The organism is Enterobacter sp. Taxon_8 (assembly GCF_058354585.1).
The window spans coordinates 2,462,407-2,519,080 of sequence record NZ_CM177989.1; the positions used below are offsets into that span (position 1 = coordinate 2,462,407).

General features: G+C 55.3%; 56 protein-coding genes (1 of these 56 cut by a window edge). 33 read left to right on the forward strand and 23 right to left on the reverse strand.

The genetic code is table 11. From position 1 onward, the window contains the following. The first annotated feature begins 159 nt into the window (after positions 1-159). Complete coding sequence (gene ydfZ / locus AC4IBF_RS11585; protein WP_014883679.1) at positions 160-363, forward strand: putative selenium delivery protein YdfZ; 204 nt, start codon at positions 160-162, stop codon at positions 361-363. Between the two features lie 43 nt (positions 364-406). Here ydfZ and AC4IBF_RS11590 read toward each other — a convergent pair whose 3' ends face one another. From AC4IBF_RS11590 to AC4IBF_RS11610, 5 genes are all read right to left on the reverse strand, one after another. After that, entirely contained in the window at positions 407-1,870 is a 1,464-nt protein-coding gene (locus AC4IBF_RS11590) for a mannitol dehydrogenase family protein (RefSeq protein WP_133294314.1), read from the reverse strand. Positions 1,871-2,090: 220 nt separating this feature from the next. After that, positions 2,091-3,458: an MFS transporter gene (locus tag AC4IBF_RS11595; protein WP_133294313.1), complete on the reverse strand. Its 1,368-nt coding sequence runs from the start codon at positions 3,456-3,458 to the stop codon at positions 2,091-2,093. 72 nt (positions 3,459-3,530) lie between these two features. After that, positions 3,531-4,550: a Zn-dependent oxidoreductase gene (locus tag AC4IBF_RS11600; RefSeq protein WP_133294312.1), complete on the reverse strand. Its 1,020-nt coding sequence runs from the start codon at positions 4,548-4,550 to the stop codon at positions 3,531-3,533. 14 nt (positions 4,551-4,564) lie between these two features. Beyond that, on the reverse strand, positions 4,565-5,779 hold the full coding sequence (manD, locus tag AC4IBF_RS11605; RefSeq protein WP_023292552.1) for a D-mannonate dehydratase ManD: 1,215 nt from the start codon (positions 5,777-5,779) through the stop codon (positions 4,565-4,567). A gap of 111 nt (positions 5,780-5,890) precedes the next feature. Further along, on the reverse strand, positions 5,891-6,217 hold the full coding sequence (locus AC4IBF_RS11610; protein WP_133294311.1) for a YnfA family protein: 327 nt from the start codon (positions 6,215-6,217) through the stop codon (positions 5,891-5,893). A gap of 152 nt (positions 6,218-6,369) precedes the next feature. Here AC4IBF_RS11610 and AC4IBF_RS11615 point away from each other — a divergent pair, with 152 nt between their 5' ends. Continuing rightward, a complete protein-coding gene (locus tag AC4IBF_RS11615; protein WP_008502414.1) occupies positions 6,370-6,708 on the forward strand; it encodes a DUF1283 family protein in 339 nt (112 codons plus the stop codon). Further along, positions 6,708-7,268 carry a spermidine N1-acetyltransferase gene (speG, locus tag AC4IBF_RS11620; RefSeq protein WP_048030664.1) on the forward strand — a complete coding sequence of 187 codons (561 nt, stop codon included), beginning with the start codon at positions 6,708-6,710 and terminating at the stop codon, positions 7,266-7,268. Before AC4IBF_RS11615 ends, speG begins: the two co-directional genes overlap by 1 nt. Before the next feature lie 17 nt (positions 7,269-7,285). Here speG and AC4IBF_RS11625 read toward each other — a convergent pair whose 3' ends face one another. Then, a complete protein-coding gene (locus tag AC4IBF_RS11625; protein ID WP_252092838.1) occupies positions 7,286-7,996 on the reverse strand; it encodes a YnfC family lipoprotein in 711 nt (236 codons plus the stop codon). A 63-nt stretch (positions 7,997-8,059) separates the two neighbouring features. Here AC4IBF_RS11625 and AC4IBF_RS11630 point away from each other — a divergent pair, with 63 nt between their 5' ends. From AC4IBF_RS11630 to dmsD, 4 genes are all read left to right on the forward strand, one after another. Next, positions 8,060-8,848 carry a hypothetical protein gene (locus AC4IBF_RS11630; RefSeq protein WP_252092837.1) on the forward strand — a complete coding sequence of 263 codons (789 nt, stop codon included), beginning with the start codon at positions 8,060-8,062 and terminating at the stop codon, positions 8,846-8,848. Between the two features lie 131 nt (positions 8,849-8,979). After that, positions 8,980-9,249 carry a DUF1161 domain-containing protein gene (locus AC4IBF_RS11635; RefSeq protein WP_021241220.1) on the forward strand — a complete coding sequence of 90 codons (270 nt, stop codon included), beginning with the start codon at positions 8,980-8,982 and terminating at the stop codon, positions 9,247-9,249. Between the two features lie 131 nt (positions 9,250-9,380). After that, the gene (ynfE, locus tag AC4IBF_RS11640) at positions 9,381-11,819 is read left to right on the forward strand and encodes a selenate/tellurate reductase subunit YnfE (protein ID WP_252092836.1); all 2,439 of its coding nucleotides are present in this window, start codon (positions 9,381-9,383) and stop codon (positions 11,817-11,819) included. Between the two features lie 93 nt (positions 11,820-11,912). After that, a complete protein-coding gene (gene dmsD, locus AC4IBF_RS11645) occupies positions 11,913-12,527 on the forward strand; it encodes a Tat proofreading chaperone DmsD (protein WP_252092835.1) in 615 nt (204 codons plus the stop codon). Between the two features lie 40 nt (positions 12,528-12,567). Here the strand turns inward: dmsD and AC4IBF_RS11650 are convergent, their stop codons facing one another. Then, positions 12,568-14,283, reverse strand: a complete 1,716-nt coding sequence (locus AC4IBF_RS11650) for a SulP family inorganic anion transporter (protein ID WP_491462831.1) — start codon at positions 14,281-14,283, stop codon at positions 12,568-12,570. Between the two features lie 581 nt (positions 14,284-14,864). Then, positions 14,865-15,290 carry a VOC family protein gene (locus AC4IBF_RS11655; RefSeq protein ID WP_133294305.1) on the reverse strand — a complete coding sequence of 142 codons (426 nt, stop codon included), beginning with the start codon at positions 15,288-15,290 and terminating at the stop codon, positions 14,865-14,867. A gap of 257 nt (positions 15,291-15,547) precedes the next feature. Between AC4IBF_RS11655 and AC4IBF_RS11660 the strand changes: the two genes are divergently transcribed. After that, positions 15,548-16,096 carry a hypothetical protein gene (locus AC4IBF_RS11660; protein ID WP_252092833.1) on the forward strand — a complete coding sequence of 183 codons (549 nt, stop codon included), beginning with the start codon at positions 15,548-15,550 and terminating at the stop codon, positions 16,094-16,096. A 107-nt stretch (positions 16,097-16,203) separates the two neighbouring features. On the opposite strand, the gene AC4IBF_RS11665 is transcribed toward AC4IBF_RS11660, so the two are convergent. Continuing rightward, entirely contained in the window at positions 16,204-17,040 is an 837-nt protein-coding gene (locus tag AC4IBF_RS11665) for a MipA/OmpV family protein (protein WP_252092832.1), read from the reverse strand. Between the two features lie 203 nt (positions 17,041-17,243). Between AC4IBF_RS11665 and AC4IBF_RS11670 the strand changes: the two genes are divergently transcribed. The 3 genes from AC4IBF_RS11670 to oqxR all read left to right on the forward strand — a co-directional run bounded on the left by AC4IBF_RS11670 (position 17,244) and on the right by oqxR (position 19,926). Beyond that, on the forward strand, positions 17,244-17,921 hold the full coding sequence (locus AC4IBF_RS11670) for a response regulator (protein WP_111965744.1): 678 nt from the start codon (positions 17,244-17,246) through the stop codon (positions 17,919-17,921). Continuing rightward, the gene (locus AC4IBF_RS11675) at positions 17,921-19,309 is read left to right on the forward strand and encodes a sensor histidine kinase (protein ID WP_136194777.1); all 1,389 of its coding nucleotides are present in this window, start codon (positions 17,921-17,923) and stop codon (positions 19,307-19,309) included. Before AC4IBF_RS11670 ends, AC4IBF_RS11675 begins: the two co-directional genes overlap by 1 nt. 137 nt (positions 19,310-19,446) lie before the next feature. Further along, positions 19,447-19,926: an efflux pump transcriptional repressor OqxR gene (oqxR, locus tag AC4IBF_RS11680; RefSeq protein ID WP_029739386.1), complete on the forward strand. Its 480-nt coding sequence runs from the start codon at positions 19,447-19,449 to the stop codon at positions 19,924-19,926. 67 nt (positions 19,927-19,993) lie between these two features. Here the strand turns inward: oqxR and oqxB are convergent, their stop codons facing one another. After that, on the reverse strand, positions 19,994-23,149 hold the full coding sequence (gene oqxB, locus AC4IBF_RS11685) for a multidrug efflux RND transporter permease subunit OqxB (RefSeq protein ID WP_325813409.1): 3,156 nt from the start codon (positions 23,147-23,149) through the stop codon (positions 19,994-19,996). A 24-nt stretch (positions 23,150-23,173) separates the two neighbouring features. Continuing rightward, positions 23,174-24,349, reverse strand: coding sequence for a multidrug efflux RND transporter periplasmic adaptor subunit OqxA (gene oqxA, locus AC4IBF_RS11690; protein ID WP_491462832.1), 1,176 nt, complete (start codon positions 24,347-24,349; stop codon positions 23,174-23,176). Positions 24,350-24,686: 337 nt separating this feature from the next. On the opposite strand from oqxA, the gene AC4IBF_RS11695 reads away from it, so the two are divergent. The 3 genes from AC4IBF_RS11695 (at position 24,687) to AC4IBF_RS11705 (ending at position 25,739) form a co-directional block, all read left to right on the forward strand. Beyond that, complete coding sequence (locus AC4IBF_RS11695; RefSeq protein WP_115874926.1) at positions 24,687-25,040, forward strand: helix-turn-helix domain-containing protein; 354 nt, start codon at positions 24,687-24,689, stop codon at positions 25,038-25,040. Between the two features lie 70 nt (positions 25,041-25,110). Beyond that, a complete protein-coding gene (locus AC4IBF_RS11700) occupies positions 25,111-25,428 on the forward strand; it encodes a YebG family protein (protein ID WP_059365166.1) in 318 nt (105 codons plus the stop codon). Between the two features lie 95 nt (positions 25,429-25,523). Then, positions 25,524-25,739, forward strand: coding sequence for a DUF6500 family protein (locus tag AC4IBF_RS11705; RefSeq protein WP_491462833.1), 216 nt, complete (start codon positions 25,524-25,526; stop codon positions 25,737-25,739). Between the two features lie 287 nt (positions 25,740-26,026). Here the strand turns inward: AC4IBF_RS11705 and AC4IBF_RS11710 are convergent, their stop codons facing one another. Further along, positions 26,027-27,703 (reverse strand): caspase family protein, encoded by a 1,677-nt coding sequence (locus AC4IBF_RS11710; protein WP_491462834.1) that lies wholly within the window; start codon positions 27,701-27,703, stop codon positions 26,027-26,029. Between the two features lie 493 nt (positions 27,704-28,196). On the opposite strand from AC4IBF_RS11710, the gene AC4IBF_RS11715 reads away from it, so the two are divergent. Then, entirely contained in the window at positions 28,197-28,607 is a 411-nt protein-coding gene (locus AC4IBF_RS11715) for a YybH family protein (protein ID WP_248173764.1), read from the forward strand. A 43-nt stretch (positions 28,608-28,650) separates the two neighbouring features. On the opposite strand, the gene AC4IBF_RS11720 is transcribed toward AC4IBF_RS11715, so the two are convergent. Next, positions 28,651-29,106: a hypothetical protein gene (locus AC4IBF_RS11720; RefSeq protein WP_491462835.1), complete on the reverse strand. Its 456-nt coding sequence runs from the start codon at positions 29,104-29,106 to the stop codon at positions 28,651-28,653. A 427-nt stretch (positions 29,107-29,533) separates the two neighbouring features. On the opposite strand from AC4IBF_RS11720, the gene AC4IBF_RS11725 reads away from it, so the two are divergent. From AC4IBF_RS11725 to clcB, 7 genes are all read left to right on the forward strand, one after another. After that, positions 29,534-30,157 (forward strand): glutathione S-transferase family protein, encoded by a 624-nt coding sequence (locus AC4IBF_RS11725; RefSeq protein ID WP_288459464.1) that lies wholly within the window; start codon positions 29,534-29,536, stop codon positions 30,155-30,157. Positions 30,158-30,316: 159 nt separating this feature from the next. Continuing rightward, positions 30,317-31,054 (forward strand): YoaK family protein, encoded by a 738-nt coding sequence (locus AC4IBF_RS11730; RefSeq protein WP_133294297.1) that lies wholly within the window; start codon positions 30,317-30,319, stop codon positions 31,052-31,054. A gap of 276 nt (positions 31,055-31,330) precedes the next feature. Then, positions 31,331-32,041, forward strand: a complete 711-nt coding sequence (gene osmY / locus AC4IBF_RS11735) for an osmoprotectant ABC transporter permease OsmY (protein WP_133294296.1) — start codon at positions 31,331-31,333, stop codon at positions 32,039-32,041. Positions 32,042-32,059: 18 nt separating this feature from the next. Continuing rightward, complete coding sequence (gene osmX, locus AC4IBF_RS11740; protein WP_048030685.1) at positions 32,060-32,959, forward strand: osmoprotectant ABC transporter substrate-binding protein OsmX; 900 nt, start codon at positions 32,060-32,062, stop codon at positions 32,957-32,959. A gap of 8 nt (positions 32,960-32,967) precedes the next feature. Then, a complete protein-coding gene (osmW, locus tag AC4IBF_RS11745; RefSeq protein WP_006808875.1) occupies positions 32,968-33,615 on the forward strand; it encodes an osmoprotectant ABC transporter permease OsmW in 648 nt (215 codons plus the stop codon). Then, the gene (gene osmV, locus AC4IBF_RS11750) at positions 33,615-34,763 is read left to right on the forward strand and encodes an osmoprotectant ABC transporter ATP-binding protein OsmV (RefSeq protein WP_491462836.1); all 1,149 of its coding nucleotides are present in this window, start codon (positions 33,615-33,617) and stop codon (positions 34,761-34,763) included. Before osmW ends, osmV begins: the two co-directional genes overlap by 1 nt. A 102-nt stretch (positions 34,764-34,865) precedes the next feature. Continuing rightward, positions 34,866-36,176 carry a voltage-gated ClC-type chloride channel ClcB gene (clcB, locus tag AC4IBF_RS11755; protein ID WP_325848118.1) on the forward strand — a complete coding sequence of 437 codons (1,311 nt, stop codon included), beginning with the start codon at positions 34,866-34,868 and terminating at the stop codon, positions 36,174-36,176. Here the strand turns inward: clcB and bioD are convergent. The 3 genes from bioD to AC4IBF_RS11770 all read right to left on the reverse strand — a co-directional run bounded on the left by bioD (position 36,111) and on the right by AC4IBF_RS11770 (position 39,184). Further along, entirely contained in the window at positions 36,111-36,806 is a 696-nt protein-coding gene (gene bioD / locus AC4IBF_RS11760) for a dethiobiotin synthase (RefSeq protein WP_111965730.1), read from the reverse strand. The genes clcB and bioD overlap by 66 nt on opposite strands. A 130-nt stretch (positions 36,807-36,936) precedes the next feature. Further along, positions 36,937-38,157 (reverse strand): sugar metabolism global transcriptional regulator Mlc, encoded by a 1,221-nt coding sequence (gene mlc / locus AC4IBF_RS11765; protein ID WP_111965729.1) that lies wholly within the window; start codon positions 38,155-38,157, stop codon positions 36,937-36,939. A 94-nt stretch (positions 38,158-38,251) separates the two neighbouring features. Next, positions 38,252-39,184 (reverse strand): LysR family transcriptional regulator, encoded by a 933-nt coding sequence (locus AC4IBF_RS11770; protein ID WP_223582034.1) that lies wholly within the window; start codon positions 39,182-39,184, stop codon positions 38,252-38,254. Between the two features lie 121 nt (positions 39,185-39,305). Between AC4IBF_RS11770 and AC4IBF_RS11775 the strand changes: the two genes are divergently transcribed. After that, complete coding sequence (locus tag AC4IBF_RS11775) at positions 39,306-40,559, forward strand: MFS transporter (protein ID WP_111965727.1); 1,254 nt, start codon at positions 39,306-39,308, stop codon at positions 40,557-40,559. Positions 40,560-40,634: 75 nt separating this feature from the next. On the opposite strand, the gene AC4IBF_RS11780 is transcribed toward AC4IBF_RS11775, so the two are convergent. From AC4IBF_RS11780 to AC4IBF_RS11790, 3 genes are all read right to left on the reverse strand, one after another. Beyond that, complete coding sequence (locus AC4IBF_RS11780; RefSeq protein ID WP_045284883.1) at positions 40,635-42,026, reverse strand: APC family permease; 1,392 nt, start codon at positions 42,024-42,026, stop codon at positions 40,635-40,637. After that, the gene (locus AC4IBF_RS11785) at positions 42,016-42,210 is read right to left on the reverse strand and encodes a YmjE family protein (RefSeq protein ID WP_023292583.1); all 195 of its coding nucleotides are present in this window, start codon (positions 42,208-42,210) and stop codon (positions 42,016-42,018) included. Before AC4IBF_RS11785 ends, AC4IBF_RS11780 begins: the two co-directional genes overlap by 11 nt. Before the next feature lie 171 nt (positions 42,211-42,381). Then, complete coding sequence (locus AC4IBF_RS11790) at positions 42,382-43,800, reverse strand: glutamine synthetase family protein (protein ID WP_139963511.1); 1,419 nt, start codon at positions 43,798-43,800, stop codon at positions 42,382-42,384. A 214-nt stretch (positions 43,801-44,014) separates the two neighbouring features. Between AC4IBF_RS11790 and puuD the strand changes: the two genes are divergently transcribed. The 9 genes from puuD to AC4IBF_RS11835 all read left to right on the forward strand — a co-directional run bounded on the left by puuD (position 44,015) and on the right by AC4IBF_RS11835 (position 52,932). Continuing rightward, on the forward strand, positions 44,015-44,779 hold the full coding sequence (puuD, locus tag AC4IBF_RS11795; RefSeq protein ID WP_325849050.1) for a gamma-glutamyl-gamma-aminobutyrate hydrolase: 765 nt from the start codon (positions 44,015-44,017) through the stop codon (positions 44,777-44,779). A gap of 25 nt (positions 44,780-44,804) precedes the next feature. Then, positions 44,805-45,362 carry an HTH-type transcriptional regulator PuuR gene (gene puuR / locus AC4IBF_RS11800; RefSeq protein ID WP_111965724.1) on the forward strand — a complete coding sequence of 186 codons (558 nt, stop codon included), beginning with the start codon at positions 44,805-44,807 and terminating at the stop codon, positions 45,360-45,362. Positions 45,363-45,519: 157 nt separating this feature from the next. Continuing rightward, complete coding sequence (gene puuC, locus AC4IBF_RS11805) at positions 45,520-47,013, forward strand: aldehyde dehydrogenase PuuC (protein ID WP_136194768.1); 1,494 nt, start codon at positions 45,520-45,522, stop codon at positions 47,011-47,013. After that, positions 47,010-48,290 carry an NAD(P)/FAD-dependent oxidoreductase gene (locus AC4IBF_RS11810; RefSeq protein WP_063621496.1) on the forward strand — a complete coding sequence of 427 codons (1,281 nt, stop codon included), beginning with the start codon at positions 47,010-47,012 and terminating at the stop codon, positions 48,288-48,290. The genes puuC and AC4IBF_RS11810 overlap by 4 nt, the downstream gene beginning before the upstream one ends. A 25-nt stretch (positions 48,291-48,315) precedes the next feature. After that, on the forward strand, positions 48,316-49,587 hold the full coding sequence (gene puuE, locus AC4IBF_RS11815; protein ID WP_136194767.1) for a 4-aminobutyrate transaminase: 1,272 nt from the start codon (positions 48,316-48,318) through the stop codon (positions 49,585-49,587). A 151-nt stretch (positions 49,588-49,738) separates the two neighbouring features. Next, positions 49,739-51,226 (forward strand): carboxypeptidase M32, encoded by a 1,488-nt coding sequence (locus AC4IBF_RS11820; protein WP_136194766.1) that lies wholly within the window; start codon positions 49,739-49,741, stop codon positions 51,224-51,226. A gap of 230 nt (positions 51,227-51,456) precedes the next feature. After that, positions 51,457-51,831 carry an acid resistance repetitive basic protein Asr gene (gene asr, locus AC4IBF_RS11825; RefSeq protein WP_032668244.1) on the forward strand — a complete coding sequence of 125 codons (375 nt, stop codon included), beginning with the start codon at positions 51,457-51,459 and terminating at the stop codon, positions 51,829-51,831. A 92-nt stretch (positions 51,832-51,923) separates the two neighbouring features. After that, complete coding sequence (ydgU, locus tag AC4IBF_RS11830) at positions 51,924-52,007, forward strand: small membrane protein YdgU (RefSeq protein WP_021241182.1); 84 nt, start codon at positions 51,924-51,926, stop codon at positions 52,005-52,007. A 103-nt stretch (positions 52,008-52,110) separates the two neighbouring features. Further along, positions 52,111-52,932 carry a trypsin-like serine peptidase gene (locus AC4IBF_RS11835; RefSeq protein ID WP_127730589.1) on the forward strand — a complete coding sequence of 274 codons (822 nt, stop codon included), beginning with the start codon at positions 52,111-52,113 and terminating at the stop codon, positions 52,930-52,932. Between the two features lies 1 nt (position 52,933). On the opposite strand, the gene AC4IBF_RS11840 is transcribed toward AC4IBF_RS11835, so the two are convergent. The 4 genes from AC4IBF_RS11840 to AC4IBF_RS11855 all read right to left on the reverse strand — a co-directional run bounded on the left by AC4IBF_RS11840 (position 52,934) and on the right by AC4IBF_RS11855 (position 56,146). Then, positions 52,934-55,096 carry a bifunctional diguanylate cyclase/phosphodiesterase gene (locus AC4IBF_RS11840; RefSeq protein ID WP_136194765.1) on the reverse strand — a complete coding sequence of 721 codons (2,163 nt, stop codon included), beginning with the start codon at positions 55,094-55,096 and terminating at the stop codon, positions 52,934-52,936. A gap of 83 nt (positions 55,097-55,179) precedes the next feature. After that, on the reverse strand, positions 55,180-55,509 hold the full coding sequence (mdtI, locus tag AC4IBF_RS11845; RefSeq protein WP_045910373.1) for a multidrug/spermidine efflux SMR transporter subunit MdtI: 330 nt from the start codon (positions 55,507-55,509) through the stop codon (positions 55,180-55,182). Further along, positions 55,496-55,858 carry a multidrug/spermidine efflux SMR transporter subunit MdtJ gene (gene mdtJ / locus AC4IBF_RS11850; protein ID WP_029739354.1) on the reverse strand — a complete coding sequence of 121 codons (363 nt, stop codon included), beginning with the start codon at positions 55,856-55,858 and terminating at the stop codon, positions 55,496-55,498. Before mdtJ ends, mdtI begins: the two co-directional genes overlap by 14 nt. A gap of 117 nt (positions 55,859-55,975) precedes the next feature. Then, complete coding sequence (locus AC4IBF_RS11855; RefSeq protein ID WP_085930315.1) at positions 55,976-56,146, reverse strand: protein YdgV; 171 nt, start codon at positions 56,144-56,146, stop codon at positions 55,976-55,978. 133 nt (positions 56,147-56,279) lie between these two features. Here AC4IBF_RS11855 and AC4IBF_RS11860 point away from each other — a divergent pair, with 133 nt between their 5' ends. Then, positions 56,280-56,674, forward strand: the 5' portion of a protein-coding gene (locus AC4IBF_RS11860) for an AI-2E family transporter (protein ID WP_111965717.1). 640 nt of this gene lie beyond the right edge of the window; 395 of the gene's 1,035 nt are visible here — the first part of the coding sequence; its start codon is at positions 56,280-56,282; the stop codon falls past the right edge of the window.

The window sequence follows — 56,674 nt, forward strand, 5'->3', positions numbered from 1 at the left end:
ATTGCTGTAGTGAACCGTCAGCGCCCGGCACAATAAAGAAAAAAGTGTGAGTTTGATCAAAAACAAAAACATGTGATGCAGACAGGCGTATTTATATGCTCCGTGAACGGCACCCCTGAAATAACGCCGTAACGAAGAGGTTAGAGAGGAGAAAATACCATGATGACATACGACCGTAACCGCAATGCAATCACCACCGGCAGCCGCGTCATGATTAGCGGCACGGGCAAAACTGGCGTGATTAAAGCGATCCACAGCGACGGGCTGGATGCCGCGCAGGTGCGCCGCAGCAAAACGGTTGAAGTGGAAGGATGCGAAGGTAAGTTCGAACCGATTGAGCTGATTCGCCTGGGTATGCACTAAACGGTGCGCGGACATGCCGCCGCGCACGGCGGCATGTGCTGAATTACCGTTGAGACACGTACTGCTCCACGGTCGCTTTCGCTCCCTTTTGCAGCAGCGTCAGGTAGGCCTTCATCACCGCGTCAACAAAGACGGCTTCACGCGGTAACTCCTTGCCAAAGATGGCTTCAAGGCCGAGCAGCGCCCTGACCCGGCTTTCCCCTTCCGCACTGCCCTTCACCGTCGCCTGAATCACAGCCAGCTGCGGGTCGCTTACGTCAATCGCGTTGCCCTGCTCGTCCACGCCGCCGACATAGCGCATCCAGCCTGCCACGCCCAGTGCAAGCAGCGGGAAAGGCTTCTGATGCACCAGGTGCCAGCGCACGGAATCCAGCATGCGCTGCGGAAGCTTCTGGCTGCCGTCCATCGCAATTTGCCAGGTCCGATGGCGCAGGGCCGGGTTGCTGTAGCGGGCAATCAGGAGATCGGCATAGCGTCCTAAATCGACGCCTTTGACCTTCAGCGTGGGCGCCTGCTCGTTGAGCATCAGCGCGTGCGCGGCGCGGCGGTAGTTCTTATCTTCCATGCAGTCGTTGATATGCTGATAGCCCGCCAGATAGCCCAGGTACGCCAGGAACGAGTGGCTGCCGTTGAGCATGCGCAGCTTCATCTCTTCAAACGGGATCACGTCCGACACCAGTTCAGCACCGGCTTTTTCCCACGCAGGCCGACCCGCCACAAAGTTATCTTCGATCACCCACTGGCGGAACGGTTCACAGGCCACCGCCGCCGGATCGCGCACGCCGGTCAGCCGTTCGATTTTATCCAGCGTATCGGGAGTGACCGCGGGCACGATGCGATCCACCATGGTTGACGGGAAGGTGACGTGGGATTCGATCCAGTCCGCCAGCTCACCGTCTACCGCACGGGCGTACGCGCCGGTGACATTGCGCATCACGTGACCGTTCTCCGGCATGTTGTCACAGGACATCACGCTAAACGCCGGCAGACCTGCCGCCTTACGTCGCGCAAGCGCTTCCACGACGACACCCGGTGCAGATGTTGGCTGGTGCGGGTTTTGCAGGTCGGCTACGATAAACGGATGATCGAGCATCAGTTGCCCGGTCGCCGGTGAGTGACAGTACCCCTTCTCAGTGATGGTCAGCGAGACAATCGCTACCTGCGGGTCACACATCGCCGCCAGCACCGTCTCCAGCCCGTCAACCTGCGCATGCAGCGCCTTTTTGACTACGCCAACTACGCGGGAAGTCCACGCATCGGCAGACATCTCCGCCACGGTATAGAGATTATCCTGGGCCTTCAGATCGGCAATCTGCTGCTCGCCGCCAATCAGGTTAACCTCACAGTAGCCCCAGTCGCTGCCGTGCTCAGCGGCGAGGATGTCGGCGTATACCGCCTGGTGCGCCCGGTGAAATGCGCCGAAGCCTAAATGTACAATGCGTGATTGAAGGCCGTCGCGATCGTACTGAGGCAGCGTCGCGTTGGCCTCTAATAATGTGTTTTCCATGATTAAGACTCGTTAATTAGAAAGCTGTGGATCGCTGCCGCTCTTTTTGAAGCGGCAGCGCCTGCTGACTATACCAACTAGAATGGCAGTTGGAGTAAAAAGAGAACTGCCATCAACCATACTGAAACTGCCGTTTGATTTTTTGATATATATTAACTTTTGCTCATCTGGTGTGACATAAAAACAAAGTTGTGTGACAGGTCGCGCAGGCTGTAAACCACTAGCGTCGCGAAGAGACAGCACCGTAACCCACACTCTCTTCTGGCGCAGACTCGGCTGCGTCATGCGCCGCGCTCAAATCACGGTCGCGCACTTCCGGCATCAGGATCGCCGAGACCAGTCCAATCGCGGAATAGGCCACCAGCATGGCAACAATGGGCCACCAGGAGCCGGTCATATTGCAGAAGATCCCTGCCAGCACCGGACCAAAGCCCACCGCCACCAGACCGCCCGCCTCTTTGGAGATGGCCATACGCGTAAAGCGATTTCCCGAGCCAAACATCTCCGCCATGGTGATATTTTCCAGCGCGAAGAGCCCCAGAACGGCGAAGTTATGGATAACGATGATAGAGAGCATGATCGTCCCCGGCGCATAGCTCTTATCGACGATGATCGACAGCATCGGGTAGGCGAGCAGAATGGCGGAGATGTTGAGGATAATATACGGCAGACGGCGCCCCACTTTATCGGAAAGCCAGCCCAGCAGCGGGATGGAGATAAACCCGAGAATGGAGCTGATCATCAGCGCATCGGTCGGGATGGCCTTATCGAACAGCAGCGTCTGGACCAGATACCCGGCAAGGAAAGTCTGGATCAGACCCGAATTACCCGCCTGACCAAACCGCAGGCCGGTCGCCAGCCAGAAGGATTTGCTTTTCACCATCGAACCCAGCGAGGTATCCGGCTGCACGCTTTGTGCATCGTTTACTTTCTCAAAGACCGGGCTCTCCTTGAGATTCATACGCAGCCAGATGGCGAAGATCATCACCACGACGCTGGCGAGGAACGGCACGCGCCAGCCCCAGGCAATCAGCTCTTCACGATCGAGGACAAAGAACATCACCGCCCAGATCGCCGTGGCGCTGAGCGTTCCGCAGTTCGTGCCCATCGCCACCAGCGAGGAGATGATGCCGCGTTTCCCTTTCGGCGCGTACTCCGCCAGCATGGTCCCCGCCCCGGAGATCTCAGCCCCGGCGCCCAGGCCCTGAATAATGCGCAGCGTCACCAGCAGCACGGGGGCAAAAATCCCGATCTGCGCGTAGGTCGGCAGGACGCCAATCAGCGTGGTGCAGATCCCCATCATGGTGATGGTGATGAACAGCACCTTCTTACGGCCAATGCTGTCGCCCATTCTGCCGAAGATAAAGGCGCCGACGATGCGCGCAATATAGCCTGCGCCGTAGGTCCCCATCGCCAGGATCAGCGCCATCGCGGCGGACTGTTCGGGGAAGAAGATCTCATGGAAGACCAGGGCGGCCCCCAGCGAGTAAAGCTGAAAGTCCATAAACTCCAGAGCGGTGCCCAGCCAGCCGGAAACGGCGGCTTTCACCAGATCGGAAGTGGTTCTTTGAGGTTGTGCTTGCGTCATAATGGCTATCTCTGAAAGGTAAGATGCGTACCACCAGAGCCTGTCTCCGCAGGCTCTTAACCGCGTATTTGATTATTGGCCGAACGTGAGTAAGACCTTGCAGCACTGCCGCTGGTCTTTTTCAAACAGTTCGATGGCGTCTGTTACATGGTGATAGTCAAAGGTATGGGTGATCAGTTTTTCCGGGTCGATCAGCCCTTTCTTCAGCCAGTCGATGACGACCGGGAATTTATTGGCATTGAGGCGGGAGGAGAATATCGCCAGCTCTTTGCCGGTGATGCCCTGCTGAACAATCTGGCTCGGCTCGCTGGAAAAGCCCATCAGCACGATGCGCGCCGCCGGAGAGGCCAGGGTTATCGCTTCCTGCAAAATAGCTGGATGGCAGGCGGCATCAATGATTAACGTCGGTTTGATGCCCTTTTCGTCCAGCGCGGCCTGCAGCGACTGCTCACCGTTATTAAAGACCCAATCCGCGCCGCTGCGCCGGGCCATCGCCAGGCGCTCGTCTATGCGGTCAACCACGATAACCTGCTTCACCTGATAGACGCCTTTCAGCGCCTGCACGGTGACCAGCCCCATCGGGCCTGCGCCGTAAATCAGCGCGACGTCCTGCCCGGTGGGACTGGCCTGCCCCGTCACGTTGGCGGCGATGGTGAAGGGCTCCACCATAACGGCGTGTTTATCAGGAATGTCATCCGGAATGGGCCAGGCATTTTGTGCAGGTACTGCCGCATATTCGCTGAAGCCGCCGTCACGGTGAACGCCCAGCACCACCAGCGAGGTGCAGACGTTCGGTTTTCCCACCGAGCACGGGTAGCAGTGCCCGCAGCTGATCACCGGGTCAACCGAGACGCGCTGGCCCAGGCGGGCAGCGTCAACGCCCTCGCCTGTGGCGTCAATCACGCCAAAGAACTCGTGGCCGATCGTGCGTGGGTATTTCGCAAAAGGATTATGGCCGCGATAGATGTGGCTGTCCGACCCGCAGATACCCGCCAGCGTGATTTTCACGCGCACTTCGCCTGCGCCTGGCTCCGGGCGTGGCCGCTCTTCAATCACCAGTTCGTTCGGCTGCTGAATCACTACGCTTTTCATCGTTCTCTCCTCGCTTACCAGTTCCACAGCGTGCCGTCTTCGAGACGGGCCACCGGCAGATAGGCCGGATCGTACGGGTATTTCGCCGCCAGCTTTTCATCAAACTCGATGCCCAGCCCCGGCTTATCCCCCGGATGCATATAGCCGTTATCAAAGCGCCAGCTGTGCGGGAAGACTTCCAGCATCTGTTCGGAGTAGCCCATGTATTCCTGCACGCCAAAGTTCGGCACCCACAGGTCGAAATGCAGCGCGGCGGCATGACAAACGGGCGACAGATCCGACGGACCGTGTGAACCGGTACGCACCTGATAGAGCGAGGCAAAATCAGCGATGCGACGCATCCCGGTAATGCCGCCCGCGTGGGTAATGGTGGTGCGGATATAGTCGATAAGCTGCTCTTCGATAAGCTGCTTGCAGTCCCAGATGCTGTTAAACACTTCGCCTACCGCAATGGGGGTGACGGTGTGCTGGCGGATCAGACGGAAGCAGGCCTGGTTTTCCGCAGGCGTTGGATCCTCCATCCAGAACATGCGGAATGCTTCGATGCTCTTGCCGAAGCGCGCCGCTTCAATGGGCGTCAGGCGGTGGTGCATGTCGTGCAGGAGATGCTCATTGAACCCGAATTTACTGCGCACCGCGTCGAACAGCTTCGGCGTGAAATCGAGGTATTTTTCGGTGGACCAGAGCTGTTCTTCCGGCCAGTCGCCTTTGGTCGCAGGCTCGTAGGCCAGCCCCTTCCCTTTGGCCATGCCGTAGGTGGTTTTCATGCCCGGCACGCCGCACTGCACGCGGATCGCCTTGAAGCCCATCTCTTTATGGCGGGCGTAATCTTCCAGCACGTCGTCAATGGTGTGGCCGGTGGTATGGCAATAGACCATCACCCCTTCCCGGGAGGCGCCGCCCAGCAGCTGGTAGAGCGGCATGTTGGCCGCTTTGGCTTTGATATCCCACAGCGCCATATCCACGGCGGAGATGGCCGACATGGTAACCGGACCGCGACGCCAGTAGGCGCCTTTATAGAAAAACTGCCATATGTCTTCGATGCGGTGCGCATCGCGGCCAATCAGCTGCGGGCAAAGGTGATCCTTCAGGTATGAGGCCACGGAGAGCTCGCGTCCGTTTAGCGTAGCGTCACCGAGACCGACAATCCCCTCATCGGTGGTGATTTTAAGGGTGACAAAGTTCCGCCCCGGGCAGGTAACAAACACGTCAGCCGCGACAATCTTCATAATTCCTTTCCTTACATCGCTCGTTGTGATGCTGGAAACTTACGCAACTACACTACTACCATACAAGTATAAAGATCATAAAATCAGCTAACGATCACAAAAACCGGGGGCTCAGGCGCGCCCCCATCCCACCACAATAATCAGCATACCGCACAGGGCAATCAGCGCCCCGGCCCAGTCGTATGCGCTGAGTTTGACGCCGTCCACGACGCGCAACCACAGCAGCGCTGTACACACATAAACACCACCGTAAGCCGCGTAAACGCGACCACTGGCCGCCGGATGCAGCGTTAACAGCCAGACAAACAGGGCAAGCGCGACGCCCGTAGGGATCAGCAGCAGTGCGCTTCCCCCCTTCTTCAGCCAGAGCCAGGGCAGGAAGCAGCCGATGATTTCGCATAGCGCGGTGGCAAAAAAAAGCAGTGTCGTTTTAAGCATATTTCACGTCAGGTGAGGATTTATTTAACCATCATACCTGATGATGCTCTTTACTTTTCCATACTTGCCCCGCGGGTATGCCGTCATTTCGCATTAGTGTAGAATCTGTACGGGGTAACCTGATTACCTGCACCCATTTAAAAGGAAACGCTATGACCACATTAAGCAAACGCCTTTGTCTGACAGCCCTGCTGGCGCTGTCATCGTTCGCCTTTGCCGCCTCTGCGACAGCGGAAACCAGCAAGCTCATTATTGAGTCTGGTGACAGCGCGCAAAGCCGCCAGAACGCCGCTATGGACAAAGAACAATGGAATGACACCCGTAGCCTTCGCCAGAAGGTCAACAAACGTGCCGAAAAAGAGTGGGACAAAGAAGATGTTGCTTTTGACGCACGCGATAAGTGTCAGCAAAGTGCAAACGTCAATGCATACTGGGAGCCAAACACCCTGCGCTGCCTGGATCGCCGCACTGGCCGCACGGTAGCCCCGTAATGTCGGTGTCCTGCGACGTCAAACTCCGTCCGCTGGAGCGTGAAGACCTGCGCTTTGTGCACCAGCTCGACAACAATGCCAGCGTAATGCGCTACTGGTTCGAAGAGCCTTACGAGGCGTTTGTCGAGCTGTCCGATCTCTACGATAAACACATTCACGATCAGAGTGAACGTCGTTTTGTGGTGGAGTGTGAAGGTGAAAAAGCCGGGCTGGTGGAGCTGGTTGAGATCAACCACGTTCACCGCCGGGCGGAGTTCCAGATAATCATCTCCCCTGAGCATCAGGGAAAAGGCCTTGCGTCACGGGCGGCTAAGCTGGCAATGGATTACGGATTCAACGTTCTGAATCTCTACAAGCTTTACCTGATTGTGGATAAAGAGAACGAGAAAGCGATCCATATCTACCGCAAGCTGGGCTTTATGGTGGAAGGCGAGCTGATTCACGAGTTCTTTATTAACGGTGAATACCGCAATACCATTCGCATGTGCATTTTCCAGCATCAGCACCTGGCCGGACATAAACCGTCTGGCGCCAGCCTGCTGAAACCGACCGCGCAGTAACCTGCGCGGTTTTATTTTCAGTAATATTCAATCGTATTTTTGATGGTGTACTTGCGCTCAACGGCGGGTTTGACGCTGTCGTCCGTGATCGTCAGATCGCAGCTCACCGGGTTATTGTGGCGGTCGTAGTCGCAGCTCTGCTTCACGTTACCCAGCGGCTTGTCGTTCAACATGCTCACGGCCGAGTAATCCATTCTTTTGCGAAGATCTTTAGACGGCGTCGACTGAACGGACAGGTGCTGATCCCCGGAAACGGTGGTTTTGCCCAGCGGGTAGCCATCCGCGTCGTAGCGATACTTCACTTCCATCTCTTTGCCGTGCGCCGTCACCACAAAACCGTTGTCGTCGGTATCCCACGTTATCCCGGCTGACGGCAGTTCGGCCAGCTGGCATTTCCCCTGCAGCTTCACTTTGCGCTGCTGGGTTTCAGCGTCAAGATAGTAATTGGCATCCAGCACCAGCGCCACGCCGGTGTTGGCCTCCAGGTCGTGCAGCTCCAGCGTATCGAAACACCCTTCCGACGAGACGGTGCCGGTGACCCGTTTGGACACTTCGCCCTTCTCGTTGAACAGCGTCTGGGTAAAGTCTTTGACCGGGCCGCGCAGCGGGTCAAAATCAAACTCGTTTGAAAAACTCGCCATCTCGGGCGTAAACGACAGCGGCGCGGAGCTGTTGTCGCACCCCACCAGTGTTGCTGCCAGTAGCGTTATCGCTGCGTATATCTTCACATTCATTTCCGTAAAGGGAGATTATTCCCAATCATATTAGCAAATACAGCGGCTTACGCGATAGTGAAAACGAATCATCTGAACGCGGAGAAAACCGGTCTCGCCCACGCAGACGGGAAACCAGGCTATATTTTATGGGGAACGGTCAACGCTAAAGGATATATTATGACGGGCATTTCAAAAGAGATTGAATATTACAAAACGAACTTCCTGAATCATCCGTTATTTAATTATCTCAATGACGATGCATTATCGCTTGATGAGCGACTGAGGTTTTTACCCTATATTTCACATTTTGTCATGAGCTTTGCCGATATTAATAAATATATTTTGCCGTTTGCGACGCCCGCCAATGCGCTGGAACGGGCAGTGAATACCCATGCCAGGGAGGATGCCGAACACTGGCCCTGGTTTCTAAACGATCTGCAGACCAGCGGGCAAAATTCCGCCGCTAGCCTCACAGAACACCTGAGCTTTCTGTGGTCTGATAACCTGATTAACAGCCGAAAGCTGACTTACCATTTAATTCAGACACTTCACAATCAAAGCGCCAAAATGCGTTTAATCGTAATTGAAGTCATGGAGGCAACCGGCAATGCGACATTTGATACGCTGGCATCCATAACAAAGGGCACGGATAAACAGCTGGAATACTGCGGTCATTTACATTTGAGTCATGAGACTGGACATTCAATGGGGAGCGAGGATGAGATTGTAGATACCCTGAATTTAACGGAAGAGGAAAGAAATAAAGCCAGCCAGATGATTGTTGAGTGCTTTAATGCGTTTCATCGTTTTTTTGATGAAATATTTGAGAATGTCTCACCAGAGCATTCCCGTTCGATTAAATGATAGCGGCTCGCCGCGCGGGGGAGCCAGCTACGCGTAACAGCATTAAGATTAATCAGAAAATTACAGATAAAAACATAGACTTAAGTCTCCCCTGCTACACTAATTCAACACACAGAGAAAAGGAGCTATAGATGAAACGGTTACCCTGGATTACCGCCCTGCTGTTAATGAGTGCCTCGACGGCCGCGCTGGCGGCACCGGATTCCTGCGAGCGCGTGAAAAGCGACATTCAGCAGAAGATCGTCAACAACGGCGTGCCTGAGTCAGGTTTTACGCTGAACATCGTGCCGAACGACCAGGCCGACCAGCCAGGCACGCAGGTGGTGGGCCACTGCGCTAACGACACGTTTAAGATTTTGTACACCCGCACTGGCAGCGGTGCGGCAGCTGAACCTCAGTAATTGAGCTTCAATCCACTTTGATTTGATAAGGATTAATATTTAGTCTCCCCAAATTAGTGACACTCACCCCATCATTAGCCCGGATATCATTTCGGGAAAAATAATACGCAATTATAATGATGGGGTGAGCCATGTCCGATGCTGAAAATCACGGCGGAATTAGCCGTCGAACTCTCGTGAAATATACGGCGATAGGTTCTCTGGCGCTTGCCGCTGGTGGGATCTCGCTTCCATTTGGTCTTAAAAGCGCTGCCGCCGCGGTGAAGGGCGCCGTCCAGCCCCCTGAAGATACCGTCGTGTGGGGCGCCTGCTCTGTCAACTGCGGCAGCCGCTGTGCGCTGCGTCTGCACGTGCGTGACAACGAAGTGTACTGGGTCGAAACGGACAACACCGGCGAGGATGTGTATGGCGATCACCAGGTGCGCGCCTGCCTGCGCGGACGTTCAATCCGCCGCCGCATCAATCACCCTGACCGTCTGAACTACCCGATGAAGCGCGTGGGCAAACGCGGCGAAGGCAGGTTTGAACGCATCACGTGGGATGAAGCGCTCGACACTATCACCGCCAGCCTGAAAGACGTGGTGGCTAAATATGGCAACGAAGCGGTGTATATCAACTACTCTTCCGGAATTGTCGGCGGCAATATCACCCGCTCTTCCCCTTACGCTTCGCTGGTGGCGCGCCTGATGAACTGCTACGGCGGTTTCCTGAGCCACTACGGCACCTACAGCACGGCGCAAATTGCCTGCGCAATGCCCTACACCTATGGCAGCAACGACGGCAACAGCACCTCGGATATCGAAAACACTAAACTGGTGGTGATGTTCGGCAATAACCCGGCGGAAACGCGCATGAGCGGCGGCGGGATTACATACTATCTTGAGCAGGCCCGCGAGCGGTCCAACGCGCGCATGATTGTTATCGACCCGCGCTACACCGACACGGCAGCCGGACGCGAAGATGAATGGATCCCGATCCGTCCTGGAACCGATGCCGCGCTGGTGGCGGGTATTGCCTGGGTATTAATCGACGAAAACCTGGTCGACCAGCCGTTCCTGGACAAATACTGCGTTGGCTACGACCAAAAAACGCTGCCGGAAGGCGCGCCCGCTAACGGTCACTACAAAGCATATATTCTCGGCCAGGACGATGACCACACGGCGAAAACGCCGGAGTGGGCCTCACGCATCACCGGCATTCCCGCAGAACGCATCGTTAAGCTTGCCCGGGAAATTGGCTCCGCGAAGCCGGCCTATATCTGTCAGGGCTGGGGACCCCAGCGTCAGGCGAACGGCGAGCTGACCTCGCGCGCCATCGCGATGCTGCCGATCCTCACCGGAAACGTGGGGATCAACGGCGGGAACAGCGGCGCGCGAGAGTCGACCTACACCATCACCATTGAGCGTATGCCGCTGCCGGATAACCCGGTCAAAACGCAAATCTCCTGCTTCAGCTGGACGGACGCCATCGCCCGCGGGCCGGAAATGACCGCCCTGCGCGACGGCGTACGCGGAAAGGATAAGCTGGACGTGCCGATTAAGTTCATCTGGAACTACGCGGGCAATACCATCATCAACCAGCACTCCGATATCAATAAAACCCACGATATCCTGCAGGATGAAAGCAAGTGCGAAATGATTGTGGTCATCGATAACTTCATGACGTCGTCAGCGAAATACGCCGATATCATCTTGCCGGACCTGATGACCGTCGAGCAGGAAGACATCATTCCTAACGATTATGCGGGCAATATGGGCTACCTGATTTTCCTCCAGCCCGTGACTGCGCCGAAGTTTGAGCGCAAGCCCATCTACTGGATCATGAGCGAAGTGGCGAAACGCCTCGGGCCGGATATCCATCAGAAATTTACCGAAGGACGCACGCAGGAGCAGTGGCTGCAGTATCTGTATGCCAAAATGCTCGAAAAAGACCCTCAGCTGCCGTCCTATGACGAGCTGAAAAAAATGGGCATTTACAAGCGTAAAGATCCGAACGGACATTTTGTGGCCTATAAAAAGTTCCGCGAAAACCCGGATGCCAATCCGCTGAAAACGCCTTCGGGCAAGATTGAGATTTACTCCAGCAAGCTGGCGGAGATTGCGGCCACCTGGGAGCTTGAAAAAGATGAGACCATCAGCCCTCTGCCCGTCTATGCCTCGACCTTTGACGGCTGGGATGCGCCCGAGCGCGCGCGGTTCCCGCTGCAGCTGTTTGGCTTCCACTTCAAAGCCCGTACCCACTCAAGCTACGGTAACGTCGACGTGCTTAAAGCGGCCTGCCGCCAGGAGGTCTGGCTTAATCCTGTTGATGCTGAAAAACGCGGTATTAAGAACGGGGATACGGTGCGCGTCTTTAACGATCGCGGTGAGGTGAGAATTGAAGCGAAAGTCACGCCGCGCATCATGCCCGGCGTGAGCGCCATGGGCCAGGGTGCCTGGCACGACGCCAACATGAACGGCGATCGTATCGACCACGGCTCATGCATCAACACGCTGACCACGCACCGCCCGTCGCCGCTGGCAAAAGGCAACCCGCAGCACACCAATCTGGTGCAGATCGAGAAGGTCTAAAAAGTGAAGCGCATGACCGTGGTTTATTCTATGGTCTATAAATTGGTTTAACACAGTCGCGCGGGCGAAATCCGCGCGAGCAAGGAAGATGTAATGAAAAACGTCTCACAGCGTGAATCGTTCGCGTTTAGCGCCCGCGTACTGGGCGCGCTGTTTTATTTTGCACCCGACAGCGAGCAGGCTGCTCCGCTGGTCCAGGCCCTAACCGCGGGCGACTGGGTTCAGGACTGGCCTCTGCCGCCGGAAACGCTGCAGCCCATTGCCGAATCCTTTGCCTCGCCTGCCGACGAGCCGCTGACGGACGCGTGGCAACGGCTGTTTATTGGCCCTTACGCCCTGCCCGCTCCGCCGTGGGGCTCCGTCTGGCTCGACCGCGAATCCGTGCTGTTCGGCGACTCGACCCTCGCCCTGCGTCAGTGGATGCGGGAGAATAATATCGCGTTTGAGATGCAGCAGAACGAACCGGAAGACCACTTTGGGACATTGCTGCTGCTGGCAGCGTGGCTTGCCGAGAATGGTCGCGATGCTGAGTGCGATCGGCTTCTGGCGTGGCACCTGCTGCCGTGGAGCACCCGCTTCCTGTCCGTGCTTGTCGACAACGCCGGGCATCCGTTTTATACCGCGCTGGGTAGGCTTGCGCAGCTGACGCTCGCGGACTGGCGATCGGGGCTGCTTATTCCGGTTGCGGAAAAGACGCTGTACCGCTAGGAGATATGACTTGCTCGCGGTTGGCGGGCAAGCCTTTATCTTATACCTCTCCACCTGATTCACTCACGCTCTCTTTACTTTGAATGAACCGAAGTGCCAGGTAGAGGTCTGGCGCCAGAATCATGTGATCATCATTCATTGTTGGCCGACTCTCTTTAAACCAGCGGGTTAACTCTGTTTTCCTGCCCGCAAGGATTAACTTAATCTGTCGACCTTTCAGATCGCGCTTTAACTCATTAATGGTTGCCAGAACGCTGATGTCTGAATAGGTGAAGCAGGCAACGGCATCAATGACCACCCATTTAGGCTGTAAGGCTGCCCCATCAACCAGGTTCAAAACCCGACGTTTAAAATAAGCCACGTTAAAATAGGTCAACGGCGAGTTAAATCGATACATCAGCACGCCCGGGACCATTTTAATATCGTTCGTATTTCCTAATGAGTGAATCATTCCATCGTCGTCAGTGCCCAGCAGGTGCTCAGAGGGACGAAACACTGTACGAAGGAACTGTAACAGGCCAAGCAACACCGCAAGGCCGATCCCCTGAATAACGCCGATAATTAAAACGCAGCCAAACGTGAAAAAGGCCAGACGAAATGCCTGTTTATTTCTGCGCCTCAGGTTCCATAATCCACGTAAATCGATTAATGACCACGAGGCATACATTAGAACTATACCTAACGCAGATACCGGAATGTATTGTAATGGCTGAGTGAAAAACACCACGACAATACCGATGATCAAAGCTGCGACCACCGAAACCAGCTGGCTTTTCCCCCCAACCGAATCATTAACCGCGGTCCGGGAATCGGCGCCACTGATAGCAAACCCCTGAGATAACCCCGACATAATGTTCGCAATACCCAGCGCGCGGAACTCTGCATCAGCATTAATTTCATAGCCATTTTTCGCGGCGAAACTTCGGGCGGTCAGCATCAGGCTCACAAAACTGACCAACGCCAGGTTCAGCGCCGGGATCACTAAATCACGCATCGGACCGGGCTGGAACGCCCCCCAGTTAACGACGGGTAAACCGGGCTGGAAGCCTTCTCCCCCAATCGTGGCAATTCCATACTGTTGCGCAGAGGTCACCCATACCAGCGCCGTTGTTATCACAATAGCAATTAAAGGTGCTGGCCACTGGCTGCGATACGTTTTAATCGCCATTAAAATAATTAACGTAAAAAGGGATATCCCTACGGTTAATAAATGGCTATCTGAAAGTCGGCCTGGCAAGGCGATTATTTTTTCAATAACCTGCGCCTCATCAAGCTTAATCGCCAACACCTTGCCTAGTTGCCCGACAATAATCGTCACCGCTACGCCGTTAAGCAGGCCGGTAAGAATGGGATGAGAAAGCAGATCGGCAAGTGCGCCCAGGCGGAATTTACTGGCAAGCAGGCACCACCCGCCCATCATCAATGTCATGATAATTGTCAGCTGCCAGTGCAGTTCGGGATTCCCCGCAGAAAGCGGAAACACGACGGCCGCAATCACCGCGCATGTCGTTGCATCTGGGCCCACAATAAGCTGGCGTGAAGAGCCAAACAGTGCGTAAGCTATCATTGGTAAAACGCAGGAATAGAGCCCTACAATTGCCCCAACACCCGCCAGCTCAGCGTAAGCAATCGCAACGGGTAGCGCTACAGCCGCAACGGATAACCCGGCTTTAACATCATGTTTTAGCCAGCTTTTATCGTAGGCTAACAAATTTTGTAAACCTGGCATGTAGTTTAACAATAGTTTTCCGAACACATTCTTCTCCGGACAGGGATATTTGCCACGTCATGCTGGCACACTTCTCAGTGAGGTTCTGGCTTTCAAATGCTCCGGACTGAGGCCGCCGCCTCTCAGTTCCTGATAAAACTACAGCCATCGTACTTTTCTGACTGGTATTAAACATAGTTCATAAACTACCCCTTAGCCGGAGTTGGCCTGGCCGGACGCTGCAGTGCTGCACGCTGGCAATCTCACCTTCTCTCATATCGTCTGGAATAGCGATGTCATAGAGTCGAGAAAACTTTCTCGGTCAGGTTAGCGCGAAATACCAGCCATCGATCGTTCTTACGCTTAACGCCATATGACGTCCAAAAAAGTTATAAATAAGCATATGCATCTCCGCGCATAGTCATGAGCCTATGAATCTATGATACATACGTCAGACAGATCGGCGAGTATAAAAGGCCAGCGTCCACTCCTCGCTCAAAACTGCTTCAGCAACTATGGAACAACAGCGTTATTTTCACAATTTGTTGTAGACACCTTTATTGATATAGCTTTATTGTACGGCTGATTTCATCACCGCTAAACATCCTAAAATTTCATCCATGGAGTAACTATCGTTCCTTTGAATTTTCATCTGCTTCCGGCGAATAGTGCTGAAAAACACATGCCAGCTTATTCCCGTCAGGATCGCGAAGATAGGCAACATAAAAATCGGGGCCGTACGCGGTTCGTGTCCCTGGCGCGCCTTCATTTTTCCCTCCCGCAAGAAGTCCTGCTGCATGGAAACGTCTGACAAGGTCCGCGTTATCTGCACGGAATGCGAACATTGTCCCGTTTCCCGCCGTTGCGGGATGCCCGTCAAAAGGAGGGCAAATACAGAAGCTGAATCCCTCATCCGGATGATTTTCATCTCCCCACATTGCCCAGTTCTCTGTCCAGGCAGGCAAACGTGAATAGCCAAGCACGTTAAAAACAGCGTCATAAAACGCCACGGAGCGCTGAAGGTCATTTGTACCTATGGTGATATATGTCAGCATCTTGTCACCTCCTCTTTGCCGTTTATCTGAGCAGACATTATACCTGGAGCTATGAATTAAGGGGCCATAAAAAAGCGGATTTTGAGCATTGTAAGCGTGTGGGCGAAATGGTTTGCTGAACATGTTCTGTAAGGCGATCTCAGCCCCCAACCCATTACGTGAGTATCTCAAGTTTCCGTATGTATGCTAAAATTTTTGTAGCTGCAGATCGAAAATTCCCCTTTAAAATTTCAGTACGTTAGCCAAAGCGAGCGAATATGGGTAATATTCCACATAAGCAGATAGTCCTGAAAAGATACCCCGCATGGCTTTGGTGCGGAAGTTTCTATCTGGCGACATTGAATTGCTCTGCAGATGAAATAAATCTGTATTCAATTAACACTGGCTCATACGTTTATCATCTGACAAATAATCACGGACAATACACGGAGAACTTTGAAAACAAGTTTATATCCGTGGAGCGGAAATTCTCGGATACGTCGAAATATAGTGTTGTGCTAGGCACAATGAAAAACAGCTTTAATGACAGATGTCTGGCCGCCGGCGTAAGAAGAGACTGGGCTGGATGGAATAACGGTTGGGTTTTTAAGGGAATCTATGGATATGTAGGCGAATTTTTCTTTGATACTTTCGATGATTGTGGCGACCATGGTTCATACCATGATTTTAAAAAAGTAACAGGGATAGGTTTTTCTCCCTACATATATCATGGATTTCAGTATAATTTTACGTCTTATTTTGGTATGGATGTGGGTATTATCATCCCCTCCGTTTTTGTCATCACGGCCCAATGGAGCTTTAGATAAATCCGTCAACCATGTGTGCAGTGCTGTAACTGCCCGTAAGGGGAACCGCCCCACCGTCTCAACCGGAGGGGCTTAAATTACCGCTGGTGCACGCTCAAAACCACAAGCTAAAAACTATACGTCACCTTCAAACTCCCCGTAGGTGACGTTTTGCGTTGCACAATCGGGCTGTCCCCTGCATCCCCCGTCAGCTGCGTCACACCCGCTGAGGCAAGTACGCTCCAGCGCGAGGTGAGCTTGTGGGTCCAGTCAAGGTTCATCGACCAGGCATAAATCCCGGCCCCGGCGTCATGTCGGGCAAAACCCGATGCGGCCGATTGGGCGGCGTTTACCCCGTAGTACGTCTGCATATACTTGTCCGATCCCCAACTGCCGGTCAGCGCCAGCGCCACCTCATTTTTTGGTGAGGTGTAGAACGGGCTGGAAATACCAAAATGTACCGCTTCACCGTTGTCTCTTTCAGAAACCGGTACCTCAGCCTGCAGCTGCAGATGAAGCCAGTCGGTCACCTTATACTCAAGCCCGGGCACTACGATAGCCGAGCCTTTAATCTTCCCCATTCCTCGCAGCTCGTCGCTGCCGGAGCCGATCGAATCGCTGCTCACGTCTTTATCTTTACGGCCCGTTCTATAGCTCAGCGCTGCGCTGTAATCCAGGTTGCCGATGTTGTTACCGTAACCGATCCCTCGCGTGGTGCCGATAAAGAAGCCATTTTCCATTGAATAATCCACTACCTGAGCCGCTGAGACGCGGGTTTTATCTGAACCCGAATAGCGTGGTCCTACGTCCACGCCGCCCCCCAGGGTTAAGACGTTACCCTGCCGCTGTTCTCCCGCCAGTACAGGCGTAGCCAGTAACGCCAGAACGACGCCCGGGACGATGGTTTTCAGGCAGCGGCCCGAAAGTAAATGAGGGAACGTATGACGCAGTTCGATGTTTCTCATTAAGGAAGTCCTTATGGATTCAAATGATGACGATGCATGCGGTTAACCGCCAGAACGCCCATTTTGAATACTCACCCTAAGGTTCTTATGAGCCGAAAATGAAGAAACGCTGAAGCGCAAGCAGGTGCTGTATACCAGGCTGATTTCCTGATACCGTTTTTTTCTTAAGATGTTCTTCATTCACGGTTGATACCGTTACCAATGTGAAAATTCTACTAATCGAAGACGACCTGGATCTCGGCAATGGCGTACGTATCGCTCTCTCAGATCAAGGGTTTGACGTCATATGGGTTCGCCGTAAAGAGGATGCGCTGCATCAGCTTGACGTCTGCGTGCCGGAACTTATTTTGCTCGACCTCGGCCTGCCCGACGGAGATGGCATGAGCCTGATGACGCGTTTGCGTCAGCAGCTCAAGGGGATCCCGGTCATCATCCTGACGGCGCGAGGAACATTGCAGGATCGCCTGCGGGGGTTGGATGCCGGCGCGGACGACTATCTCGTCAAACCTTTTATTCTCGCCGAGCTGCTGGCGCGAGTGAGGGCTCTTGCACGGCGCAGCTACGGTTTTGAGAATGAGGCGATAGAAATTCGCGGGCTCTCTCTTCATATACCGACGCGTCGCGTGACGGTGAGCGCGCGCCATATCGATTTAACGGCCAGTGAATACGCGCTGCTGGAGACGTTGATGCTGCGCGCGGACCGCGTGCTGACCCGGCGGTTTCTGGAAGAAAGGATATTCGGCAACAAAGAGAACCTCAGCAACGCGCTCGACGTGCATATGGGAAATTTACGGCGAAAAATCGGCGACGGCTATGTGCGAACGGTCCGGGGCGTCGGGTACGTTATTGATACCGTCTCAATACAGAAGGTGACCGGTTGATGCAAAACGTCTGGTATCACCTGAGGCGACCGACGCTGGTACGGCGAATTATCATCGCCCAGATGCTGCTGCTTACCCTGCTGTGGTGTCTTTTTTTAACCTTCATTCTGTGGGAGGACCTGCGTAGCCCTCCTATCATCACGGGCAGCAAAACGTACGAAACCGTTTTTACCCTGGCTGAGCGTATGGACGGACGCCCGCAGGACCGTACCGCCGTGCTGGAGGCCTTCAGCAAGGCGCTGCGTGAAGGTTACGGCGGAGGGGAAGATCCCCTGCTGTCGATTAACCTCATCGTTCGCAAAAATAATACCGTTATTTTTTCATCCGACGGAGCACCCGCAGGGGTAACAAATACTCGACAAGGTGAAATGGAGCACGTTCAAAGTGAAGGTCGCATCTGGACCAGCCGAACCCTGAAATCGCCCCACTCCGACGTGGAGGTAACCCTTTTCACCCCTGCCAGCGGCTGGAACTTCTTTATCTACCTGAACTCGCGCGGATACTACATTCTGCCGCTTCTGGTTTGTTTCCCTTTTCTGCTGTTTCCCGCATGGCTCTCCATCCGCATTGCGATGCGTCCATGGAATAAGGTGGTCAATGAAATTACGTTACGCACGCCGGACGATCTCTCTCCGTTAAAAGCCGTACCGAAGCACAGAGAGCTTCGCCAGATGGTGGACGCGATCAATGACTTCCTTGCCCGGGTGCGTGAAAGCGCGGAAAGGGAGCGAGTTTTCATCGCGGATGCCGCGCACGAGCTGCGTACGCCCCTCGCGGCGATGCGCATCAACGTGGAGGCGCTGCAGTCCTGGGTCATCAGCGAAAGCCAGCAGGAGCTGCTTGCCGGCGTGATCCGCAGCAACAGCCGCGCCGCGCGTCTCGTCAATCAGCTTCTGCTGATGATGCACAGTGAAGCGAGTATTGATACGGTCATGGAGCCCGTGCCGCTGACGACCCTCGTCCAGGAGCGCATGGCCGAGCTTGAACCCTTAGCGTCTGCGCGCAGGATCGAGCTGGAATTCTTTGCCGAGGATGAAGTCTGGATCCCCGGCGCCAGGGAACGCCTGGTGTCGCTGATTGATAATCTTATTGAGAATGCGGTGAAGTACAGCCCCGAGGGCGGGCGGATTCAGGTCGACGTGCGGGCGGGCGATCGCGTCGTCCAGCTGCGCGTCTCCGATGCGGGCCCTGGTATTCCGGTCGAGCTGCAGGAGCGCGTGTTCGACCGCTTTTTCCGCGATCCCAATCAGGTGCAGAGCGGCAGCGGGCTGGGGCTTGCCATCGTTAAAGCGGTGGCGCAGCAACACAACAGCAGCGTAAACCTGACAACCTCTGCAGAAGGTGGCCTCCTGGTGACGGTAGACTTCCCGAACCGCACGTTTAGCTAAAGCAGAACAGGGGGTTTGATCGCAAATGCCGCAGATTGCTTCAAAAAAATTACCGTGTTTGTTATATTGTTGTTTATTGCTTATTCACCTCTGCGGTGCCAAAAAGAACAAGATTCACCGCAACCCAGGACAGAGAAATGTTAGATTACCGCTTCCCGACAGCTTTGCAGATGGTTCTCAGCGTAGCGATGGCGGAGCAATTGGGTGAACGTTCGACGAGTGCGATTCTGGCCTACGGTCTGGAAGCGAACCCGAGCTTCATCCGCAAATTGATGGTTCCGCTGACGCGAGACGGCATTATCGTCTCAACGCTTGGCCGTAACGGCTCCATTCATCTTGGTCGCCCGCCGGAAGAGATCACCCTGCGCGACATCTACCTTTCGGTTATCGAAGATAAAAAGCTGTGGGCCTCCCGCCCTGACGTGCCGGCCCGCTGCGTGGTCAGCGCCAACGCCTGCTGGTACTTCAAATCAATTTCTGAAGAAGCCGAAGAGGCTTCGTTAGCAGTACTGGCCCGCCATACCGTGGCAAGCGCCCTGGAAGCGGTGAAAAACGCCGACAGCAGCGGATGGGATCCACTCCCCGACCTTATTGCCCAGTATCAAAAAACGTCATAACGTTTTACCTGATGCGAAAAAAAACCGCCTTCACTATGAAGGCGGTTTTTTATTATCGGCAACGTCCTTACGCGGGCAAAACGTCCCTTTCCTCTTTTTTCCCACGCGTCACGAACTTACGCAGCGTCACGTAGAACACCGGCGTCAGGAACAGACCAAACAGCGTCACCCCAAGCATGCCGGAGAATACCGTGATCCCCGTGACGCCGCGCACTTCTGCGCCAGCGCCGTGGCCGAGGATCAGCGGAATGGTCCCGGCGATAAAGGCGATGGAGGTCATCACAATCGGGCGTAAACGCAGGCGGCACGCCTCCAGCGCGGCCTCCATGATGCCTTTGCCCTGAATTTCAAGCTCGCGGGCAAACTCCACGATAAGAATGGCGTTTTTACAGGCCAGCCCCATCAGCACCACCAGCCCCACCTGCACGAAGACGTTGTTATCGCCCCCGGTCAGCCAGACGCCAAACAGTGCGGAGAGCATGGTCATCGGCACGATGAGGATCACCGCCAGCGGCAGCGTCCAGCTTTCATACAGCGCCGCCAGCACCAGGAACGCCAGCAGCACCGCCACCGGGAAGACGATCAGCGCCGTATTGCCCTGAGTGGCCTGCTGGAAGCTCAGATCCGTCCATTCAATGTTCATCCCGTTTGGCAGGATCTGCTTAGACATCGCGTCCAGCTGCGTCATCGCCTGCGCAGATGAGAGCACGCGCGGGTCGGCATCGCCAATCAAATCCGCCGCCGGATAGCCGTTATAGCGAATCACCGGATCCGGCCCGTAGGTGGTCGTGATTTTCACCATACTGCCAATCGGCACCATTTCGCCCTGGCTGTTGCGGGTGCGCAGATTCGCAATATCTTCCACGCTGTCGCGGAACTGCCCGTCGGCCTGCGCCATCACGCGCCAGGTTCGTCCGAACTGGTTGAAGTCATTGACGTACGACGACCCCAGATAGGTTTGCAGCGTCCCGAAAAGATCGGTCAGCGACACGCCCTGCGCTTTCGCCTTATCGCGGTCAACCTGGACGTCCAGCTGCGGAACGTTAGCCTGATAGGTTGAGATCGGGAAATGCATTCCCGGGGTCTGCATAATCGCACCGGACATGGTGTTCACCGCGTTTTGCAGCGCGCCATAGCCCAGACCACCGCGATCCTGGATGTACAGGGAATAGCCCGACCCCTGACCCAGCCCTAAAATCGGCGGCGGCAGAATGGAGAAGCCAAAGCCCTGCTGGATTTGCGCGATTTTCGCATTAATTTCCGCATTAATTTCCGCAGCGGAATGTTTACGCTGATCGAACGGCTTCAGGCCGAAGAACACCGTCCCGGTATTCGGCGTATTGGTGAACTGTAGCGCGTTCAGCCCCGGAAACGCGACCGCATAGTCCACGCCTTCGGTATTCATCCCGATTTCGCTCATTTTGCGGATCACCGCGTCGGTACGCGCCAGCGAAGAGCCTTCCGGCATCTTCACACCGCCAATCAGGTAAAGCTTATCCTGCGTAGGAATAAACCCGCCGGGCACCGCTTTAAACATGACGCCTGCGGCACAGAGCAGCAGCAGATAAACCACGAATACCGCGCCGCGTCGTCCCAGCGTTTTACCCACCAGCCCCTGATAGCCGTTTGAGCTGCGGAGGAAAAAGCGGTTAAACGGACGGAAAATCCAGCCGAACAGACGATCGATAAGCCGGGTCGGGAAATCTTTCGGCGCGCCGTGCGGCTTTAACAGCAGTGCCGCCAGCGCCGGAGAGAGCGTCAGCGAGTTAATAGCGGAGATCACCGTCGATATCGCGATCGTCACCGCAAACTGCTTGTAGAACTGACCGGTAACGCCCGACAGAAACGCCATCGGCACAAACACCGCGCACAGCACCAGCGCAATCGCGATAATCGGCCCGGACACTTCACGCATCGCCTGGTGCGCGGCCGCAAGCGGCGCAAGCCCCTCTTCTATGTTTCGCTCGACGTTTTCCACCACCACGATGGCGTCGTCCACCACGATACCGATGGCGAGCACCAGCCCGAACAGGCTGAGGGTATTCAGCGAGAAGCCGAGCAGGTAAAGAATGCTGAAGGTACCCACCACCGATACCGGCACCGCGATCAGCGGAATGATCGACGCGCGCCAGGTTTGCAGGAACAGAATGACCACCAGCACGACCAGCACCACGGCTTCCAGCAGCGTTTGCACCACCGCACGGATCGAATCGCGCACAAAGACCGTCGGATCGTAAGGTGCCGCCCACTTCATGTCCGCCGGGAAGCGCGTCGACAGTTCGTCCATTTTCGCGCGCACCGCGTTAGACAGATCGATAGCGTTCGCCCCCGGCGACTGGAAGATACCAATCCCGACCGCGTCTTTATTGTTCAGCTGGGAACGCAGGGCATAGCTCCCGGAGCCCATTTCAATCCGCGCCACGTCGCGCAGGCGGACGACAGTACCGTCCTGCGTCGTTTTCAGGACAATATTGCCAAACTCTTCTTCGGTGTGCAGACGCCCCTGGGCGTTAATGGAGATCAGGAAATCACTCTCTTTCGGCAGCGGCTCGGCGCCAAGCTGACCGGCGGAGACCTGTACGTTTTGCTCCTGCATCGCCGTGACCACGTCCGAAGCGGTCAGCCCGCGTGCCGCCACTTTATTAGGGTCCAGCCAGACGCGCATCGCGTATTCGCCTGAGCCGAAAATCTGGATCTGGCCGACGCCGGGCAGACGCGCCAGCTCGTCCTTCACCTTCAGCGTGGCGTAGTTGCGCATATACAGCGAATCGTACTTACCGTTTGGTGAAAACAGATGCACCACCAGCGTCAGCGTGGGCGACTGCTTCTGGGTGGTAATGCCCAGACGCCGCACGTCTTCCGGCAGACGCGCCTCGGCCTGCGCGACGCGGTTTTGTACCTGAACCTGCGCCTGATCGGGGTCAGTCCCCGGACGGAAGGTGACGGTGGTCACCAGCACGCCGTCCGAGCCCGCGACGGATTTCATGTACATCATGTTCTCAACGCCGTTGATCGCCTCTTCCAGCGGCGTCGCCACGGTCTCGGCAATCACTTTCGGGTTAGCGCCCGGGTACTCCGCACGCACCTGCACGCTTGGCGGCACGACGTCAGGGTATTCGCTCACCGGCAGCAGCGGGATGGCGATTAGCCCTGTGATAAAAATCAGAATCGACAGGACGGCAGCAAAGATCGGCCTGTCGATGAAAAAGCGGGAAAAGTCCATGGGTTGGATTCTCAGGTCAAGGGATCAGTTGAGGGTGCTGGTGGCGGTCATGGCAACGGTTTTGGCGTTAACCGGCATACCCGGCATAAACACTTTCTGTAAACCCTCGACGATGACTTTGTCGCCAGGATTCAGCCCCTGCCGCACGATGCGTAAACCGTCTGCCAGACGACCCGGCGTAATGTCGCGACGCTGCGCTTTCCCCTCTTTATCGACGATATAAACGTATTTACGATCCTGATCGGTCAGCACCGCCTTGTCGTCAATCAGCGTGGCTTTGAATTCCGCGCTGCCCGGCAGGCGTACGCGGGCAAACAGTCCCGGCGTGAACTGACGCTGTGAGTTATCCAGCAGCGCGCGCATGCGGATTGTCCCGGTGCTCGGCGTAAGCTGGTTATCCAGGAAATCCACTTTGCCCTGATGGGGATAACCCTCCTCACCCGTCAGGCCAATCTCAACCGGCAGCGCCGTGTGATTGCTGGACGCCCCCTGCCCGCTGCGGGCCAGATTTTGATAGTGAAGATAGGTTGACTCGTCCACGTCAAAGTAGACGTACACCGTCTTCTGCGAGACCAGCGTGGTGAGGACGCTGGCGGTATCGCCCGCAGTCACCAGGTTCCCGCTGGTGATCAGCGCCCGGCTGGCGCGACCGTCGATAGGCGCGGTCACTTTGGTGAAGTCCAGGTTGAGCTGGGCTGCGTCAACCGCCGCCTGCGCGGCGCGAATGTCGGCCTGCGCCTGAACGGCAGCCGAGCGACGCTGCTCCCACTCTTCCCGTGAGACCAGATGGGTATTGATCAGCTTATCGGTACGGTTAGCCTCACTTTGCGCCAGGCTGGCCTGCGTTTTGGCTCTTGCCAGGTTCGCCTGCGCCTGTTCCAGCGCGGCGCGATAGGTACGGTCATCAATAGTGAACAGCACCTCGCCCTTCTTCACTTCCTGGCCGTCGGTGTAATTCACCTTATCAATGTAGCCGGAAACGCGCGGGCGCAGCTGAACGCTCTCCACCGCTTCAATCCGGCCGTTAAAGCTATCCCACTGGCTAATCGATTTCACCACCACGTCAGCGGCACTCACGGCAGGCGCAGGTGGCGCGGCATTTTGCGCGACGCTGTTATCGCATCCGACGAGCAGCACGGAGAGCAATATTGCCCCCAGCGCGCTCAGAGGAGAGTTACCCCAGGTTTTTTGCAGGCTCATTATTTTTATTCCAGTAATTGTCGCCACCGGGCAAGACGCAGCAGGAGGCACCGCGCCACTTCCTTTGTCCGGGGGCTGTCTTCAGGCCATTTGTGTCGTTCATCGCCACAAAACTGTAACAGTTGCGAATACACTATTCGCGGCGATTGTAGGAAGGCGCTTAACTAAGTGCAAGAATAATTGTTGCACTTTATGTGCTATTTGAGCGGATGTGAAAAGACCCGTTTCGGTCAGGGATTTAAATGCAACAATAAAACTTGCAATTACTGAAAAAACGCGTCACCTTTAAATGCAACAGACAAAGATACTTTTTCATCCGCTGCGTGGGGGTAACCAGATGAACACTGGCGCATTTATGCATGATTTACTCGACTGGATCGACAACAACCTGGACAGTCGCCTGGACATTGAGACCGTCGCCAGGCGTTCCGGCTACTCGAAATGGCACCTTCAGCGCCTGTTCAAAGAGCATACGGGCTATCCCCTCGCCGGGTATATTCGTGCGCAAAAGCTGCAAAAATCGGTTGAGCGGTTATCCCACAGCGACGAACCGATTCTGAACGTGGCGATCGCGCTGGGCTTTGACTCCCAACAGTCCTTCAACCGCAGCTTTAAGCGTCAGTATGGTCAGGCGCCTGGGGCATGGCGGCGCAGTATAGGTGGCCCCGAAACGCAGCAGCTTCGCCAGTAATGCATATTTTGCTGCAACATCGAACCGGTGCTGGTATGCTGTATATAAACACAGTATAGCGAGGTGCACGATGGCTGTTGAAACAAAATTTGTTGTCGTAAGAAAAGGTGAAGAGAAAATGACATTTGCCAGTAAGAAAGAGGCTGACGCTCACGACAAGCTGCTTGATATGGCCGACGCGTTCACCGACTGGCTGTTGCAAAGCGGAATGCAGATGGATGAAACGCAGGCTGAAAATCTTGGCCTGTATCTCGCCGAGCAGAAAGAGACCGTGCAGCATATTCTTCGTACCAGCAAGCTTCCCGATCTCACTGCTCCAGCGGTAGCGGATAAAACAGAATCCGATGCGGCTGACACGAAAAAAATTAGGGCTGTGAAAGCGGCCTGATTGCCAGAAAACGTTATTAACGATCCTGTAGCCGTAAGCAGACATCTGCTTGCGGCTTTTTTTATCCTGAACATGAAAAGAGTAAAGGAGATGGCGTGCGGCAAGGAATGAAGGAAAAGATCATCAGGATCTGTGATTCAAAAATCGCCGCTAAGGGAAGCGATGTTGGGCTTTCGTTTTATGCTTTTTTTGCTAATAAAAACGACGATCCGGCACTGCTTATGGAAGTGGCGCACTGGTGGATTATGGAGATGAAGCTCGACCATTTTGAAAAGGCTGAAAAGATTAGAAACCTCGTCTCAGCCCTTTAACACGCTAAAGCGGAATAGCCGGTAACAACCCTCGATGGTCTTTAACGAGGTGTAGTTAGCAAAGTTATAAAAAATTTAAACAATCAAGCAGGAAAATAAATTATATTAATATTCCTTGTAAAGCTTTAAACTTCGAATGAATACTTTCCACAACGTGGAATAAATCGTTATCGAATTCTAATTTAACGAGATTGAAAATGAGAAAGAATAGAATTATCTTCCTCCGAAAGTACAATATATCTGCTTTTTAAAAGCGATAGAATGGTATCACTCTATCGCTTTTCCAATTATGAAACTGATTCTGCTGAAGAACCCTTACTCTTTAAATAATTTAATATAAATGAATTGAATTCTTTAAATATATCGTCAATTTCTTTTTTTGTAGCCGCTGCCTTTCCGGGTGATGAGATTTCATTAATCTTCCAGTTTCTACATTTTGCTCTTGAATAAGAACCCCAATCTATAAGTGGGCATGACTCAATAGATGAGAATAAAGTTATTTTCTCGTTTGAGTGCATAAGGGCTAGATTGATAGATATGGAATCCAAAATTCTGAAATCATCTTTCGGAGTAAACGTTACTTGCCGAATTCTACTTTCAGAGTCGTTATCAGTCATTGTTTGAAATAAGAAACCAATGAGTGGCTGGAGATCTTCATTATTGTTATTCTGAGTGGGAGGAATAGTCGGGTTCGTGACAGATTGTGAGCTGTTTGAGGCCAATGGATTTGTAACGCTTCTTCTATATCTCGGCGTGGCAAAATAGGTGTGTTTGTTATTTTTTAACCACTCCCCTATCACCACTTCATTTGGTAGCGGTTTTTTCTCGCTTGCATTAACTGAATATGTGTAAAATGCAGATATTTTTTTTGATAATGATTCTATATTTGTGTCTATTGAGGCTATGTATTTTTTTAAAGATTCTGAATTAAAAATATTTTCTTTTGTTTTTTCTTTTAACTTCGCTTCCAGATCTTTCAGGAATGCATCATCATTTTCAGATGTTTTATCGCTATTCTTTATCTCTATTCCGCTGGCATACTCTGATATTAAGTTACCATAAATAAACTGTTTCGTGTCAGCATCTATCTCACCAAAACCTTCATCAAAAGAACCTTGCATTACAAAAACAGGGCGCTGTTCTTTTTTTGAAAAATCATCCGCAAGTCTATTAACTAAGTGGCGATATTTTATCTCTCCTTCTAACTCAAATAGTGCTTGAAATATTGACTCCGAAAAATCACTATATTTTGTATTAGCGAAAGACAGTTGATCATTTCTTGATGAAGCCATTACATACACGTTGTTAAAACCGCTATTTTCGTAATGTTTTTTGTCCTTTGATACAACTTCTAGGAATTTATCCCTTTGGTCAATTGCATTCTTTATTAATTTACTTCCGCTAAAGCATGCATCTATAATTTTAACATATGTTACAGGAGAAATATCTCTTGCCAAATCGTCAATAAAATCAGATGAAATAGTTGTTTCATTTATTCTGTTCTGAGAGTAATCAGAAAAAACCAATCGTGATTCACTACCAGCTCCACCTGTATCATGTGAAAGACCATGGCCTGTAAAATAAAAGAAAAGCTCATCGACGTTTAAACTTTTTTCTTTTATTTCTTTAAAAAAGTTTATTAGTTTATCTGACGCTTCCCTTCCGCTTGCCTTTCCAGAGAGTTTGAGAGTATGTAGCGGCTTCTTAATTCTGGATACGATTTCAGACGTTAACTCCATATCATTTTTACACTGAGGTAAATTTGACTCTGTTGACCCATAATCTGAAATACCAATAATAATTGCAATGTTTACCTTTTCAGATAACGGCTCATCTGCAATGGTCTTTTTAGATATTTGTTGGGTTTGCCCTAGAATTTGATTTAAGTTTGATGATTCTAAACCAGCAATAACATCAACAAAATTGCTAAGCTTAGTCATTTTTGATTCTATGGGTTTAGACATAGCATGTATCCTTAAAGCTATTGATTTAAAAAGAATGAACAAAGTGGTGCAGATGAAATTATACGATAGTTGCTTTAGTTTTGATAGATATGACTTGAATAAAAAACCACTGAATCTATAGAACTGATAAGATGAACTTGAGAATAGTGACTTTTCATATCTACCAATAACCATTACCTACAGCGGTTTTCTCACTGCTTAGCATTCCTGCTACAGAGTTTTTTTGTCATCAGGTTATTAGCGAGCCCCGTTACGCCCTACATGGTGATCAAATCCTCCTTGTCGACTGAAAGGCATCGGGTCTAAATTAGACCAGTAGACATGGTTAATTTTATTTGATAAGAGAGATGCCCGTTTCTAGCGCTTAGCCGACGTAACCTTACCTACACCCACAGCCACCAGCCACCAGCCACCAGCCATAAAACCTGGTAGCTATACAAACACGCCATGCTGTTACGTTAATACGTGTTTACCCTTTAACAAGGAAATACGCATGACCCCACATCCGCTACGCCAGATAATCGAATCCTGCGACCACGCCATTACCACCAAAAACTATGACGCGCTGATGGAATACTACGCCGAAGACGCGGCTCTGGTAGTTAAGCCCGGCATGACGGTGAAAGGCAAAGAAAACATCCGCAACGCGTTTATTGCCATCTCGGATTATTTCCAGGACCAATTGATTGTGGAACAAGGAGAGTTGCAGGTGATCGAAGGTGGCGGCAATGCCCTCGTTATCATGGAAACCGTTCTGCGTTTTCCTGATGGTCAGGGTGGGACAACAGAAATGTCGCGTCGCGCGACCTATGTTTTTCGGCAGGAAAGCGACGGTCGCTGGCTTTGTACCATCGACAACTCGTACGGTACGTCGCTTCTGGATACCGGGAACCGATCGCGTTAATCACGGTTTCAAAGGGGCGCTGCCGCCCCTCCACGCCAGCCCCTTAATGCGCAGTAATGCGCGGCTCCTTCACAAACTCAGCCAGCAGCCACACCATATCGTGCAGCAGGCCCGTTAGCTCTTTCGCTAAGTGAGCGGGCAGCGTTCCACCCATAACCGCTTGCGTCAGCGCCAGAACGTAGTCCACCTGAGTCAGGGTATCCTGCCAGCAGTCCGGCACGCAGGAGTTGATTTTCTCACCCATGATCAACTGTTCAATCAGGTATGGCGGAAGATCGACATCACAGAGTTCACGCAGCCTGCGCAGGGCCTGAAGGAGACGCTCGCACAGCGCTGTACGGCTCGCGACATCATCGGTTTCGACCAGCACGCTTACCAGCGCGGCGCAGTTGTCGGCGACGTCAAAGAGATCGGCATCGGCCGGAAGCGGTCGGGAGATACGTTGCAGAATGACGTTTTCGTCAGACGGGAGATAAGTCAGAGTTGGGATAGTCGCCATCCAAGGCTTCCTTCTATATGGAGTTTATTTAAACACCCTTTGAGTTCCTACGCTCGGGGGGTAGCGCTGACAGAGGTAGGAATACCGCCCATATAGAAAACGGCCAGCCTAACGGCTGCTCCGTCAGCGCCACCGTTATTGTAACGAGATCGGCACTGCTGCGACATACGTAATGTCACTATATGGTTGACGGGTTCCTACGCCCGATTGCGGATGTGCCGCAACGCAGGCACTTTACGACCGCGCCCCGTAGAGGAAAAGACAAAACGCTGAATTTCATAAGGTTACTTTGCGGTTTGCGAGGCGCCTTCCAGAAACATTCACCGGGGCCACACAGAGCACGCCCCACCAAATTTTGCCCCAACCTCACCCGTGCAACTGGTGTATTGTTTTTAGACAATTCATTCCTCTAAAGGACACCTGCGCAATGATCACCATCCTCGGCAAAACCACCTCCATCAACGTTCGTAAAGTGCTCTGGACCTGCGAAGAAGCGGGCATAACCTATCAGCAGGAAGATTACGGCAGCGGTTTCGCCTCGACGGAAACGGATGCCTTCCGCGCCCTGAACCCCAACGCCATGGTGCCGGTGCTGATTGACGGTGATTTCGTGTTGTGGGAGTCCAATTCCATCTGCCGTTATCTGGCGCGCAAGGCCGAACGTCACGATCTGCTGCCCGCAGAACCGCAGGCCTGCGCCAACGTTGAGCGCTGGATGGACTGGCAGGCCACTGAATTTAACAACGCCTGGCGCTATGTCTTCCCGGCCCTGGGGCGTAAAAACCCGGACTTTAACGACCCTGAGCGCATTGCGGCAGGAATCAAGGAGTGGAACCACTGCATCACCATTCTGGAAAACCAGCTGCAGCGCACCGGGGCTTTTGCGGCGGGCGAGACGTTTACCCTTGCGGACGTGGTGCTTGGGCTGTCGGTGAATCGCTGGAAAATGACGCCGTTTGATAAGCCAGACGTACCCGCCATTGTGGCCTGGTTCGAGCGCCTTAACCAGCGTCCGGCATTTTTGCGTCACGGCAATAACGGCATGGTGTAAAACTTAATGCCTGAATGAATACCGCAACGGGGCTGTTTTATTTAATTACGAAACCCTGAAAGTCATCAGAGGGAATAATAATTAAGCTCTATCCTGGACAGCCCGTTGAATCGCTTTGCTAGCCTGAATAGGCAGGCAAAGCTCAACCCGGAGGTATTCTTGCTGATAAGACTCAAGAAAGAACGAACGCATAAGGAGGATCGCCGGCTTGCTCTCTGGCTGGCGACCTCGGCAGGTTTGCTTAACGCCATCGCCCTTGGGGCATTTGGTTTTTTTCCCTCACACATGACCGGCAACACCTCACAGTTATCCAGCGAAGTTTCTTCTACCGATCTGAGCGATATTATTTTCTTCGGCTCGATCATTCTCTCATTTGTGGCTGGCGCCATTATTGCGCGCACGATCGTCATATGGGGTATTATCCATAACGTCAGGCTGGTTTTTTGCCAGATCCTTTTTGTCGAGGGGATATTACTGACCGGCGTTTCCTTCTACGAAATGTATTTCCATGCGCTCAACAGCAACCGCGAAATTATTCTTTTTCTCTGCTTTCTGATGGGCATTCATAATTCCACCTCCACGCAGCTTTCCGGCGGACGGGTAAGATCGACGCACATTACCGGCACGCTAACGGACGCGGGGATTTCCCTGGCCTCCGTAATGGTGGCGATGCTGCGCAGGGATTACTCCAAAGATACGGCGGCACAAAAAAGTCAGCTAAAAACCCACTTAACCACCCTGTTTTCCTTCATTACGGGCGGTATCGCGGGGCTGCTGCTGTTCCGATGGATTGGCTTCAACGCCATGCTGGCGCTGGGGTTGATGCTTGCGGTTGTAGCCGTGGTATCAATTATCACCGTCTCGTCGCGGGTTCGACGAGTGCGTGCCACTCTATGAAGGTAGTGCCATATTTTCGGTGTAAGAGCTCTTTCGATGTGACGTTGTCACATCGAAAGATTCGCTTTAGGACTATTCTGCCCGCTACACAATCAGCCCTTACGCCATAAGGCTTAACACCAGGTTGTCACTGTTTTCATAGGGTTACTGATTTTACCCCTTCGCTGGAACCCTTCCCAAACGCTTGCTATAGGTGAAATACCCCTGCCGAAACATGGCATAACAACAGGCAACCGGTGGTTGCTATAACGCATGCGCACAGGGAGACACACCGCAATGCACCCATTACTCAAACGTTCGCTGCTGTTTGTCGGCGCCATTATCGTGGTTCTCGCCCTCCTCGTCTGGGGGATCGGGCTGGAAACGATCAAGGCGCGTAAGGTTGACCTGATCTATCTCGGGCAACAGCATATGATTCTGGTTTTCTCATCAATGTTCTTTGCCCTGCTGGTGGGTATTCCGGCGGGTATTCTGCTGAGCCGCCCGGCCGCGCGGGGAATCTCCGAATATGTGATGCAAATCTTCAACGTAGGCAACACGCTGCCGCCGCTGGCCGTGCTGGCCCTGGCGATGGTGGTGATTGGCATTGGCGATACGCCCGCCATCATCGCCCTGTTCCTCGCCTCGCTGCTGCCGATCGTGCGTAATACTTATGCCGGGCTGTGCTCGGTCCCGCCGTCGCTGCTGGAAGCGGCAAACGGGATTGGCATGACCAAATGGCAGCGTCTGCGTCAGGTTGAGCTGCCTGCCGCCTGGCCGGTCATGCTCTCCGGCATTCGCATTGCGACCGCCATTAACGTCGGTACCGCGCCGCTGGCGTTCCTGATTGGTGCCAGCAGCTACGGCGAGCTGATTTTCCCCGGCATTTATCTGAACGATTTCCCGACCCTGATCCTCGGCGCGGCGGCCACCGCCCTGTTCGCCCTGATCCTCGATACCCTGCTGGCGGCGCTGGGTCGCGTGATGAGTCCCCATCTCGCTCGATAACAATAACAAGGAGCTTTTATGAGACTGTTTTCCGGCCTGACGGCGCTGTGTGCCGCGGCGCTGTTCACCAGCCAGGCGATGGCGGCCCCGCTGATTCTGGCAACCAAGAGCTTTACCGAGCAGCATATTCTCTCGGCGATGACCGTGCAGTACCTGCAAAAGAAAGGATTCCAGGTTCAGCCGCAAACCAATATCGCCACGGTGATTTCCCGTAACGCGATGATCAACAAGCAGATTGACATGACCTGGGAGTACACCGGCACGTCATTAATCATCTTTAACCACATCAACAAGCGCATGTCGCCAGAGGAGTCTTACGAGACGGTGAAACGTCTGGACGCGAAGCACGGTCTGGTCTGGCTCAAGCCCGCCGACATGAACAACACCTATGCGTTCGCCATGCAGCGCAAGCGCGCCGAGGCGGAACATATCAACACCATGTCGGAGATGGTGGCCAAGATTGAGCAGATCCGTAAAACCAACCCGGACAAAAACTGGCTGCTGGGTTTAGACCTGGAATTTGCCGGGCGCAGCGACGGCATGAAGCCGCTTCAGGCCGCCTATAAGATGGACCTGGACCGCCCGCAGATCCGTCAGATGGACCCCGGTCTGGTCTATAACGCGGTGCGCGACGGCTTCGTCGACGCCGGACTGATTTACACCACCGACGGGCGCGTGAAGGGCTTCGACCTCAAGGTGCTGGAAGATGATAAAGGCTTCTTCCCGAGCTATGCCGTCACCCCGGTAGTCCGTAAGGACACGCTGGAGGCCAATCCGGGCCTGGAAGAGGCGCTCAACACCCTCTCTGCCCAGCTCAACAACGACGTTATCACCGAACTGAACAAGAAGGTGGATATCGACCATCAGTCACCGCAGCAGGTCGCCCGCGATTTCCTGCGTAGCAAACAGCTGCTGTAGGAGGCACTATGGAGACGATTCACTACATTCTGGACAACTGGGACTACCTGTTAACCCTGACGCTGCAGCATCTGTGGCTGGTGGCGCTGGCCGTAGGTTTAGCCATCATCATCGGCGTACCGCTCGGCATTCTGATTGTTCGCCACAAGTGGCTGGCAACGCCGGTGCTGGGGATTGCCACCATCGTGCTGACCATTCCGTCCATTGCGCTGTTTGGCCTGATGATCCCGCTGTTTTCGCTGATCGGTCAGGGAATTGGCGCCCTGCCCGCCATCACGGCGGTATTTCTCTACTCGCTGCTGCCGATCGTGCGTAACACCCATACGGCGCTCGACAGCCTGCCGCCTGGCCTGCGTGAAGCCGGACGCGGCATCGGCATGACCTTCTGGCAGCGCCTGCGCTGGGTCGAAATCCCGATGGCGCTGCCGGTGATTTTCGGCGGGATCCGCACCGCCGTGGTGATGAACATCGGCGTGATGGCGATTGCCGCGGTGATCGGCGCGGGCGGTCTGGGCCTGCTGCTGCTCAACGGCATCGGCGGAAGTGATATCCGCATGTTGATTGCGGGCGCGCTGATGATTTGTCTTTTAGCGATTGTGCTCGACTGGCTGCTGCACCGTCTGCAGGTGGTTCTGACTCCAAAGGGGATTCGATAATGATAAAACTGGAAAACCTCACCAAACAATTTTCACAGAAGCACGGTCAGACCTTTAAGGCCGTCGACAACGTCAACCTGAACGTGCCCGAAGGGGAAATGTGCGTCCTGCTGGGCCCGTCCGGCTGCGGGAAAACCACCACACTGAAGATGATTAACCGCCTCATTACGCCGAGCAGCGGGACGATCCTGATCAACGGCGAAGACACCAGCGGGATGGACACCGTCACACTGCGCCGCAACATTGGCTACGTGATCCAGCAGATTGGCCTGTTCCCTAACATGACCATCGAAGAGAACATTACCGTCGTGCCGCGCATGCTGGGCTGGGATAAAGCGCGCTGTAAAACCCGCGCCGAAGAGCTGATGGATATGGTGGCGCTGGATCCGCATAAGTTCCTGAATCGCTATCCGCGTGAGATGTCCGGCGGCCAGCAGCAGCGCATCGGCGTGATCCGCGCCCTGGCGGCGGATCCGCCGGTACTGCTAATGGATGAGCCCTTCGGCGCGGTGGACCCGATCAACCGCGAGGTGATCCAGAACCAGTTCCTGGAGATGCAGCGCAAGCTGAAAAAAACCGTCATGCTGGTCAGCCACGATATCGATGAGGCCCTGAAGCTTGGCGACCGTATTGCGGTGTTCCGTCAGGGGAAAATCGTGCAGTGCGCCAGCCCGGACGAACTGCTGGCGAAACCGGCGAACGAGTTTGTTGGCTCGTTTGTCGGTCAGGACCGCACCCTGAAGCGCCTGCTGCTGGTCTCGGCGGGCGACGTCACCGACCAGCAGCCGACCATTACGGTGCGGGGCTCTACTCCGCTCCCTGAAGCCTTTGCGACCATGGATGATAACGATATTCGCGCGATTACCGTAGTTGACGAACACGGCAAACCGCTGGGCTTTGTGAAGCGTCGCGAAGCGCGTAACGCCAGCGGAACCTGCGCCGACATCCTGCATCAGTTCCGCATGACTGGTAAAGCGGAAGACAACCTGCGCGTGGTCCTGTCACGCCTGTATGAGAGCAACACCAGCTGGATGCCGATAGTGGATGAGGACGGGCGCTACAACGGCGAGATTTCTCAGGACTATATTGCCGAGTATCTGAGTTCAGGTCGTACGCGCCGGGCGCTGAATATTCACACCGACAGCTAACCTTTCTGGCCGGGCATCGCCCGGCTTTTCCGCACGCATACCTTTTGCTAACCCCGCGATTAGCCGCCACAATATCGTATCTTTCCCGTTTACTCGCGACTCATGCAACGTCTTCATACTTACCCCGACATCCGCGCGATGTTTCGTCGACTGCTGATTGCAACCGTCACCGGCGTGCTGGCCGCGCTGGCCGTTGCGGTGTTCCGCCACAGCATGTATCTGCTGGAGTGGCTGCTTCTCAGCAACGACAGCGGCAGCCTGGTGAATGCCGCCGCGTCGCTCTCACCCTGGCGGCGCGCGCTGACGCCCGCGCTGGGCGGGCTGGCTGCCGGGCTGCTGCTCTGGGGATGGCAGCGCCTGACCGCCCAGCGGCCTCATGCCCCTACCGATTACATGGAAGCGCTGGAGACGGGCGACGGTCAGTTTGACTACGGCGCCAGCCTGGTGAAATCTCTTGCCTCTCTGCTTGTCGTTGCCAGCGGCAGCGCCATCGGGCGTGAAGGGGCGATGATCCTGCTTGCTGCCCTCGCCGCCTCCTTTTTTGCCCGGCGCTTTACGCCCAAATCCGAATGGAAGTTATGGATCGCCTGCGGCGCAGCGGCCGGGATGGCCAGCGCCTACCATGCTCCATTAGCCGGAAGCCTGTTTATTGCGGAGATTCTGTTTGGCACCCTGATGCTGGCCTCGCTCGGCCCCGTCATTATCGCGGCGGTGGTGGCGCTGCTCACCACGCAGCTCCTGGCGCCGGGTACCGGCACGCTCTACGCGGTCCATTTGAGCGGCACACTCACCGCAGCCGATTATGCCCTGCTGGTCGCCATGGGGCTGCTGGCAGGGCTTTGCGGACCGCTGCTGATGGGGTTGATGGCATTCAGCCACGGTCTTTTCCTGCACTTAAAACTCTCGCCTCCGTGGCAATTAGCGCTGGGCGGTGCGATCGTTGGGCTGCTGTCTCTTCTGACGCCGAAGGTGTGGGGGAATGGCTACAGCGTGGTTCAGGCTTTTCTGCTCGCGCCGCCGCTGCTGTCGGTGATTGCCGGGGTGTTCATCTGTAAATTGCTGGCAGTGCTGGCGAGCAGCGGGTCGGGCGCGCCGGGCGGGGTGTTCACGCCCACGCTGTTTGTCGGCATGGCAACAGGCATGCTATTCGCGCAGTTTTTCGCGCTGTGGCTGCCGGGTTCTGAAACGGCTATTTTGCTGGGGCTGGCAGGGATGGCAACGCTACTCGCCGCGACCACGCATGCGCCCATTATGTCGGCGCTGATGGTCTGTGAAATGACCGGACAGTATTTTTTACTGCCCGGTTTGCTGGTCGCCTGCGTGGTGGCGTCCGTATTGTCGCGGACGTTACGCCACGACTCGATCTACGGTCAGCACGCCACCGAGGGCAGAGAGATCGATGTACTGCGCTAGCTCGCGCTGCTCGGCGCGTGGCAAATAAGGCAGCTCGCCGACTAATGGGCCAGGCAGTTTGGTGCTCAGCACGTCAATAATCTCGGCGTAGTGCGCCAGGCCCGGGTTGATGCGGTTTGCCACCCAGCCAATCAGCGGCAGGCCGTCATTGGCAATCGCCTGCGCCGTCAGCAGCGCGTGGTTGATGCACCCTTCCTGGATCCCTACCACCATTACCACCGGAAGCTGCTCCTGCACAACCCATTCAGACAGCGGGCGCAAATCATTCATCAGGCTGCGCCAGCCGCCCGTCCCTTCAACCACTACGTGGTCAACCTTCTCGCTCAGGTTCGCCAGTCCGTCGGACAACAGGGGATAATTAATCAGGCCGCTGTGCGCCACGCTGCTCTCCTCTTCGCTTAACGCGATGGGATTGACCGCGTGATAAGGCAACTCCAGTGACGAGACGCTTTGCAGCACCAGGGCGTCTTTATTACGCAATCCCTCTGGCGTCTCTTTACTCCCTTTTGCGACCGGTTTGTACCCTGCCACGCGTTTACCGCTTGCTGCCAGCGCCTGCAGCAATGCGCGGGATACGACGGTCTTGCCGACAGAGGTATCTGTACCAGTAACAAAGAAACGCTTAAGCATGACTCACTCCACCTCTTGGGTATGCTTCGAAAATATAAACCAGGTAAATAATTCAGTGGAGGAAGTCTACGGGATGCGTACGCTACCCGGCTTGAGATAGCGCAATTTTTCTTACATCAGCGGAAAAGAGTTAACCCTGTAGCAGGCGGATCAACAGCGAGCCGTTATACATGGCATCTTTGACCAGCGCCGCGCCTGCCATCGTGCCCTGGTTGGAAAACTGGGTGCTTTCTACCGCAATATTTTTGCTGTAGGCAGGAAGCGACTGCTGATGGATACAGGCCGAGATCGCCGGGAAGAGGATTTCCGCCGCCTGGCTCAGCGGTGAGCCAATGAGGATTTTTTGCGGATTGAAGAGGTTCACCATAATGGCCAGAATGCGGCCAACGTTATTCCCTACTCCAGTAATAATGTCCTTCGCCAGCAGATCGCCCTGGCGCGCGGCGGCGCAGAGAGAATCCACCGTTAAGGGCTGTCCGTGCAGCGAGGAGCTCATGGACTGGCTGAGCCTGACCTGCGCCAGTTCCAGCACGCTTTCCACGCTGGCAATGGTCTCGAGACAGCCGTGGTTCCCGCAGTAGCAGCGCTTGCCGTAAGGGTCGACCTGGGTATGTCCGATTTCCACCAGGCTGCTGCTTCCGGCGTGGAGAAGCCGTCCGTCGGTAATCACCCCCGCGCCGACGTTATGGTCGATAACCACCTGAATCACATCCCGCGCGCCCCGGGACGCGCCGAACAGCGCTTCCGCCATCGTCCAGGCGCTGATGTCATGCTGAATATAGACCGGCACGCCGGTATGGTTTTTCAGCACCTCTCCCAGCGGCATCTCTTTCACATCGTCGTAGAACGGCATGCGGTGAACAATACCATTTTCGGTATCAATAATACCCGGCATGGTGATGGCGATCGCCGTTAAGCGTTCAAGGCGCTGCTGATGGCGGATAAAGAAGCGATCGATGTGCGAGACTATCGCCTCAAGGAGCGACTCCTCGGCGTTGAGCGGCAGTTCAAGACGGTCTTCCACCACCAGCTTGCTGCTCAGGTCGCGCAGCGCAAGGAAGATCTCCCCCCGGCTGATGCGCAGCGACAGATAGTGCCAGGCCTCCGTCTCCACCACCAGCCCAACGGCCGGACGGCCACGGCTGCCCGGCTCCTGAATTTCCGTCTCCTGAACCAGGTGTGCTTCCAGCATCTCGCGGACTATCTTGGTGATACTGGCAGGTGCCAGCTGTGCCAGGCGCGAAAGATCGATACGCGAAACCGGACCAAGCTGATCAATCAGGCGATACACCGCGCCAGCGTTGGTCTGCTTAATCTGATCAATATGCCCTGGCTGACTATCCGCGACCACCTCGTACTCCCTTATTTTCGAGCTTCGAAATAAACTGTTGGCTATGGTGAAGCACTTGTATGGCTGCCGTCAAATATTTACTTAGCCATGTGATTTACCGCACATTTTTGCCCACTTTTGCCTGAAAATGCTGCCCGGCAGAGGCGTTCATCAACTGCTGTTTGAAGCGCTGCGCGGCGTGGCTCTGTTCTCGATGTTTTGACCAGACCAGCCACATCTCTGAAACGGCATCCTCTTCGGCAATGGTTACCCAGCGCATTTCGCGCAGTTGTACCCGTTTAAAGGAGGCTGGAAGAATAGAGACGCCCAGCCCGGCGGCGACCAGGCCGATAATCGTCATCGCTTCCCCGACTTCCTGGGTGATGACCGGGGCAAGATCGTAGCGGCGCATCAGCCCCAGAATATCGTCATACAGACCCGTTCCAACCTGCGGGTCAAAAAAGACAAACGGCTCTTTTGCCAGCTCAGCCAGCGAAACCGTCGGACGCGACGCCAGCGGGTGATCGTGCGGGATCATGGCCATCAGCGGCTCACGCAGGATCACCTCCCACTCCAGCGAGTCCGGCAGCTGGGTATTACGCATGAGCCCCAGATCCAGCGAGCCTTCATTCAGCGGCGCGATCTGCTCGCGGGTGTTGATCTCGCGCGTTTGAATGTGAACATCCGGGAAATGGCGGCGGAATGACGACAGGGTTTCCGAGACGGCGCTGATAAACGGCGCGGACGAGGTAAACCCGATGCGCAACTCTCCGGCTTCCCCGAGATAGAGCCGTTCTGCCCGAGCGGCGGCGTCATCGACCATGCTCAGAATTTGTCGGCTGTCGTTCAGAAACTGCTTACCCGCCGCCGTCAGGCTCACGCTGCGGTTGGTGCGGGCCAGAAGGCGCGCCCCGACCTGCTGCTCCAGGATCTGAATCTGCTGGCTTAACGGTGGCTGAGAGATGTTTAGCCGTGCCGCCGCGCGGCCAAAATGCAGCTCTTCGGCGACGGCGACAAAGTAGCGGAGATGACGCAGCTCGATATTCATATTTCTAAAGTATCATTTGAGATTATTAATATATTAGACAGAATATTTACATTTTCCTACCCTTAACAGGTGGTCATACCCGTCACCAGAAATCACGGGGATGTTTAAGCAAGGAAACTGTGTGAGTCGTACAACTACTATTGATATCGATCCGGCCAGAGATATCAATGATTTACCCGCAGCATCGCAGCCGGTTCAGTTCATTAAACGTGGTACTCCCCAATTTATGCGCGTCACGCTGGCGCTCTTTTCCGCCGGTCTGGCAACCTTCGCTCTGCTCTATTGCGTACAGCCGATCCTGCCCGTTCTCTCCCATGAGTTTGGCGTATCGCCTGCCAGCAGCAGCGTTTCACTCTCTATTTCTACCGGCATGCTGGCGATTGGCCTGCTCTTTACCGGGCCGCTGTCCGACGCCATTGGCCGTAAACCGGTGATGGTAACCGCGCTGATGCTGGCCTCGGTTTGTACGTTACTCTCGACCATGATGACCAGCTGGCACGGTATTCTGGTGATGCGCGCGCTGATTGGGCTCTCGCTCAGCGGCGTGGCGGCGGTCGGGATGACCTATCTCAGCGAGGAGATCCACCCGAGCTTTGTTGCCTTCTCTATGGGGCTTTACATCAGCGGGAACTCGATTGGCGGAATGAGCGGACGTCTGCTGAGCGGGGTATTCACGGACTTCTTTAACTGGCGTATTGCGCTGGCAGTCATCGGGTGTTTTGCGCTGGCATCTGCCCTGATGTTCTGGAAAATTCTGCCGGAATCGCGTCATTTCCGCCCGACCTCGTTGCGCCCGAAAACGCTGTTTATCAATTTCCGTCTGCACTGGCGCGACAAGGGGCTGCCGCGCCTGTTCCTGACCGGCTTCCTGCTGATGGGCTCGTTCGTCACGCTGTTTAACTATATTGGCTACCGCCTGATGCTCTCGCCGTGGCATCTGAGCCAGGCGGTGGTCGGCCTGCTTTCCGTGGCTTACCTTACCGGCACCTGGAGCTCGCCGAAGGCCGGGGCGATGACCGCACGCTATGGCCGCGGTCCGGTCATGCTGTTCTTCACGGCGATGATGCTGGTCGGCCTGTTGCTGACGCTCTTCTCCTCCCTGTGGCTGATTTTTGCCGGCATGCTGCTCTTCTCCGCGGGGTTCTTCGCCGCGCATTCGGTCGCCAGCAGCTGGATTGGACCGCGCGCCCGTCGCGCCAAAGGTCAGGCATCGTCGCTGTATCTGTTTAGCTATTACCTGGGGTCCAGCATCGCCGGGACGCTCGGCGGTGTCTTCTGGCATAACTACGGCTGGAACGGCGTGGGCGGGTTTATCGCGCTGATGCTGTGCGCCGCGCTGCTGGTTGGCGCAAGTCTTCATAAACGTCTGAGATAATACGCCTGCGGGCTGATGTCCGTTAAGACGCTCCATCCACAAAAACGGCACCAGCGTACTGGTGCCGTTTCACGTTCAGGAATCCCAGGCCTGCTCTATCTTACCGGCTTCAAACTGCGGAGGCGGTTTTCGGAAACGGCGCGTGAGCCACGTCAGGTAAAGGATCCCCAGTGCCGCCCAGATGAGGCCAAGCGTCAGGGACGTCGCTTCGAGGTTTATCCACAGCACGCCGACCGTGACGGCACCGATGAGCGGCAGCAGGAGATAGTGGAAACGATCTTTCCACGTTTTGTTCAGCCCCTTACGCCGCCAGAAATGGTTGTACACCGAGAGATTAACAAACGTAAACGCCACCAGCGCGCCAAAATTGATCAGCGCCGTCGCGGTCACGAGATCGAAGTACAGGGCCGACAGCGCCACTATCCCAACCATAATGACGTTCAGGGCCGGCGTACGCCATTTCGGATGCACGTAGCCAAACACCCGCTCCGGAAACACGTTGTCACGCCCCATCACATACAGTAAGCGCGAGACGCTGGCGTGCGAGGCCAGGCCTGAAGCGAGCGTATTCACAAACGTGGTACACAGAAACACCGACTGGAAGAGCTTGCCGCCCACGTACAGCGCTATTTCCGGCAGCGCGGCGTCCGGGTTCTTGAAGCGCGCGATCGTCGGAAAAAAGAGTTGCATGAAAAACGAGGCAACAATGAATATCAGCCCGCCATACAGAGCGGTGAGGAAAATCGCTTTGGGGATCACCCGCGCCGCGTTTGGCGTCTCTTCCGACAGCGTGGTGACCGCGTCAAAGCCGAGGAAAGAGAAGCAGACGATAGTCGCGCCGGTAATAATCGGGATCAGGTGTGCGTTCTCGCTGATAAACGGCTGGAGCGACCAGACGGTGCCGACGCCCTCCCCCTTGTGCAGACCGTGCACCACGAGTATGACAAACACCACCATGATGGCGATCTGCACCAGCACAAACAGGGTGTTAAAGTTGGCGACCAGATTCACACTCTTGAGGTTCGCCAGCGTCAGGATCGTTACAAACCCCACCACCCAAACCCACGGCGGGACTTCAGGGAACAACGCGGAAAGGTAGATCTTCGCCAGCAGCACGTTGATCATCGGCAGGAAGAGATAATCCAGCAGCGATGACCAGCCGACCATAAAGCCTAAGTGGGGTCCGATCGATTTCTGCGTGTAGGTATACGCAGAGCCTGCTTCCGGGAACTGTCGTACCAGTTTACCGTAGCTGATGGCGGTAAACATGACGCCAGCCAGCGCCAGGAGATACGAGGCGGGCACGTGGCCGTTGCTGATACCGGACACAATGCCGAAGGTATCAAACACGGTCATGGGGGTGAGATAAGCCAGCCCCATCATGACCACCTGCCAGAGCTTGAGGGAACTGCGCAGCCGGGTTCTTCCGGCCATGCCCGGCGAGTCAAGAGAGGTGTTAGTCGCCATAAACCGTCCCCCCCATGCTTACCGTGGTTTGCAATCGCGCTGTCCTTAACGCAAACCTGCTTAGCAAAGGGGGAAGTTGTAAAGAACACACGCGATCGTACCAGCGCACCGTCTCTGGCTCGCACTCACAGCAGGCGCCTGACTGGCCCCCTTCGCCCTGCGGATAGTTGAACATCTGCATCATTCCTACCTCGTCACACAGTGTCGTTAAGAAAATCCCTGTGCCGCCTGCGCTCCATAACGCGACTCCCGGGAGATAGCTGGCGTGCCAGCAAACAGTTAGGCCAGGCTCCGCGCAGGCCGTTTGGTATTACGTATGAGATGAAACAAAGCGGCCCCTTACCGGGGCACGTCATCAGGCGTTTTTCAGCATCCACTCAATTTCCGTTTCGGTAATCAGGCGTTCAAACTGCAGTAATTCATCGTTTTTGCAGGCGTGATAGACGTGGCAGAAGCGTTCGCCCAGCCGCTCGCGCAGGCTATCGTTTTGCATAAATTCCCACAGCGCATCGCTCTGACGGATCGGGAACGGCAGTCCGTCCTGCTCCAGACCATTGCCTTCCACTTCTTCCTGCAGCGGTAAATCGTTATCCAGGCCATGTAAAATGCCGGCAAAAATCGCCGCCATCACCAGATACGGATTCGCGTCAGCGCCCGCTACCCGATACTCGACCCGATGGTTATGGCGATCGCCGCAGGGGATACGCAGGGCAACGGTGCGATTATTGTGTCCCCATGACGCCTGCGTCGGCACGTACATTCCCGGCTGGAAACGGCGGTAGGAGTTGACGTTCGGTGCCAGCAGCGCCATGGACGCAGGCATCAGGTCGATCATCCCGGCCAGCGCGCGTTTCAGCAGCGCGGAATCCTCGCCGCTGGCGTCTGCGAGCACGTTTTCGCCTCGGTTGTTTTGCATGCTGATATGGATGTGCATCCCGCTGCCCGCATGTTCTTCATACGGCTTTGCCATAAACGTGGCGTGCATCTTATGTTTTTCTGCCATCTGCCTGACGAGACGTTTTAGCGCCAGCGCATCATCGCAGGCATCGAGCACGTTTTCCGTATGGTGCAGGTTTATCTCAAACTGGCCCGGAGAGGCCTCAGCCACTGCCCCGTCGGCGGGGATCAGCTGCAGCTGCGCCAGTTCGTCAATGTCGTTCAGCACGTCAGCAAAGTGGTTCAGATTATCAACCGAGTAGACCTGACTCTGCGTGTTGCGCACGTCGGTGCCCGGCGCGCAGGGTGGCTGCAGATAGCCGTCGGCATCGCGTTTACGGTCAAGTAAATAGAACTCCAGCTCTACCGCTACCACGGGGAACAGGCCGCGCTGGCGCAGCTGCTGCCAGAGTCGGTTGAGTACGTTCCGCGGCTCAACGTCAAAGGGAGCGCCATCTTCATCGACCATGGTGAGCTGCACCTGACCAATGTATTCCGGGTCGGCGGCGGACGGCGTCAGGGTGCCCGGTACCGGCACGCAGATACAGTCCGGCTCGCCGAGCTCCTGTCCCAGGCCCGCCTCTTCCACGACGTTACCCAAAATGTCCATGGCGAAAACCGATGCCGGGAAATAGCAGCCTTTTTCAAGTTTGCTCAGTCCGGCAACCGGGATGCGTTTGCCGCGAAAACAGCCGTTCAGGTCGGTCAGGAGGACATCAATAAACTGGGTGTCAGGATACTTTTCTAAATAGCGCTTCACTTCCAGCGTAAAGGCGCTGCCCCGCCTCTCATCCGTGTGCTGCACAAAGTTCTCAACTTCTACGATATTGGTTTCCATGATTTACCACCGTTTTTGGGATTTGCGTTCGCTGCTCTGGACTGTCAAATATAATGACCACCCTATCGAATCTGTATGCAAATAAATTGTTTGTCAAATGTTAAATTAAGTTTGCAAAAGGCAGATCCCGTTGCTAGATTGAGAAAATATTGAACGAAAAGGCCGTTTTGCAGGCGATAATGGCCTAAATTTAGTCCACTTTGTGAGGGCGATCATGGAAAATATAATGAACAAGCCAGTTATTGGCGTGGTGATGTGTAGAAACAGGCTTAAGGGTCATGAGACCCAGACCCTGCAAGAAAAGTACCTGAACGCCATCATTAACGCGGGGGGTTTACCGATTGCCTTACCGCATGCGCTGGCAGAGCCAGAGCTGCTCACCGCTCTGCTGCCAACCCTGGACGGGATTTACCTGCCGGGCAGCCCAAGTAACGTGCAGCCGCACCTTTATGGTGAAAACGGCGATGAGCCTAACGCCGATCCCGGGCGAGATCTTCTGAGTATGGCGCTGATTGCCGCCGCGCTCGAAAGGCACATCCCCATTTTCGCCATCTGCCGGGGGCTGCAGGAGCTGGTTGTTGCGACGGGGGGGACGCTGTATCGCCGCCTGTTCGAGCAGAACGACCTGCTCGAGCACCGGGAAGATCCTGAACTGCCGGTTGAGCTACAATACGCTCCGTCTCATGAAGTTCAGGTTCAGGAGGGAGGACTGCTGTCTCAATTAATACCAGGCTGTAACACATTTTGGGTAAACTCGTTACACGGGCAAGGTGCACGAACGTTAGGAGCACGGCTTCGCGTGGAGGCCCGTTCGACGGATGGGCTGGTCGAGGCGGTCAGCGTTCATGACCACCCTTTTGCCCTCGGCGTGCAATGGCACCCCGAATGGAACAGCAGCGAGTACGCCCTGTCCCGTATGTTGTTTGAAGGTTTTATCACCGCCTGTCAAAGCCACATTGCCGAGAAGCAGCGGCTTTGACCACTACCGTAAAGGAAATGCAACTATGAGCGATGACGGACTGGCGCCAGGGAAACGTCTGTCTGAGATCCGCCAGCAGCTGGGTCTCTCGCAGCGGCGTGCCGCCGAACTGTCTGGGTTAACACACAGTGCCATCAGCACCATTGAGCAGGACAAAGTCAGTCCTGCTATCAGTACGCTGCAAAAGCTGCTGAAAGTTTATGGGCTGTCGCTCTCGGAATTCTTTTCGGAACCGGAAAAACCTGATGAACCGCAGGTGGTTATTAATCAGGAAGACCTTATCGAAATAGGCAGTCAGGGGGTTTCGATGAAGCTGGTTCATAACGGAAATCCGAACCGTACGCTGGCGATGATTTTTGAAACTTACCAGCCTGGAACCACGACCGGAGAGAGGATCAAACACCAGGGTGAGGAGATCGGTACGATACTGGAAGGTGAAATATTGTTGACCATTAATGGCCAGCAATATCACCTGGTTGCGGGGCAAAGCTATGCCATCAATACCGGCATACCGCACAGCTTCAGCAACACCTCGGCAGGCGTCTGCCGCATTATCAGTGCCCACACCCCCACCACGTTCTAATTACCACTCAGTCCCGGCGTAAGCGCGCTTACGCCGGGAAATATAAAAACGATCGCTGTCGGCATTTAACGGGTTAATTCCCGGAATGCCCCACGGCTTCGTATTGCCTGAAACGGCCATGCCTTTATTTATCTGATTGCGAAAGAAAGGAGTGAATATGCATTTTCAGCACCTGACTTACTGGCAGGATAAAGCAAAAAACAGCGTCATTGAGACCCGGTTATTTATTAACGGCGCCTATTGTGACGCCGCCGATAACACCACGTTTGCAACCGTCAATCCCGCGACCCAGCAGACGCTGGCGAACGTCGCCCGGGGCAAGCAGGCGGACGTGGACCGCGCGGTTCAGGCCGCGCGTGAGGTATTTGAGCGCGGTGACTGGTCGCAGGCGTCTCCGGCGCAGCGCAAGGCCGTGCTAAATACGCTCGCCGATTTAATGGATCGCCATAGCGAAGAGCTGGCCCTACTGGAAACGCTGGACACCGGTAAACCCATCCGCCACAGCCTGCGCGACGATATTCCCGGCGCGGCGCGCGCCATTCGCTGGTACGCCGAAGCGGCGGATAAAGTCTACGGCGAAGTGGCGCCTACGGGTCCGGGCGAGCTGGCGATGATCGTGCGCGAACCCATCGGGGTTGTCGCGGCCATCGTCCCCTGGAACTTCCCGCTGCTGCTGGCCTGCTGGAAGCTGGGCCCGGCGCTGATCGCGGGTAATAGCGTGATACTGAAACCGTCGGAGAAATCGCCCCTCACCGCCCTGCGGCTGGCCGGACTGGCGAAAGAGGCGGGCCTGCCTGACGGCGTGCTGAACGTGATAAGCGGTTACGGCCACGAAGCGGGCCAGGCGCTGGCATTGCATCCGGAGGTCGAGGTGCTGACGTTTACCGGCTCTACCCGTACCGGCAAGCAGCTATTGAAGGACGCGGGAGAAAGCAACATGAAGCGCGTCTGGCTGGAGGCGGGCGGCAAAAGCGCCAACATTATCTTTGCCGACTGTCCGGACCTGGACAAGGCCGTGAGCGCGACCGCCGCCGGGATTTTTTATAACCAGGGGCAAGTCTGTATCGCCGGTACCCGTCTGCTGCTCGAAGACAGCATCGCCGATGAGTTCCTGGCCAGGCTAAAAGCGCAGGCTCGTCACTGGCAGCCGGGCGATCCGCTCGACCCGGACAGCACGATGGGCATGCTCATCGACGCTGCGCACGCCGATACCGTCCACACGTTCATTCGCGAGGGAACCCGGAAAGGCACGCTTCTGCTGGACGGGCGGGAACAATCATGGCCTTCCGCTGTCGGTCCAACCATTTTTGTCGACATCGACCCCGCCTCCCCGCTGTGCCGGGAAGAAATTTTCGGGCCGGTGCTGGTCGTCACCCGTTTTAAATCCGAAGAGGAAGCCTTAGCGCTGGCCAACGACAGTGAATACGGGCTTGGCGCAGCGGTATGGACCCGCGATCTTTCCCGCGCGCACCGCATGAGCCGCCGCCTGAAGGCCGGCTCGGTCTTCGTCAATAACTATAACGACGGTGATATGACCGTTCCCTTTGGCGGCTATAAGCAGAGCGGCAACGGTCGCGATAAGTCCCTGCACGCGCTGGAAAAATTTACCGAACTGAAAACCATCTGGATTGCCCTGGAGCCTCAATCATGACCGAACATACCACCAGCTACTACGCGGCCAGCGCGAACGCTTACGAACCTTTCCCGACGCTTAACGAGTCGATCAGCTGTGACGTGTGCGTGGTGGGCGGCGGCTATACCGGCCTCTCCTCCGCGCTGCATCTCGCCGAAATGGGCTATGACGTGGTGCTCCTTGAAGGGGCGCGCATCGGCTTCGGCGCCAGCGGACGCAACGGCGGCCAGCTGGTTAACTCCTACAGCCGCGATATCGACGTGATCGAGAAAAACTACGGGCCCGATGCCGCCAGAATGCTCGGGAGCATGATGTTTGAAGGCGGGGAAATCATCCGGGAACGCATCCAGCGCTATCAGATCCAGTGCGACTATCGTCCCGGCGGGCTGTTTGTGGCGCTTAACCATAAGCAGCTGGAGACGCTGGAGGAGCAAAAAGCCAACTGGGAACGCTACGGCAACACGCAGCTGGAGCTGCTGGACGCCAGCGCCATTCGCCGGGAAGTCGACAGCGAACGCTATACCGGCGCGCTGCTGGACCGCAGCGGTGGGCACATTCATCCGCTGAACCTGGCGATCGGCGAAGCGGACGCCATTCGCCTGAACGGCGGGCGTGTATATGAACAGTCCCCGGTGACCGCCATTCAGCACACCAGCCCGGCCGTGGTGAGCACGCAGCATGGCCAGGTCACGGCCCGCTACGTGATCGTCGCCGGGAATGCCTATCTCGGCGATAAGATCGAACCGGAACTGGCAAAACGCAGCATGCCCTGCGGCACCCAGGTTGTAACCACCGCCCCGCTGCCGGAAGAGGTCGCCCGCACGCTGATCCCCAATAACTACTGCGTGGAAGATTGTAACTACCTGCTGGATTACTACCGTCTCACCGCCGACAACCGCCTGCTGTACGGCGGTGGCGTAGTGTATGGCGCGCGCGATCCGGACGATGTCGAGCGCCTGGTAATGCCAAAGCTGCTCAAAACTTTCCCTCAGCTGGCGGGCGTCAAAATCGACTACCGCTGGACGGGCAACTTCCTGCTGACCCTGTCCCGTATGCCGCAGTTTGGTCGTCTGGATAAAAACATCTATTACATGCAGGGCTACAGCGGCCACGGCGTGACCTGCACCCACCTGGCCGGACGGCTGATCTCGGAACTGTTGCGCGGTGACGCAGAGCGCTTTGATGCGTTTGCTAACCTCCCGCACTACCCCTTCCCGGGCGGCCGCAGCCTGCGGATTCCATTTACGGCGATGGGCGCGGCGTACTACAGCCTGCGCGATCGTCTTGGCGTATGATCGTTTCGACAAAAGGGTATCTGACATGAGTAACCAGGAATTTCATCAGCGCAGACTTTCTGCCACCCCGCGCGGCGTTGGCGTAATGTGTAATTTCTTTGCCCGCTCGGCGGAGAATGCCACGCTTACCGACGTGGAAGGCAACGACTATATTGATTTCGCCGCCGGGATCGCGGTACTGAACACCGGCCATCGCCATCCTGAACTGGTGGCCGCAGTGGAAAAACAGCTTCACCAGTTCACCCACACGGCCTACCAGATTGTGCCGTATGAAAGCTACGTTTCATTAGCCGAAAAGCTTAACGAGCTGGCCCCGGTGCAGAGCCCGGCCAAAACGGCGTTCTTCACAACGGGCGCGGAAGCGGTGGAAAATGCCATTAAAATCGCCCGGGCCCACACCGGCAGACCGGGCGTGATTGCCTTCGGGGGAGGGTTTCACGGCCGAACCTATATGACCATGGCCTTAACCGGCAAGGTTGCGCCTTACAAGTTGGGATTTGGCCCCTTCCCGGGGTCGGTTTATCACGTGCCGTATCCCTCCGAGCTGCACGGCATCACGACGCAGGATGCCATCACGGCAATAGAACGCCTGTTCAAAGCGGATATTGAGGCGAAACAGGTGGCGGCGATCATTTTTGAACCCATTCAGGGTGAAGGCGGATTCAACGTCGCCCCGCCAGAGCTGGTGGCCGCCATCCGTCGTATCTGTGATGAGCACGGGATCGTGATGATTGCCGACGAAGTGCAGAGCGGCTTCGCCCGAACGGGTAAGCTGTTTGCGATGGAACACTACGCGGACAAACCCGACCTGATGACGATGGCTAAAAGCCTGGCAGGCGGAATGCCGCTGTCCGGCGTGGTGGGCCGCGCCGAAATCATGGACGCGCCGGCTCCCGGCGGTCTGGGGGGGACCTATGCCGGCAACCCGCTTGCGGTGGCCGCCGCGCACGCGGTGCTGAAGATTATCGACAACGAGTCGCTGTGCGCGCGCGCCCGTCAGCTTGGCGATCGGCTGAAAGCCACGCTGGAGGAGATTCAGGGCACCTTCCCTGCGCTCGTGGCGATAAGGGGAAGAGGATCGATGATCGCGGCGGAGTTTTTTGATCCCGAGAGCCGTGAACCGTCGGCCGCCATCGCGCAGGCGATCCAGCAAAAGGCCCTCGCCCAGGGCCTGCTGTTATTGATCTGCGGCCAGTACGGCAACGTGATCCGCTTCCTTTATCCGCTGACCATTCCGGATGCCCAGTTCAACCAGGCGCTGGCGATCCTGCAACAGGTTATGTGCGATAAGTCCTGAGTGCCCACCGAAAACCGTATCCCGGAATGCCGGGGACGGTTTTCTACGGAGGAGATCGGCACAGATTTCCTCCGTGTGGGAAATGTTGGGGAATTTGCTCGGTTTCATTGTATGCTCCCTGAAACACATCCCCGGCATGAGGAAATAAGAATTGCAAAAAACATCAGCCTATCAGTCACTTGTGAAAACCTTCCAGCGTCTCTCTCGCTTCTCGCACCTCTCCTCCATCGCCAGCTGGGACATGTTCACCATGATGCCGCCCGGCGGCAGCGCCGCGCGCGGCGAGGCGCTGGCAGAGATGAGCGTCCTGCAGCACCAGCTCCTGACCGATAAAAAAGTCGGCGACCTGTTAGCGGCGGCGGCAGGAGAAGATCTGAATGACGTCGAACAGGCCAACCTGCGCGAAATGACGCGCCACTACCAGCAGGCGACCCTGCTGCCGGAATCGCTGGTGGAAGCCAAATCCCTGGCGGGCAGCAGGTGTGAACACGCCTGGCGTACTCAGCGCCCCGCCAACGACTGGCAGGGCTTTTCCGCCAACCTGAAAGAGGTGGTTAAACTCAGCCGCGAAGAGGCTCGCCTGCGGGCTGAAGCAAAAGGCTGTACGCCTTACGACGCGCTGCTGGACATTTTTGAACCCGACATGACCAGCGCGCGTCTGGACGTTCTGTTCGGCGACATGAAGTCCTGGCTACCGGACCTGCTGGCAAGCGTGGTGGAAAAACAGGCTCAGCGGTCGTTTATTCCCCCGCAGGGCCCCTTCCCGACGGCAACACAGCGTGAGCTGGGCCTGGAGGCCATGAAGATGCTCGGCTTCGATTTTAACGGCGGTCGCCTCGACGTGAGTGCGCACCCCTTCTGCGGCGGCGTACCGGAAGACGTGCGCATCACCACGCGCTACGACGAGGATGAACTGCTCAGCGCGCTGTTTGGCGTGATCCACGAAACCGGACACGCGCGCTACGAACAAAACCTGCCGCACGCGTGGGCAGGACAGCCGATTGCGCTGGCCCGCTCAACCGCGATCCATGAATCGCAGAGCCTGTTCTTTGAGATGCAGCTGGGGCGCAGTGAAGCTTTCCTCAGGTATCTCCTCCCCGCGGTACACGCCCGTTTTGGCAGCCAGGCGGCGTTCAGCGAAGAGAACTTTATTGCCTGGAACCAGCGCGTGAAGCCGGGCTATATCCGCGTCGATGCGGACGAAGTGAGCTACCCGGCACACGTGGTGCTGCGCTATGAGATTGAGCGGGCGCTGATCAACGGCGAGATTGAAGTGGACGATATTCCCGCCCTGTGGGACGAGAAAATGCAGGCCTGGCTCGGGTTGTCCACCAAAGACAACTACCGCAACGGCTGCATGCAGGATATCCACTGGACCGACGGCGGTTTTGGCTACTTCCCGTCGTACACGCTGGGGGCCATGTATGCCGCACAGCTGTTCCACGCCGCAAAAACGGCGCTTCCGGGTCTGCAGGCCTCCATCGCTGAGGGTGATTTTTCCGCACTCTTTGACTGGCTGCGTCAGAACATCTGGCAGCACGGCAGTCGCTTCAGCACGTCGCAGCTAATCACCCAGGCGACGGGTGAAGATCTGAATATTCGTTACTTCCGCGAGCATCTGACCTCCCGTTATTTGTAATCTGTTTGGCCGGGGGTGAGGGACCTCAGGTAAAAGAGCCGTATGTTCCCCCTCACCCCAGCCCGTGCCCCCTCATGGGAGAGGGAGCCGTCTGTGCAGGACCCCAGCAATGTACATATGGTTACACGCCGATACCAATCACTCACGGAAACCCCGAATTTACAGGGATATAGTTATTTCAACGGCCCCGCAGTGGGGTTAAATGAAAAACCAAATTCGAGGGTATGAACATGAAAAAAGTATTAGCTCTGGTTGTTGCCGCTGCTATGGGTCTGTCTTCTGCTGCGTTCGCTGCTGAAACCACTGCTGCACCGGCTGCTGCGGCACCTGCTGCAACGACCACCGCGGCGCCAGCAAAAACTGTCCATCACAAGAAACATCATAAAGCCGCTAAACCGGCTGTAGAGCAGAAAGCTCAGGCTGCTAAAAAGCACCACAAAAAAGCGACCAAACCGGCTGTAGAACAGAAAGCTCAGGCTGCTAAAAAGCATCACAAAAAAGCGACCAAACCGGCTGTAGAACAGAAAGCTCAGGCTGCTAAAAAGCATCACAAAAAAGCAGTAAAACACGAAGCTGCTAAACCAGCTGCACAGCCAGCTGCGTAAGAGTACAAGCTTAACCGTGCCCTTCGGGGCACGTTGGTAAACCGGCGCTGAACCGGACAGGTTCCGCGCCGTTTTTTTTATCCGGAGGGCGTATGCTGCGACGCTATCGGTTTGAGCTGATTCTGATCCTGCTTATTTTATGCGCGCTCATTGCCAGCCATTTTTATCTTTCCTGATTGTAGCACGCTGATTTTACTCCCACTTTAGCGCTGTCCCGTCTATAGTATTTTCATAGGGTTCACTTTTAATAATCATAATTACCCCCCACCAGAGTGAGATATGCGTAAATCTGTTGTGTTGTTACTGGGAACGTTTGGTCTTTTTTCTGGATTCTCACATGCGGATGATGGCGGTGATGACACCATTAGCGCGAAAGAGCTCAAGACGCTTTTTTTCAATCATGACGACCGCACGCGCGTCACCGATCCCACCCAGGCGCCCTGGGATGCTATAGGTCAACTGGAAACCGCCAGCGGTAACTTATGTACTGCGACGTTGATCACCCCTCAGCTTGCCCTGACGGCAGGCCACTGTCTGTTAACGCCGCCAAACGGCAAGCCGGATAAAGCGGTGGCCTTGCGGTTTGTGTCGCAAAAAGGGACCTGGCGCTATGAAATCCACGGTATTGAAGGCCGTGTCGATCCGTCTCTCGGCAAACGCCTGAAGCCGGATGGTGACGGCTGGATCGTGCCACCGGCGGCCGCCTCATGGGACTTTGGCCTGATCGTTTTACGCTACCCCCCTTCCGGCATTACGCCGCTGCCGTTATTTGACGGCGACAAAGACGCACTCACCGCCGCCCTGAAAGCCGCTGACCGAAAGGTGACGCAGTCCGGCTATCCTGTCGACCATCTGGATACGCTTTACACCCACACCGACTGTATTGTGACGGGCTGGGCGCAAAACAGCGTACTTTCGCACCAGTGCGATACGTTGCCGGGTGACAGTGGTTCACCGCTGATGCTGAAAACAGATAACGGCTGGCAGTTGATTGGCGTGCAGAGCTCTGCACCGGCGGCGAAAGATCGCTGGCGCGCAGATAACCGGGCCTTGTCCGTGACCGGTTTTCGCGACAAGCTGGAAGCGCTGGCACAGCAATAAATCAGCATCGTCTGACCTGATGCAGTGCCCTGATTGACTCAATCGGCATCGGCTGGCTGAACCAAAAACCCTGCAGTTGATCGCAGCCAGCCAGCCGCAGCAGTTTCATTTGCTTCTCGGTTTCCACCCCTTCGGCGACCACCGCCATCCCCAGCGCGTTGGCGATCCGCACCGTGCCGCTCACCAGCGCGGCTGCCTGTTCATCGTTGTCCACCAGCCCGGCCAGGGATTTATCGATCTTGATGGTGTCGAAGTTAAAACGCCGCAAATAGCCAATGCTGGAATAGCCGGTGCCAAAGTCATCCAGCGCCACCGCGGTACCCAGCGCTTTAAGATTGGCTATTGCCATGCGGGCACGATCCGGATTTTCCAGCACATAGCTCTCCGTTACCTCAAGCTGCAGCCGGTGGGCCGGGAAACGGGTACTCTCCAGCACGCTGGCCACTTTGTCTTCGAAGGCGGGATCGCGAAATTGCGCGGGAGAGATATTAACGGAAAGCTTTAAGTCACCGTATGGCTGGAGATCCTGACAGGCGCGCTGCAACACAAACTGGCCCAGTTTGTAAATCAGACCGCTGGTCTCCGCGATGGCGATGAAGGTATCCGGGCCCAGCGGCCCTTCCGGGCGACGCGGCCAGCGGACCAACGCTTCGACGCTGCTCATCGTCTGAGTGCGGGCGTCAACGATCGGCTGATACCAGACCTCAAACTCATCGCGCTCCAGACCGCTACGGATCTGATTTTCAATCGCCAGCTTGCGTTCCCGGACGCTGTTCAGCTCCGCATCGTAGTGGGTAATCCGCCCTTTTCCACTCATTTTGGCGTGATACATGGCAATATCGGCGCGGCGAAACAGTTCTGAGCTGGTGCATTCAATCAGAGTTCCGCTGGCGATACCGATGCTGGCCCCGATATGGATGGTGCGTTCCCCCAGCTGAACCGGGGTGGCGAGGAAATCCAGCACCGAAACGGCAAACGCGGTGGCTCGGGCCTCTGCATCATCACCGCCGATTGTCATGGCAAACTCATCCCCGCCCATGCGGGCCAGCATCCCGCCCGGCGGCACCCGTTCACTCAGCGTTTTCGCAATCGCCACGATGAGATCGTCCCCCACGCTGTGGCCGTAGATATCATTCACATCTTTAAAACCATCCAGATCGATAAACACCACGCTTTTGACGTCGATATCTCCGCGTAAGCTCACCCGATCCAGCGCCTCGATAAGCGCTCGCCGGTTCGGCAGATGGCTTAACCAGTCCGTTCTGGCCACCAGACGTGCCTGGCTTTCTCCTCGCGCAAGCTTGTACAGCCCCACGCTGCTCACCAGAATAAAGAGCAGGATCAGGGCCGATGCCAGCACAACAATCTGCGTGATATCAGAGGATGCCGCCCGGGCGGCCTGCGCCCCCGGAAGCCGCGCCTGCCAGTTCAGATAGCCCAGCAGCTCCCCAGCCGAACTGCGCAGCGGCATACTCATCTCGTTAACTTTATCTGGCGTAAAGTGAAGGTTATCGATCTGAAAGGTCGCCCCCAGGTCGGATAAGATTCTGGCGTTCAGATGACGGGTGATCACCAGATAGCGGCGCGTTCCGTCGGTAACCTGTAATCTTCCGACCATTGGGCGAATCAGCCCAATGCCCACAAAGGCGACGCCGCTTCGCGTTTTGCTGATCCCGGCATAAATATTTTTATCGCCTGATAAGGCGCGCGCGTGCTGAGCAATAAGGGCTTTCAGCCCCTCACCGAAAAAATCGAGATTCGTCTCCTGAAAAGGCTGACTTTTAAACGATCCCCAGAGGACGTTGAAATGTTCATCCAGCACGAAGGTGCCGTCATAGAGGTTATTAATTTTAAAGCCGGTGCCCCAGGTGTCGTACAGCCAGTCGGTATTAAGCGTGGGACGGTAGGCTTCCCGCACAGCATCGTCCCAGACGGCGTTGTCAAGCACCAGAGATGAGACGCGGTTAACCGATGTCTGAAGAGCCCCCTGCACGGAAAGCGCCGTGCGGTGTTCATCAATTTCATTGGTTTTGGTGCTGATAAGATTCAGGGAAAGATAGAGGAGTGCGACGACGGAGATGATTAAGCCGATGCCCGCCATAAAGACCATGGCAAACAACGTTCTCGCATTGGGAATATTGCGCCAGCTTAATGTGCGATACATCAGCCATCCTCTTCATGTTTTGCTTTTCTAAGCGTAATACAGGCAGCGAATTTCGCTGCCTGTAAATCATGGATTGAGGACTGTCAGGCGAGTTTTATCATGATCATGCCGGCAAGCAGCAGGATGAGCCCCATCCAGCCCTTGTTATTTAAGCGCTGGCCGAAGAGCACCCAGCCTGCAGCCAGCGTGGCGGCGATACCAAAACCGCCCCATAACGCATAGGCGACCGAAAGATCGATACCTTTTACCGCCTGGGACAGCGCGCTGAACGCCCCCAGAACCGCCGCAATCGACATCAGGCCGTAGAATTTACGACGAAAACCATCGGAGAATTTCAGCAGAACGTTCGCCAGGATCTCAAGCACGATGGCGAACCCCAGCCAGGCAGCATGAACCCACTCAAACTGTTGCATGGTTCTGCTCCTTCTGCTGTTTGCCAGGTTTACGGGTACCGGACTTAATCAGCACAATACCCGCGACCAGCGTCGTTAAACCGGCGACCTTCATTGTTGTTAATGTTTCGTCAAATATCAGCACGCTGAACAGCGTAATCAACAAAATACCGATCCCCTCCCACAGGGCATACGCGACGCCCAGCGCAATTTTTTTCACTGCAAACGAGAGGAAAATATAAGACAGTGAAATCATCACCAGCATCAAAATAAAACCGGTGTTGCCATCGCTGACGCTTGCCCACTTCATAGACAGCGTGCCGGTAATTTCAGCGATAATAGCCAGCGCTAATAAAATCCAGTAAAACATGTTTTTCTCCTGCTTGAGAATATAATCCATCGTGGCCCGCTGCGTGCAGCAAACCCAAAAATACGAATTGAAATCAGACAGCTAAGCGCTTAGCGCCAGCTCAGGCAGAAGAAATGACTATAGTGCGGTGCGCCAGTGTTGCTCACCAGAAAGCAGGCAGAAAGAAGTGGAGTATACAGCAGTATTGTTTGAAGAGTACGTCCTGAACATATTGTCCATAAAATTACAATTATCCGCGTTGTTGCTTCTCGTCTTTGCGGATGAAAATTGTCCTCGGTAGTTAAACACACCGAATTTGTACCATAAGCCAGGATTTTACTCAAAGTCTTTGCAATTCTTTACCCACTCCGTTTGATTTTGGTTAGTTTATTGCAAAGCCTTTCACCTTTATTATAAATATAAAGAAAATTTCGGAGTCACCATGGCTAAACCCATCATTACCCTGAACGGGTTAAAAATTGTCATCATGCTGGGCATGCTGGTGATCATATTGACAGGCGTGCGCTTCGCCGCCGACATTATTGTGCCCTTTATTCTGGCCCTGTTTATTGCGGTGATCCTCAACCCGCTGGTGCAGCGCATGACGCGGCTACGCATTCCGCGCGTGCTGGCCATCACGCTGCTTATCAGCATCATTATTGTGGCGATGGTACTGCTGGTGGCTTATCTGGGTACCTCGCTCAATGAACTGGCGCGAACGCTGCCAAAATACCGCTCTTCGCTGGCAATACCGCTGCTGCAGCTGGAGCCCTGGCTGCAGCGGGCGGGTATCGAAGTCTCGGTGGAAGAACTGCTGAAATATATCGACCCCAACGC

What these genes read in the sequence shown, in the direction of transcription:
- ydfZ (WP_014883679.1), top strand. Translation starts at nt 160, where the DNA reads ATGATGACATACGACCGTAACCGCAATGCAATCACCACCGGCAGCCGC.
- AC4IBF_RS11590 (WP_133294314.1), bottom strand. Translation starts at nt 1,870, where the DNA reads ATGGAAAACACATTATTAGAGGCCAACGCGACGCTGCCTCAGTACGAT.
- AC4IBF_RS11595 (WP_133294313.1), bottom strand. Translation starts at nt 3,458, where the DNA reads ATGACGCAAGCACAACCTCAAAGAACCACTTCCGATCTGGTGAAAGCC.
- AC4IBF_RS11600 (WP_133294312.1), bottom strand. Translation starts at nt 4,550, where the DNA reads ATGAAAAGCGTAGTGATTCAGCAGCCGAACGAACTGGTGATTGAAGAG.
- manD (WP_023292552.1), bottom strand. Translation starts at nt 5,779, where the DNA reads ATGAAGATTGTCGCGGCTGACGTGTTTGTTACCTGCCCGGGGCGGAAC.
- AC4IBF_RS11610 (WP_133294311.1), bottom strand. Translation starts at nt 6,217, where the DNA reads ATGCTTAAAACGACACTGCTTTTTTTTGCCACCGCGCTATGCGAAATC.
- AC4IBF_RS11615 (WP_008502414.1), top strand. Translation starts at nt 6,370, where the DNA reads ATGACCACATTAAGCAAACGCCTTTGTCTGACAGCCCTGCTGGCGCTG.
- speG (WP_048030664.1), top strand. Translation starts at nt 6,708, where the DNA reads ATGTCGGTGTCCTGCGACGTCAAACTCCGTCCGCTGGAGCGTGAAGAC.
- AC4IBF_RS11635 (WP_021241220.1), top strand. Translation starts at nt 8,980, where the DNA reads ATGAAACGGTTACCCTGGATTACCGCCCTGCTGTTAATGAGTGCCTCG.
- ynfE (WP_252092836.1), top strand. Translation starts at nt 9,381, where the DNA reads ATGTCCGATGCTGAAAATCACGGCGGAATTAGCCGTCGAACTCTCGTG.
- dmsD (WP_252092835.1), top strand. Translation starts at nt 11,913, where the DNA reads ATGAAAAACGTCTCACAGCGTGAATCGTTCGCGTTTAGCGCCCGCGTA.
- AC4IBF_RS11655 (WP_133294305.1), bottom strand. Translation starts at nt 15,290, where the DNA reads ATGCTGACATATATCACCATAGGTACAAATGACCTTCAGCGCTCCGTG.
- AC4IBF_RS11660 (WP_252092833.1), top strand. Translation starts at nt 15,548, where the DNA reads ATGGGTAATATTCCACATAAGCAGATAGTCCTGAAAAGATACCCCGCA.
- AC4IBF_RS11665 (WP_252092832.1), bottom strand. Translation starts at nt 17,040, where the DNA reads ATGAGAAACATCGAACTGCGTCATACGTTCCCTCATTTACTTTCGGGC.
- AC4IBF_RS11675 (WP_136194777.1), top strand. Translation starts at nt 17,921, where the DNA reads ATGCAAAACGTCTGGTATCACCTGAGGCGACCGACGCTGGTACGGCGA.
- oqxR (WP_029739386.1), top strand. Translation starts at nt 19,447, where the DNA reads ATGTTAGATTACCGCTTCCCGACAGCTTTGCAGATGGTTCTCAGCGTA.
- oqxB (WP_325813409.1), bottom strand. Translation starts at nt 23,149, where the DNA reads ATGGACTTTTCCCGCTTTTTCATCGACAGGCCGATCTTTGCTGCCGTC.
- oqxA (WP_491462832.1), bottom strand. Translation starts at nt 24,349, where the DNA reads ATGAGCCTGCAAAAAACCTGGGGTAACTCTCCTCTGAGCGCGCTGGGG.
- AC4IBF_RS11695 (WP_115874926.1), top strand. Translation starts at nt 24,687, where the DNA reads ATGAACACTGGCGCATTTATGCATGATTTACTCGACTGGATCGACAAC.
- AC4IBF_RS11700 (WP_059365166.1), top strand. Translation starts at nt 25,111, where the DNA reads ATGGCTGTTGAAACAAAATTTGTTGTCGTAAGAAAAGGTGAAGAGAAA.
- AC4IBF_RS11710 (WP_491462834.1), bottom strand. Translation starts at nt 27,703, where the DNA reads ATGTCTAAACCCATAGAATCAAAAATGACTAAGCTTAGCAATTTTGTT.
- AC4IBF_RS11715 (WP_248173764.1), top strand. Translation starts at nt 28,197, where the DNA reads ATGACCCCACATCCGCTACGCCAGATAATCGAATCCTGCGACCACGCC.
- AC4IBF_RS11720 (WP_491462835.1), bottom strand. Translation starts at nt 29,106, where the DNA reads ATGGCGACTATCCCAACTCTGACTTATCTCCCGTCTGACGAAAACGTC.
- AC4IBF_RS11725 (WP_288459464.1), top strand. Translation starts at nt 29,534, where the DNA reads ATGATCACCATCCTCGGCAAAACCACCTCCATCAACGTTCGTAAAGTG.
- osmY (WP_133294296.1), top strand. Translation starts at nt 31,331, where the DNA reads ATGCACCCATTACTCAAACGTTCGCTGCTGTTTGTCGGCGCCATTATC.
- osmX (WP_048030685.1), top strand. Translation starts at nt 32,060, where the DNA reads ATGAGACTGTTTTCCGGCCTGACGGCGCTGTGTGCCGCGGCGCTGTTC.
- osmW (WP_006808875.1), top strand. Translation starts at nt 32,968, where the DNA reads ATGGAGACGATTCACTACATTCTGGACAACTGGGACTACCTGTTAACC.
- osmV (WP_491462836.1), top strand. Translation starts at nt 33,615, where the DNA reads ATGATAAAACTGGAAAACCTCACCAAACAATTTTCACAGAAGCACGGT.
- clcB (WP_325848118.1), top strand. Translation starts at nt 34,866, where the DNA reads ATGCAACGTCTTCATACTTACCCCGACATCCGCGCGATGTTTCGTCGA.
- bioD (WP_111965730.1), bottom strand. Translation starts at nt 36,806, where the DNA reads ATGCTTAAGCGTTTCTTTGTTACTGGTACAGATACCTCTGTCGGCAAG.
- AC4IBF_RS11770 (WP_223582034.1), bottom strand. Translation starts at nt 39,184, where the DNA reads ATGAATATCGAGCTGCGTCATCTCCGCTACTTTGTCGCCGTCGCCGAA.
- AC4IBF_RS11780 (WP_045284883.1), bottom strand. Translation starts at nt 42,026, where the DNA reads ATGGCGACTAACACCTCTCTTGACTCGCCGGGCATGGCCGGAAGAACC.
- AC4IBF_RS11785 (WP_023292583.1), bottom strand. Translation starts at nt 42,210, where the DNA reads ATGATGCAGATGTTCAACTATCCGCAGGGCGAAGGGGGCCAGTCAGGC.
- AC4IBF_RS11790 (WP_139963511.1), bottom strand. Translation starts at nt 43,800, where the DNA reads ATGGAAACCAATATCGTAGAAGTTGAGAACTTTGTGCAGCACACGGAT.
- puuD (WP_325849050.1), top strand. Translation starts at nt 44,015, where the DNA reads ATGGAAAATATAATGAACAAGCCAGTTATTGGCGTGGTGATGTGTAGA.
- puuR (WP_111965724.1), top strand. Translation starts at nt 44,805, where the DNA reads ATGAGCGATGACGGACTGGCGCCAGGGAAACGTCTGTCTGAGATCCGC.
- puuC (WP_136194768.1), top strand. Translation starts at nt 45,520, where the DNA reads ATGCATTTTCAGCACCTGACTTACTGGCAGGATAAAGCAAAAAACAGC.
- AC4IBF_RS11810 (WP_063621496.1), top strand. Translation starts at nt 47,010, where the DNA reads ATGACCGAACATACCACCAGCTACTACGCGGCCAGCGCGAACGCTTAC.
- puuE (WP_136194767.1), top strand. Translation starts at nt 48,316, where the DNA reads ATGAGTAACCAGGAATTTCATCAGCGCAGACTTTCTGCCACCCCGCGC.
- asr (WP_032668244.1), top strand. Translation starts at nt 51,457, where the DNA reads ATGAAAAAAGTATTAGCTCTGGTTGTTGCCGCTGCTATGGGTCTGTCT.
- ydgU (WP_021241182.1), top strand. Translation starts at nt 51,924, where the DNA reads ATGCTGCGACGCTATCGGTTTGAGCTGATTCTGATCCTGCTTATTTTA.
- AC4IBF_RS11835 (WP_127730589.1), top strand. Translation starts at nt 52,111, where the DNA reads ATGCGTAAATCTGTTGTGTTGTTACTGGGAACGTTTGGTCTTTTTTCT.
- AC4IBF_RS11840 (WP_136194765.1), bottom strand. Translation starts at nt 55,096, where the DNA reads ATGTATCGCACATTAAGCTGGCGCAATATTCCCAATGCGAGAACGTTG.
- mdtI (WP_045910373.1), bottom strand. Translation starts at nt 55,509, where the DNA reads ATGCAACAGTTTGAGTGGGTTCATGCTGCCTGGCTGGGGTTCGCCATC.
- mdtJ (WP_029739354.1), bottom strand. Translation starts at nt 55,858, where the DNA reads ATGTTTTACTGGATTTTATTAGCGCTGGCTATTATCGCTGAAATTACC.